Annotated in this window: 53 protein-coding genes and 1 tRNA gene (2 of these 54 only partly in view); 21 read left to right on the plus strand and 33 right to left on the minus strand. The window is 63.5% G+C overall.

The window, feature by feature from the left end; translation table 11 throughout:
- The 3 genes in view from ACQZAB_RS04315 to ACQZAB_RS04325 are tightly spaced (at most 43 nt apart) and all read right to left on the minus strand, a layout consistent with a single transcriptional unit that may run on beyond the window.
- Positions 1-335, minus strand: partial view of a hypothetical protein gene (locus tag ACQZAB_RS04315; protein ID WP_428387395.1) — the beginning only. It extends 649 nt beyond the left edge of the window; only the first 335 of its 984 coding nucleotides appear in the window; it begins with the start codon at positions 333-335; its stop codon lies beyond the left edge, outside the window.
- Positions 335-1,645 (minus strand): DUF4349 domain-containing protein, encoded by a 1,311-nt coding sequence (locus tag ACQZAB_RS04320; protein WP_428387397.1) that lies wholly within the window; start codon positions 1,643-1,645, stop codon positions 335-337. Before ACQZAB_RS04320 ends, ACQZAB_RS04315 begins: the two co-directional genes overlap by 1 nt.
- Positions 1,646-1,688: 43 nt before the next feature.
- On the minus strand, positions 1,689-2,771 hold the full coding sequence (locus tag ACQZAB_RS04325) for a glycosyltransferase family 9 protein (RefSeq protein WP_428387399.1): 1,083 nt from the start codon (positions 2,769-2,771) through the stop codon (positions 1,689-1,691).
- Between the two features lie 195 nt (positions 2,772-2,966).
- Here ACQZAB_RS04325 and ACQZAB_RS04330 point away from each other — a divergent pair, with 195 nt between their 5' ends.
- Complete coding sequence (locus ACQZAB_RS04330) at positions 2,967-3,722, plus strand: metallophosphoesterase family protein (protein ID WP_428387401.1); 756 nt, start codon at positions 2,967-2,969, stop codon at positions 3,720-3,722.
- Between the two features lie 77 nt (positions 3,723-3,799).
- Here ACQZAB_RS04330 and ACQZAB_RS04335 read toward each other — a convergent pair whose 3' ends face one another.
- Positions 3,800-4,540 (minus strand): SDR family oxidoreductase, encoded by a 741-nt coding sequence (locus ACQZAB_RS04335; protein WP_428387403.1) that lies wholly within the window; start codon positions 4,538-4,540, stop codon positions 3,800-3,802.
- A 121-nt stretch (positions 4,541-4,661) separates the two neighbouring features.
- On the minus strand, positions 4,662-5,885 hold the full coding sequence (locus tag ACQZAB_RS04340; protein ID WP_428387405.1) for a glycine cleavage T C-terminal barrel domain-containing protein: 1,224 nt from the start codon (positions 5,883-5,885) through the stop codon (positions 4,662-4,664).
- A 116-nt stretch (positions 5,886-6,001) separates the two neighbouring features.
- Between ACQZAB_RS04340 and ACQZAB_RS04345 the strand changes: the two genes are divergently transcribed.
- From ACQZAB_RS04345 to ACQZAB_RS04365, 5 genes are all read left to right on the plus strand, one after another.
- Positions 6,002-7,192, plus strand: a complete 1,191-nt coding sequence (locus ACQZAB_RS04345) for a phosphoglycerate kinase (RefSeq protein ID WP_428387406.1) — start codon at positions 6,002-6,004, stop codon at positions 7,190-7,192.
- A gap of 100 nt (positions 7,193-7,292) precedes the next feature.
- Positions 7,293-8,276 carry a hypothetical protein gene (locus tag ACQZAB_RS04350; RefSeq protein WP_428387408.1) on the plus strand — a complete coding sequence of 328 codons (984 nt, stop codon included), beginning with the start codon at positions 7,293-7,295 and terminating at the stop codon, positions 8,274-8,276.
- Positions 8,277-8,287: 11 nt separating this feature from the next.
- Entirely contained in the window at positions 8,288-9,001 is a 714-nt protein-coding gene (gene rpe / locus ACQZAB_RS04355; protein ID WP_428387410.1) for a ribulose-phosphate 3-epimerase, read from the plus strand.
- Positions 9,001-9,672, plus strand: coding sequence for an HAD family hydrolase (locus tag ACQZAB_RS04360; RefSeq protein ID WP_428387412.1), 672 nt, complete (start codon positions 9,001-9,003; stop codon positions 9,670-9,672). Before rpe ends, ACQZAB_RS04360 begins: the two co-directional genes overlap by 1 nt.
- Before the next feature lie 95 nt (positions 9,673-9,767).
- Positions 9,768-9,839 (plus strand) — tRNA-Gln (locus tag ACQZAB_RS04365).
- A gap of 70 nt (positions 9,840-9,909) precedes the next feature.
- Here the strand turns inward: ACQZAB_RS04365 and ACQZAB_RS04370 are convergent.
- The 13 genes from ACQZAB_RS04370 to ACQZAB_RS04430 form a co-directional block, all read right to left on the minus strand.
- Entirely contained in the window at positions 9,910-10,596 is a 687-nt protein-coding gene (locus ACQZAB_RS04370) for a cytochrome c oxidase subunit 3 (RefSeq protein ID WP_428387414.1), read from the minus strand.
- A 74-nt stretch (positions 10,597-10,670) separates the two neighbouring features.
- Positions 10,671-11,036: a cytochrome C oxidase subunit IV family protein gene (locus ACQZAB_RS04375; protein WP_428387416.1), complete on the minus strand. Its 366-nt coding sequence runs from the start codon at positions 11,034-11,036 to the stop codon at positions 10,671-10,673.
- An 80-nt stretch (positions 11,037-11,116) separates the two neighbouring features.
- A complete protein-coding gene (locus tag ACQZAB_RS04380) occupies positions 11,117-12,241 on the minus strand; it encodes a cytochrome c oxidase subunit 3 (RefSeq protein ID WP_428387417.1) in 1,125 nt (374 codons plus the stop codon).
- A 108-nt stretch (positions 12,242-12,349) separates the two neighbouring features.
- Positions 12,350-14,140, minus strand: coding sequence for a cytochrome c oxidase subunit I (locus tag ACQZAB_RS04385; protein ID WP_428387419.1), 1,791 nt, complete (start codon positions 14,138-14,140; stop codon positions 12,350-12,352).
- A gap of 73 nt (positions 14,141-14,213) precedes the next feature.
- Positions 14,214-15,275 carry a c-type cytochrome gene (locus ACQZAB_RS04390; protein ID WP_428387420.1) on the minus strand — a complete coding sequence of 354 codons (1,062 nt, stop codon included), beginning with the start codon at positions 15,273-15,275 and terminating at the stop codon, positions 14,214-14,216.
- Between the two features lie 112 nt (positions 15,276-15,387).
- Positions 15,388-16,323: an SCO family protein gene (locus ACQZAB_RS04395; protein ID WP_428387422.1), complete on the minus strand. Its 936-nt coding sequence runs from the start codon at positions 16,321-16,323 to the stop codon at positions 15,388-15,390.
- Positions 16,324-16,403: 80 nt separating this feature from the next.
- Positions 16,404-16,790 (minus strand): hypothetical protein, encoded by a 387-nt coding sequence (locus ACQZAB_RS04400; RefSeq protein WP_428387424.1) that lies wholly within the window; start codon positions 16,788-16,790, stop codon positions 16,404-16,406.
- A 55-nt stretch (positions 16,791-16,845) separates the two neighbouring features.
- Entirely contained in the window at positions 16,846-18,294 is a 1,449-nt protein-coding gene (locus ACQZAB_RS04405) for a hypothetical protein (RefSeq protein WP_428387426.1), read from the minus strand.
- A 63-nt stretch (positions 18,295-18,357) separates the two neighbouring features.
- Positions 18,358-19,107 (minus strand): c-type cytochrome, encoded by a 750-nt coding sequence (locus ACQZAB_RS04410; protein WP_428387428.1) that lies wholly within the window; start codon positions 19,105-19,107, stop codon positions 18,358-18,360.
- A 7-nt stretch (positions 19,108-19,114) separates the two neighbouring features.
- A complete protein-coding gene (locus ACQZAB_RS04415) occupies positions 19,115-19,726 on the minus strand; it encodes a DUF3341 domain-containing protein (protein WP_428387430.1) in 612 nt (203 codons plus the stop codon).
- Positions 19,723-21,189 carry an NrfD/PsrC family molybdoenzyme membrane anchor subunit gene (gene nrfD, locus ACQZAB_RS04420; RefSeq protein WP_428387432.1) on the minus strand — a complete coding sequence of 489 codons (1,467 nt, stop codon included), beginning with the start codon at positions 21,187-21,189 and terminating at the stop codon, positions 19,723-19,725. The genes ACQZAB_RS04415 and nrfD overlap by 4 nt, the downstream gene beginning before the upstream one ends.
- A 63-nt stretch (positions 21,190-21,252) precedes the next feature.
- The gene (locus tag ACQZAB_RS04425; protein WP_428387434.1) at positions 21,253-24,495 is read right to left on the minus strand and encodes a TAT-variant-translocated molybdopterin oxidoreductase; all 3,243 of its coding nucleotides are present in this window, start codon (positions 24,493-24,495) and stop codon (positions 21,253-21,255) included.
- Positions 24,483-25,226, minus strand: coding sequence for a cytochrome c3 family protein (locus ACQZAB_RS04430; protein WP_428387435.1), 744 nt, complete (start codon positions 25,224-25,226; stop codon positions 24,483-24,485). Before ACQZAB_RS04430 ends, ACQZAB_RS04425 begins: the two co-directional genes overlap by 13 nt.
- 430 nt (positions 25,227-25,656) lie before the next feature.
- Here ACQZAB_RS04430 and ACQZAB_RS04435 point away from each other — a divergent pair, with 430 nt between their 5' ends.
- Positions 25,657-26,925, plus strand: a complete 1,269-nt coding sequence (locus ACQZAB_RS04435; RefSeq protein ID WP_428387437.1) for a peptidyl-prolyl cis-trans isomerase — start codon at positions 25,657-25,659, stop codon at positions 26,923-26,925.
- Positions 26,922-27,359: a YraN family protein gene (locus tag ACQZAB_RS04440; protein ID WP_428387439.1), complete on the plus strand. Its 438-nt coding sequence runs from the start codon at positions 26,922-26,924 to the stop codon at positions 27,357-27,359. Before ACQZAB_RS04435 ends, ACQZAB_RS04440 begins: the two co-directional genes overlap by 4 nt.
- A gap of 9 nt (positions 27,360-27,368) precedes the next feature.
- Here ACQZAB_RS04440 and ACQZAB_RS04445 read toward each other — a convergent pair whose 3' ends face one another.
- Positions 27,369-29,093, minus strand: coding sequence for a type I 3-dehydroquinate dehydratase (locus ACQZAB_RS04445; protein WP_428387441.1), 1,725 nt, complete (start codon positions 29,091-29,093; stop codon positions 27,369-27,371).
- Between the two features lie 17 nt (positions 29,094-29,110).
- Between ACQZAB_RS04445 and ACQZAB_RS04450 the strand changes: the two genes are divergently transcribed.
- The 3 genes from ACQZAB_RS04450 (at position 29,111) to ACQZAB_RS04460 (ending at position 31,460) form a co-directional block, all read left to right on the plus strand.
- A complete protein-coding gene (locus tag ACQZAB_RS04450) occupies positions 29,111-29,749 on the plus strand; it encodes an RNA polymerase sigma factor (protein ID WP_428387443.1) in 639 nt (212 codons plus the stop codon).
- An 8-nt stretch (positions 29,750-29,757) separates the two neighbouring features.
- The gene (locus ACQZAB_RS04455; protein ID WP_428387445.1) at positions 29,758-30,765 is read left to right on the plus strand and encodes a hypothetical protein; all 1,008 of its coding nucleotides are present in this window, start codon (positions 29,758-29,760) and stop codon (positions 30,763-30,765) included.
- Between the two features lie 287 nt (positions 30,766-31,052).
- Positions 31,053-31,460 (plus strand): hypothetical protein, encoded by a 408-nt coding sequence (locus ACQZAB_RS04460; RefSeq protein ID WP_428387446.1) that lies wholly within the window; start codon positions 31,053-31,055, stop codon positions 31,458-31,460.
- Between the two features lie 17 nt (positions 31,461-31,477).
- Here ACQZAB_RS04460 and ACQZAB_RS04465 read toward each other — a convergent pair whose 3' ends face one another.
- Together ACQZAB_RS04465 and ACQZAB_RS04470 are read right to left on the minus strand one after the other, a co-directional pair.
- Entirely contained in the window at positions 31,478-32,122 is a 645-nt protein-coding gene (locus ACQZAB_RS04465) for a D-sedoheptulose-7-phosphate isomerase (RefSeq protein ID WP_428387448.1), read from the minus strand.
- Positions 32,123-32,154: 32 nt separating this feature from the next.
- On the minus strand, positions 32,155-32,967 hold the full coding sequence (locus ACQZAB_RS04470) for an SDR family NAD(P)-dependent oxidoreductase (RefSeq protein WP_428387450.1): 813 nt from the start codon (positions 32,965-32,967) through the stop codon (positions 32,155-32,157).
- 39 nt (positions 32,968-33,006) lie between these two features.
- On the opposite strand from ACQZAB_RS04470, the gene pyrE reads away from it, so the two are divergent.
- Positions 33,007-33,546, plus strand: a complete 540-nt coding sequence (gene pyrE, locus ACQZAB_RS04475) for an orotate phosphoribosyltransferase (protein ID WP_428387452.1) — start codon at positions 33,007-33,009, stop codon at positions 33,544-33,546.
- Between the two features lie 22 nt (positions 33,547-33,568).
- Here pyrE and ACQZAB_RS04480 read toward each other — a convergent pair whose 3' ends face one another.
- Positions 33,569-35,818, minus strand: coding sequence for a glutaminase domain-containing protein (locus tag ACQZAB_RS04480; RefSeq protein WP_428387454.1), 2,250 nt, complete (start codon positions 35,816-35,818; stop codon positions 33,569-33,571).
- Between the two features lie 92 nt (positions 35,819-35,910).
- Positions 35,911-37,134 (minus strand): cysteine desulfurase family protein, encoded by a 1,224-nt coding sequence (locus ACQZAB_RS04485; protein WP_428387456.1) that lies wholly within the window; start codon positions 37,132-37,134, stop codon positions 35,911-35,913.
- Positions 37,135-37,257: 123 nt separating this feature from the next.
- Here ACQZAB_RS04485 and lysA point away from each other — a divergent pair, with 123 nt between their 5' ends.
- From lysA to ruvB, 3 genes are all read left to right on the plus strand, one after another.
- On the plus strand, positions 37,258-38,583 hold the full coding sequence (gene lysA / locus ACQZAB_RS04490) for a diaminopimelate decarboxylase (protein WP_428387458.1): 1,326 nt from the start codon (positions 37,258-37,260) through the stop codon (positions 38,581-38,583).
- 72 nt (positions 38,584-38,655) lie between these two features.
- Positions 38,656-40,407, plus strand: coding sequence for an ATPase, T2SS/T4P/T4SS family (locus ACQZAB_RS04495; RefSeq protein WP_428387460.1), 1,752 nt, complete (start codon positions 38,656-38,658; stop codon positions 40,405-40,407).
- Positions 40,408-40,447: 40 nt separating this feature from the next.
- On the plus strand, positions 40,448-41,497 hold the full coding sequence (gene ruvB / locus ACQZAB_RS04500; RefSeq protein WP_428387461.1) for a Holliday junction branch migration DNA helicase RuvB: 1,050 nt from the start codon (positions 40,448-40,450) through the stop codon (positions 41,495-41,497).
- Positions 41,498-41,512: 15 nt separating this feature from the next.
- On the opposite strand, the gene ACQZAB_RS04505 is transcribed toward ruvB, so the two are convergent.
- Genes ACQZAB_RS04505 through ACQZAB_RS04515 form a run of 3 tightly spaced genes read right to left on the minus strand, consistent with a single transcriptional unit; the run spans position 41,513 to position 44,157 of the window.
- Entirely contained in the window at positions 41,513-42,589 is a 1,077-nt protein-coding gene (locus tag ACQZAB_RS04505) for a sodium:calcium antiporter (RefSeq protein WP_428387463.1), read from the minus strand.
- Positions 42,590-42,628: 39 nt separating this feature from the next.
- Positions 42,629-43,276 carry an SCO family protein gene (locus ACQZAB_RS04510; protein WP_428387464.1) on the minus strand — a complete coding sequence of 216 codons (648 nt, stop codon included), beginning with the start codon at positions 43,274-43,276 and terminating at the stop codon, positions 42,629-42,631.
- An 8-nt stretch (positions 43,277-43,284) separates the two neighbouring features.
- Complete coding sequence (locus ACQZAB_RS04515) at positions 43,285-44,157, minus strand: ABC transporter permease (protein ID WP_428387466.1); 873 nt, start codon at positions 44,155-44,157, stop codon at positions 43,285-43,287.
- Between the two features lie 114 nt (positions 44,158-44,271).
- On the opposite strand from ACQZAB_RS04515, the gene ACQZAB_RS04520 reads away from it, so the two are divergent.
- The gene (locus ACQZAB_RS04520; RefSeq protein WP_428387468.1) at positions 44,272-44,898 is read left to right on the plus strand and encodes an ATP-dependent Clp protease proteolytic subunit; all 627 of its coding nucleotides are present in this window, start codon (positions 44,272-44,274) and stop codon (positions 44,896-44,898) included.
- A gap of 31 nt (positions 44,899-44,929) precedes the next feature.
- Entirely contained in the window at positions 44,930-45,517 is a 588-nt protein-coding gene (locus tag ACQZAB_RS04525; RefSeq protein ID WP_428387469.1) for a hypothetical protein, read from the plus strand.
- Here ACQZAB_RS04525 and murJ read toward each other — a convergent pair.
- From murJ to ACQZAB_RS04540, 3 genes are read right to left on the minus strand one after another with little or no spacing between them, the layout of a single operon-like run.
- Positions 45,510-47,081 (minus strand): murein biosynthesis integral membrane protein MurJ, encoded by a 1,572-nt coding sequence (murJ, locus tag ACQZAB_RS04530; protein WP_428387470.1) that lies wholly within the window; start codon positions 47,079-47,081, stop codon positions 45,510-45,512. The two genes, ACQZAB_RS04525 and murJ, sit on opposite strands and share 8 nt — an antisense overlap.
- Positions 47,071-47,928 (minus strand): VanZ family protein, encoded by an 858-nt coding sequence (locus ACQZAB_RS04535; protein ID WP_428390137.1) that lies wholly within the window; start codon positions 47,926-47,928, stop codon positions 47,071-47,073. The genes murJ and ACQZAB_RS04535 overlap by 11 nt, the downstream gene beginning before the upstream one ends.
- Positions 47,928-49,157 carry a glycosyltransferase family 4 protein gene (locus ACQZAB_RS04540; protein ID WP_428387472.1) on the minus strand — a complete coding sequence of 410 codons (1,230 nt, stop codon included), beginning with the start codon at positions 49,155-49,157 and terminating at the stop codon, positions 47,928-47,930. The genes ACQZAB_RS04535 and ACQZAB_RS04540 overlap by 1 nt, the downstream gene beginning before the upstream one ends.
- A gap of 308 nt (positions 49,158-49,465) precedes the next feature.
- Here ACQZAB_RS04540 and ACQZAB_RS04545 point away from each other — a divergent pair, with 308 nt between their 5' ends.
- Positions 49,466-50,785, plus strand: coding sequence for an O-antigen ligase family protein (locus ACQZAB_RS04545; RefSeq protein ID WP_428387474.1), 1,320 nt, complete (start codon positions 49,466-49,468; stop codon positions 50,783-50,785).
- A complete protein-coding gene (locus tag ACQZAB_RS04550; RefSeq protein ID WP_428387475.1) occupies positions 50,782-51,720 on the plus strand; it encodes a hypothetical protein in 939 nt (312 codons plus the stop codon). The genes ACQZAB_RS04545 and ACQZAB_RS04550 overlap by 4 nt, the downstream gene beginning before the upstream one ends.
- Here the strand turns inward: ACQZAB_RS04550 and ACQZAB_RS04555 are convergent.
- Complete coding sequence (locus ACQZAB_RS04555) at positions 51,717-52,844, minus strand: glycosyltransferase family 4 protein (protein WP_428387477.1); 1,128 nt, start codon at positions 52,842-52,844, stop codon at positions 51,717-51,719. The two genes, ACQZAB_RS04550 and ACQZAB_RS04555, sit on opposite strands and share 4 nt — an antisense overlap.
- Before the next feature lie 19 nt (positions 52,845-52,863).
- On the opposite strand from ACQZAB_RS04555, the gene ACQZAB_RS04560 reads away from it, so the two are divergent.
- Positions 52,864-54,090: a glycosyltransferase gene (locus tag ACQZAB_RS04560; protein WP_428387479.1), complete on the plus strand. Its 1,227-nt coding sequence runs from the start codon at positions 52,864-52,866 to the stop codon at positions 54,088-54,090.
- Between the two features lie 9 nt (positions 54,091-54,099).
- Here ACQZAB_RS04560 and ACQZAB_RS04565 read toward each other — a convergent pair whose 3' ends face one another.
- Positions 54,100-55,650 (minus strand): WcaF family extracellular polysaccharide biosynthesis acetyltransferase, encoded by a 1,551-nt coding sequence (locus ACQZAB_RS04565; RefSeq protein WP_428387481.1) that lies wholly within the window; start codon positions 55,648-55,650, stop codon positions 54,100-54,102.
- Positions 55,651-55,802: 152 nt separating this feature from the next.
- On the opposite strand from ACQZAB_RS04565, the gene ACQZAB_RS04570 reads away from it, so the two are divergent.
- Positions 55,803-56,402: a putative colanic acid biosynthesis acetyltransferase gene (locus ACQZAB_RS04570; protein ID WP_428387482.1), complete on the plus strand. Its 600-nt coding sequence runs from the start codon at positions 55,803-55,805 to the stop codon at positions 56,400-56,402.
- Between the two features lie 77 nt (positions 56,403-56,479).
- On the opposite strand, the gene ACQZAB_RS04575 is transcribed toward ACQZAB_RS04570, so the two are convergent.
- Together ACQZAB_RS04575 and ACQZAB_RS04580 are read right to left on the minus strand one after the other, a co-directional pair.
- Positions 56,480-56,818 (minus strand): P-II family nitrogen regulator, encoded by a 339-nt coding sequence (locus ACQZAB_RS04575; protein ID WP_428387484.1) that lies wholly within the window; start codon positions 56,816-56,818, stop codon positions 56,480-56,482.
- Between the two features lie 161 nt (positions 56,819-56,979).
- On the minus strand, positions 56,980-57,671 hold the end of the coding sequence (locus ACQZAB_RS04580; protein ID WP_428387486.1) for an ammonium transporter. It continues 844 nt past the right edge of the window; only the last 692 of its 1,536 coding nucleotides appear in the window; the start codon falls outside the window, past its right edge; its stop codon occupies positions 56,980-56,982.

A 57,671-nucleotide genomic window follows, 5' to 3' on the forward strand; every position in this document is an offset into this window, starting at 1 on the left:
TGATCGAGTTGCTGGTGAGTGGTTTCGCTTAGGGCGTCGAAGAAGAGGTCGGCCCGGGTGGTGTCGCAGCCGGCGGCGTGGGCGAAGGCGAGGCAGCTGGCTTCGAGATTGGTGAGTCCTGCGGTGCGGATACCGAATTTTTTTGAGTCGGCGACGACGAGTCGGCCTTTGCGGCCGGTGAGGGTCTTGTGGACAGCCCGGGTCACTAGGGACCAGACATCGATCGGCTGCTCGGGGTCGTCGGCGTCGGGCACTTCGATGACGGCGCGTGCGATGGTGAGAGGTCCGAGCAGCGGGCCGTAGCCGGCTTCGTCGATGCCGCAGAGCAGTCTCATCAGCGGACCCTCAGGGTCATCATGGCGTCGACGAGGCTGCTGCGGTGGTTGGCGAGGGCTTCGGCGGGGCCCCAGGCCTCGATGGTGTAGACGTAGCGGTCGGTGGCAACGAGGCCGAGGAGGTAGCTCTGCTCGACGGCGGCGACAGTCTTGGTGCCTTCGAGCATGGCGATGGGGGTCGAGGACTTGCCCCACCAGCGGCCGTTGAGCCGGTCCATGACCGGGACATCGACGGGGATGCCGAGCTGATCGATGAGGGTGTTGCGGGCGAGGCCGAGCCAGAAGTCGAGGCTGGCTTCGTCGTAGTTCTGGTGGCGGATGATCTTGAGGCCGACGCCATCGGCGGCGAGGGCCATCGTGACGTAGTCCTGCTGGTAGTGGCGGACAAAGGCTTCGGGCAGGTCGATGCGGACGCCATCGTCGTAGGATTCGGAGGTGGGGGGTGTGCGCGAGGGGTTGAGTAGTTCGAAGGCGAGCTTGTCGACCCAGACGAAGGGCATCGCGGGGTCGGTCGGCTCCTGCGGGACCTTGGCGTTGAGCATGACGGTGATGGTGGACATGGCGACCTGGTCGGCGAAGTAGCGGCGGCGGCCCTCGATCTGATCGATCTGGGTGTTGAGCCGGCGGAGCTCGCGTTCGATCTGGACGATGTCCTCGACGCGTTCGGCCTTTTCGAGCAGGGCGAGGAGGCGCTCTCGAGAGGTGGTGGCGGTTTGGAGTTCGATCTCGATATCGCGGACCTGAGAGGTGACATCCTGGGCGTTGATCTGCTGGTCGCGGACTTCGCCGATGCCGTTGATCTGCTCGATGGCGGTGTCGAACTGCTCGGGGGGCAGACGGAAGCGGATCATGCTGGAGCCCTGCTGCTCCATGTGTCCGCCCAGCGATTCGGCGTAGGCTTTGAGGTAGGTGAGGGTCGAGCTAACGTTCTCGACGGCGAGACGGAGGGTGGCGGTGTAGATGATTTCGCGGTCGGTGGTGGGGGTTTCGGAATCAAGGACAGTTGCGGGCACCGAGTCCGCTTCAGAACTCGCGAGTGCCAACCCACCCATTGCGCCGCTCTGACCAGCGAGATTTCGTACTGAGGAGCTTGTTGCATCGAGTCTTCTTTGTGACAACTCTGGCCAATGGCTGGGATAGACCAGCTTTTCTTCCTGATTTTCTGCAGGCATGACCTCTGCTAGTTGGATCCCCACGTAGGCCTCATATCCACTCTGCTCGGGCTGATTCGCGGCCGGCACCATGATCGCGATGACCAGGGCGAGGATGATGATGAGGGTGGCGAGGGCGATGAGTCGTTTGGCCCACATGGGGGTACTCCTGGGTCGGGTGGGGCTTGGATGAGAGCCGAGGTTACCCGAGTACAGACGCCTGGAGGTCGGCGGAGGTTCCCGCGACTCTTTCGAGGGTGGACCAGACGGCTTCGACGGCGACCTGGGCGATGAGTGAGGGGTCGTCGCGGTGTTGGCGGTAGTCGAACCTGAACCCGGGCCTGCGGGCCTCGGAAGGCTGGACGACGGCCATCTGGTGGCCGTAGGGGCCGACTCTGGCGGGATCGGTGGGGCCGAAGATGCCGACGACCGGCCGGAGGAGGCCCACGGCGAGGTGCAGGGCGGCGGAATCGTTGGAGACGACCATGCTGGAGGCACCGAGCAGGCCCATGAGGCGGCCGACGGTGGCGGTTTCGGGGAAGAACACGCGTTTGGAGACTTCGATATCGGTGTCGAGGGCGGCGCGGAGCGGGTTGAGTGATTCAGCCTCATGCGGGGCCGAGAGCACGAGGACCTTGCCGTTGGCATGGCGTTCATTGACGACACGGGTGATGAGCTTGGCCCAGCCGTCGAGCGGCCACTGCTTGCAGCCCCACTGGGCGGTGGGGGCGATGCAGAGATAGCCCTCGGCGGGATCGATGTCGCGGTCCTGGAGGTAGCTATGGGCCCAGCTGGCTTCTTCGGGCGGGGTGTAGAGGCGAAGATCCGGCTCTTTGGCGACCTGGACGCCATCGGCTCGGAGCAGGCCGAGCATGCGATCGACGGTGTGGACCTCATTCACCCGATGGCGTCGGTTGTAGGCGAAGCGGGCACCCTCGCGGGCGTCCGAAAAGCCGACGCGGTAGCGGCAACCCGAGAAGTAGGTGTAGAGCCCCGAGCGGGCGAGGCCCTGTAGGTCGTAGACGCGGTCGTAGCGGTGTTGGCGGAGATTTCGGGCGAGGCCGAAGCCGGCTTTCGTGGCCGACCAGCGCCAGCCAAAGCCCGAGAGGCCTTCGCGATCGAAGGGGATGGTGGCGTCGAGATCCGGGTGGCAGCGGATGGCGTCGGCGTAGGCGGGGTGGACCAGCCAGTCGATGGTGGTCTGCGGGAAGGTCTGTTTGAGGGCGACCAGGGCGGGGACGGTTCGGGCAACGTCGCCGAGGGCCGAGGGGCGCACGATCAGCATCCGGGTGCCGTCCCGGCTGCCCCTGCGACCTGGAACCTCAACGCCTCTGGCCATGACTGCCGATGATACTTGACCGTACTTCGAGGTGACAGCTTGCTTTATGCAGCGAAATCCTCAGACTTTGGGTCGAATCGTCACGGAACAGCGACCGGCGATGGCTCGCGAGCCATCGCTGGTGACGGGTAAGGCCTTTCTATGGCAACGGCACTGATCTCTGACATCCACGGCAACCTCGATGCGCTGCAAGCGGTGCTCGCGGACATCGACAGCAAGGGCATCGAGCAGATCATCTGCCTGGGCGACATCATTGGCTATGGCCCGAACCCACGGGAGTGCCTGGACCTGGTCAAGCAGCGATGCCTCTGGGCGTTGATGGGGAACCACGACTTCGCGGCGTTGTACGAGCCGACGGGCTTCAACGCGACAGCAGAGGCGGCGGCGTTCTGGACCCGGGCGGAGCTTGAATCGGAACCGGACCCGGCCCTGCGTCGGGAGCGGTGGGAGTTTCTGGGCAACCTTGGGATCCGTCAGGTGTTCGAGGGCGCGTTGTGCGTGCACGCGTCGCCTCGGCGGCCGATCAACGAGTACATCTTTCCGGACGACGTGATCACGAGCCCGCAGAAGGTTCAGCAGATCTTCGATCGCTTCAAGAGTGTCTGCTTTGTCGGGCACACGCATGTGCCGGGCGTGTTCACGGATGAGCCGGACTTCTACCCCCCTTCCGATCTTGGCGGGGCGTATCCGTTTTCGGAGGAAGAGAAGTGCATCGTGAATCCGGGATCGGTCGGTCAGCCGCGCGACCGTGATCCGCGTGCCTCTTACGCGGTCGTCGAGAACCAGCAGGTGAGCTTCTACCGAGTCGATTACGACATCGATGCGGTGGTCGCGAAGTTCGAGCAGATCCCTGAACTCAATGATTTTCTGGGTCAGCGGCTGGTCGAAGGCCGGTAGGCCGTGCAAAGAAGCGAGCCCGCCACCGGTGGGGTCGCGGGCTCGCCGAGGAGAAGTTGATGTTGGAGGGGGTGGGATCAGGCTTCGGCGAGGTCGGCCTCGACGATGTTGTTGGCGTAGGACTCGTATGCGCCCCAGATCTGGCGGGCCATGGTGTCCGGAAAGAGGTGGAAGTCGCCCTGAGCCAGCGCGGTGACGATGCCCTCGGCAACGACGCTGGGCGGGTCGCCGCCTTCCATGCCGGCCTGGTCGGCCATGTCCGTGGCGATGGGCCCGGGGTGCACGGAGAGGACGTGGGTGTTTTGTGCGCCGAGGGTGTCTCTCAGGCCCTGGGTGATCGCGTAGGCGGCGGCCTTGGAGGCGGAATAGGTGCTGAAGGGCGTGAAGTTCTTGATGGAGGCGACGGAATTGAGGTTGGCGAAGGCTCCGCCGCCGTTGGCCTTGAGGACCGGTGCGAAGGCCTGCGCGACGCGGATCAGGCCGGACACATTGACGTCGATCTCGAACTGGAGGTTGTCGATGGCGTCATCGGCGAGCGGGTCTGAGTTGCGGAGGACGCCGGCGTTGTTGATGACGAGGTTGACATCGGAAGCGGTCTGTGCGGCGGCGGTGATGGTCTCGGGCCTCGTCACATCGAGTTCGAGGGCAACGACCTTGCCGTCATGGGTGGCGACGAGGTCGGCGGCGGAGTCCGGGTTGCGGACGGCGGCGTAAACCTTGGCGGCTCCCTGGGCAATGAGGGTTTCAACGATGCTCTTGCCGATGCCGCGGTTGGCTCCGGTGACGAGGGCGACGCTGTTGCTGATTTCAAATCCCATGGTTCGGTCTCCTGAAGTGGGTGATCATGCTGACCAAGAGATAATCTGTTGCAACGAATAATGATTCCACGGATTCCAGGTTTTCTTCAAAATCAGGCCTCAGGGCGATGCGAGATCGGTTCTATTTGGCTCTGAGGCTCTCGACGCCCGGCTGACCGACGGTGGCGGGCACGGCCTCACCCAGCTCGGTGGTGAACAGCGTTGTGCCCGGGCGGTGCTGGCCCCACTTGACCATCGCGAGGGCCAGGGCACTGCCGCCCCGGAGCGGGGAGATCGTGGAGGAGGTGACCGCACCGATCACGTCGAGTGTGGGGGTGGGGGGCTGGTCGGGGTCTTCGGCTTTCTGGGCTTTGAGGACCTGCGAGCCGGCCACGGGCAGCCGGTCGCCTTGGATGTCGAGTCCGACGAGCAGCCGTTTGGGGTGGCCGAGGTTGTGCATCCGGGCGACGACTTCCTGGCCGAGGTAGCAGCCTTTGGTGAAGGAGACCGTCTCATCCATGATCGCCTGGCCGGCCTCGGCGGGCCGGCAGTCGGTGCCGAAGTCGATGCCGAAGAGAGCCTCGCCAGCCTCGATGCGTGCGGTGTTGTAGGCGGCCCAGCCCACCGGCCGGCCGCGGAGCGACTCCCGACGCCGCTCGGCGAAGTCGGCATCGGCCTCGGCGTTGGGCTCGTAGCCGGCGGCATCGAGGAGGGTCTGATGGATGTGAACGGCGGCTTCGATCGGGACGGCGAGGCGGATGGCTAGCTCGCCGGCCATGTCCCAGCGGCTGGCGGAGACGCGGACGCCCGCGATCTCGACGACGTGCGTGGTCTTGGGCATCCTCCCGAGGGCGGCGATGTCGAGGTCGTCGACGGTGTGCGTCGCGACGGCTTCGAGCAGGCGGAGGCTGGCCGGTCCGATGAGGGCCAGAAAGAGACGCTGATCGGTCTGCGGGGTGAGGGCGACATCCTCGGTGAACAGGCGGCTTTCGAGGAGTTCGTGGACGGCCGGCAACCGGAAGCGATCCATCTCCAGCCAGGTGTTGAGGTCGCCGTGATGGACGAGCATATCGGCGAGGATGCAGCCTTTGCCGTCGAGTTGGAAGGAACGGGTGGTCTGCCCGCCGGTGAGGGCGTTGATCTCCTGCGTCACGAGGCGGTGGAGGAAGTCCTGCCGGTCCTCGCCTGTGACGTTGAGCACGGCCTGCTGGGGCATGGCCATGATGCCGACGCGGCGGCGGATGGCGGCATATTCGGCCTCGAAGGCGCCGACGTGCTCGGGGATCTGGACGGCGGATTCGGCATCGGGTCCGTAGGGGAGAAACTCGGCGCCGAGGGACTCAAGATGGGCGAGAAAGTCGTTCATGATCGGAGTTATCTATCGAATGTTATGCTCTAGGCCAGGCAGGGCGCTCGTCGTTGCATCTGTCATTGTTTTAGGGACTTCAAGCGGTCTTCGCTTGCTTTTGGAGGATGGCCGACGTGGCTAAGCAAACCATCGCCGACTTGGACGTGGCGGGCAAGAAGGTCTTGATGCGGGTTGATTTCAACGTCCCGCTCAAGGACGGAGCCATCACCGACGATCGTCGGATCCGGATGGCGCTGGACTCGATCAGTTCGGTCCTGGATCGGGGCGGCTCGCTGGTGCTGATGAGCCATCTCGGGCGGCCAGCCGGTGACGGGCCTGAGCCGGCATACTCACTGGCTCCCGCGGGGGTGCGGCTCGGGGAGTTGCTGGGTCGTGAGGTGGCGTTTGCCAGCGACACGGTTGGGGAGGATGCCCAGGCGAAGGTCGCCGGGCTCGAAGCCGGCGGGGTGGTGCTGCTGGAGAACCTGCGGTTCGCCAAGGCTGAAAAGAAGGGCGATGGGGCTTTCGCCGCGACGCTCGCGGGGTTTGGGGATGTCTACTGCAACGATGCGTTTGGTACCTGCCACCGTGACCACGCTTCGATGGTCGCGGTGCCACGAGCGATGAAGGCCGACGGCAAGCCTGCGGTGTGCGGCTTCCTGGTGGAGAAGGAGATCCAGTACCTGTCCGAAGCGATCGGCAGCCCGGCCCGGACTTTCGTAGCGATCCTTGGCGGGGCGAAGGTCTCTGACAAGATCAACGTCATCGACAACCTGCTGGGCATCTGTGACAAGGTGCTCATCGGCGGGGCGATGGCCTACACCTTCTCGCTCGCCCAGGGCGGCGCGGTGGGCGGGAGCCTGGTCGAGCCCGACAAGGTGGACCTGGCCAAGCAGCTGATCGAGAAGGCTGGCGACAAGCTGGTGCTGCCCGTGGATACGCACGCTGGCGACGACTTCTCGGGTGACTGCCAGAAGCAGGTGGTCAAGTCGGGCGAGATCCCGGATGGGTATGAGGGCCTGGACATCGGTCCTGAATCGGCGAAGCTCTTTGCCGAGATCGCCAGGGGAGCCAAGACGCTGGTCTGGAACGGACCGATGGGCGTGTTCGAGATGCCGCCTTTTGATGAAGGCACCAAAGCGGTCGCTCAGGCCGTGGCCGACTCGGAGGCCGTCAGCATCATCGGTGGTGGTGACAGCGCCGCGGCGATCCAGCAGATGGGGTTTGCCGATCGCGTCTCGCACGTCAGCACGGGTGGCGGCGCCAGCCTGGAGATGCTCGAAGGCAAGAAGTTCAACAGCGTAGAGCTGCTCGACGAGAAGTGACGACTTGTGATGACGGGCCGCTGTTCTGCCTGCCAGATTCCCGGACTCTAGACTCCCTCACCGTTGCATGCTCAACGCGAAATTACCAAAGGTGCCTGCCATGAAACGAACCATGCTAGCGATCCTACTTGGCGGTCTGTCTTGCAGTCCTGCGCTCGCCGAGTCTTCCCTGACCGGGGTGCTCATGCCGTTTGCGCCTGACAAGCAGGTAGAGATCGAGGCTCAGGCACTCGCGGTGTTTGGTAGCGAGATCGAGCAGAACGGTATCGATGTGAGCGTGCGGATCACCGACTTCGAGATCAGGGGCCTGCTGCAGGAGACTGAAGACCTTCGTTCATCGCTGCGGTTTCGTTTCCATGGGTTAGGCGTTGATTCGTCGGACCCCGCTCTGCCCGATGGTTTTGTCGATGTCTTCTTTGGGGGCGGCAACACCTACGTGCTGGAGGATGACTGGTCGCTGTCCTGGGGCCTCGGCGTCGGTTATGCGGGCCAGTCATATGACGAGGATGGTGACCTGTCCTTCGATCGCGACGATGGCTTCTACGGAGCCGCGGGAATCGCCGGCACCAAGCAGCTTGACGAGTTCACATCGGTCACGGTTCTGTTGGACTGGGATGGCAACCGAAGTGTGTTCCCGGATGTCCCGCTGCCGGGCATCCTGTACACCCGTCGGCTGCAGACCGAGCAGCCCCTGGTGGTGACGGTTGGTTTTCCCTTCACGAGTGTGGTGTGGAACCCCGTCGAACGCCTGCGTGTCGAAGCGACCTTCTTCTTCCCGGAATCGGTCGAGGCCGAGGTGACTTATCTGCTCACGGATGAGTGGGATGTCTTCGTCTCGCTGGGCCGGCAGGCCGAGTCGTACGCGACCAACGCGCTGCCCGAGGATCGACGGCTCTTCTTCGAGCAGAGCCGATTGGAAGTCGGCACCAACTGGCGGCCGGAGGAAGAGGTTGAAGTGAGCTTCGGTGTCGGCCTGGCCTACAACCAGGAATTCACGACCGGGTTCGACCGGAGGGATGACAACACCTTCCGTGATCTGGACGATGCTCCGTTCATCCGTGCGGGGCTGCGGCTGGCTTTTTGAGACCCAAGACGATGCTGAGGCTAAGAGACAAACCCGAGCGGCCGCAGGTTTCTGCGTCGATCCTCTCGGCGGACTTCGGGCGGATGGCCGAGGACGCCAGGGACGTGCTCGACCGTGGGGCCGACCTGCTGCACGTCGACGTCATGGACGGGCACTTCGCGAAGAACCTGACCATGGGTGTGGACATGATCAGGGGGTTGCGCCGGCATCTGCCGGACACCTATCTGGATGTGCACCTGATGGTCGAGCGGCCCGATGATTACATCGAGGCCTATGCCGAGGCCGGCGCGAACATGCTGACCTTCCACGTGGAGGTCTGCCGTCCGCTCAAGAAAGACGGGTATGAGGCGAGTGCACTGATTTCACAGATCCACACTGCCGGCGCTGAGGCGGGGCTGGTCGTGAACCCCCCTACCGATTTCGCATCGGCGATACGGGTGATCGAACCGGTGCTGCCGGAGATCGAGATGGTGCTGGTGATGAGCGTGAACCCTGGGCTGTCCGGGCAGGCGTTCATGCCGGAGGTGTTACCCAAGGCGAAAGCCCTGCGGGAGCTGGCCGGCGACGCCCTGAGAATCGAGATGGATGGCGGGCTGAATCCCATGACCTGCCGAGAGGCGGCCGCACACGGCGTCGATGTGATGGTGACGGCATCTGCCTTGTTCGGAGCCGAGGACCGGTCGGCGGTCATCGAGGCGTTTCATCGCTCGGCGGAGCCGGCCTGATGCTCGAGGGCATCGTCTTCGATTTCGACGGGCTGATGCTCGATACCGAGTACCCGCAGTATCTGGCGTGGCGATCGCTCTACGAGATGCACGGGCACGACCTGCCGATCGAGCGTTGGATCGATGTGCTCGGGCGGCCGGCCTGGATGTTCGACTTCTTCGCACACCTCGAAGAACAGGTCGGGCAGAAACTCGACCGCGAGCGCTTTGATCGGGAACGGCGTGCCAAAGTCCTCCGCCTGATCGATGAATCGGAGTTGCTGCCCGGCGTTCGGAAGCTCGTCGAACGGGCACAGGCGAGGGGGCTCAGGCTGTCAATCGCTTCCGGCTCCGACCGCCCCTGGGTCTCGGGCTATCTCCAGAAACACGGTCTGGCAGAGGCATTCCCGATCTTGGTGACCCGAGAGGAGACCGAGACGCACAAGCCCGAACCCGGGCCGTTTGCCGAGGCCTGCCGACGGATGGAGACTCTGCCAGCGGCGACGCTGGCTCTGGAGGATTCGCCCAACGGCATACTCTCGGCGTCTCGGGCGGGGTTGTTCGCCGTGGCGGTGCCTAACCGGGTCACGACCGGCCAGGCCTTTGAAGGGGCCGATCGGGTGATTCAGTCCCTGGAGGAACTGGATCTGGACGTGATCGCGGGGCTGATGGCGTCGAAACAGGCCGTCTGAAGGCCGAGTTTCGCTATGCTGGGCTCGGACGCGGGGATATTTTTGACGCTAAGGGCGTGCGGTTCTACGATGAAGAACTCGGCAGCGATGCCTGATGGCCCTTGGTGTAATTGGCAGCACGACTGGTTCTGGTCCAGTTAGTCGGGGTTCGAGTCCCTGAGGGCCAGTTTTTCGGAGATGACCACTCTGGAAAGCTGAAGAACAGAGAGCGGGGAAACAGGCTGCGGGATGGCTGTGTCATGCCGTGATCAGCAGGACGCCGAACATCGCGATCCAGACGCCATCGAGAAAGTGCCAGTACATGACGAGGTGCTTGACCGGCGCGTGGTGCTCGTGGTCGTACCGGTGCCGATAGGCCTGCCGGGTGGTGACGGCGAGAGGGATAATCCCGCCTAGCACGTGCAGGGCGTGGACCAGAATGAGGAAGAAGACGGCTCCGTAGAGGGCGTTGTTGGGCACGGCTCCGGCCGGTGCGCCCGGGGCCGCGAGCAGTTCACGCTGCTCCATGGCGTTCCAGTGGTCGGTCAGCAGGGTGCCGAGGCTCGGGCCCTGGACGATCAGGAAGGCAAAGGCCAGCCCGAGGGTCACCGCCATCATCCTTCGAAAAGCGGCCTGGCGTTCCAACCGGATGTGGGTGAGCGCCCGGTGGATGGTGAAGCTGGAAACCAGAATGACGACGGTCGAAATCCAGAGGCTGGGCGGGATGTTCAGCGAGCCCCAGGCCGGTCCGCTGGCGGGGATGGGCTCGCCCGTGATGGCGTTGGTCTTCTCCATCATCCCGTTGATGCGGACGATCACGTAGGCCAGCATCGAGGCGATAAAGAGCATCGCGAGAGAGGCAAGGAAGAGCCACATCCCGAAATCCCCGACTTTTTTGGGCACCACGTGATCAGCTGGAGAAGGCTGTGTGACGGCTTGTGACATCGCTCTCGCTCCGTTTCTCAGGGACTATCTGCTAAACGGATTCTAGGCGCGCCAAGCCGATTGGCCTGATCGGGTCAGGGCGTCTGAACGATCGACGGACGCTCGAGGAAGCCCTGATAGGCGTTGGTGTCCATCAGCGCGAAGGTGATGAACAGCGTCACAAAGAGCAGCGAGCCGATCAGGATGATGCCGTTGAGGGGGGCATCCGCCTTGAGGTGCATGAAGATCCAGGCCACGAGGCTGGCTTTCATGAAGGCGATCGCCATGGCGACGACAAGGTTGATGGTGTAGCCAAAGTCGTAGACGGTCACGGCGTAGGTCAGCCAGGTCAGGAAGAGCAGCCCGGCGAAGGTCAGGAGCATCTCGCCGACGGGCAACGGGTGGTTGAAGCTGCGGTCGTAGCCGTAATCGTCGATCTGGGGTTCGTTGGAGTGGGACATCGTGTCGTCTCTTCAGGGTGTCTTAGCTTGGGTTTGAAGGCAGTCGGGGGTCTGCTGCTGTTTCCGGCTGGGTGGGGGGGTCAGTGGATCAGGTAGAGCAGCGGGAACAGGAAGATCCAGATGAGGTCGACCAAGTGCCAGTAGATGCCGAAGCCCTCGATGGTGGTGAAGTTGTCGGGGCCGAAGGCGCCGCCAAGGGTGCGGATGATGAGCCAGACCATCAGGCCCATGCCGATCAGGACGTGGATGCCGTGCAGGCCGGTCATCATGTAGTAGATCTGGTAGAAAATATGAACACGGTTCTGCTCTTCGACGGGCAGGTCCATGAAGGTGATGACCCGCGCGTGCCCGTGTGAGTGGTGGTCGTCGGAACGGGGCTGGGCGAAGGCGGCCGTCGTCGCGCTCGAGGCCTCAACGGGCGGGGCAATCAGCGAGACCTCCGACGGCCCCGACTCCTGGTGATGGACTTCCTCGCCTTCGATCGGCACGTAACCCGCCAACTCGGTCGCGGGGCTGTGGTCGTGACCGGCGTGATCGGTAGGGCCACCGTCGTGAGGAACGATCGCGTAGGTCTGGCCTTCCTCACCTGCGTCAGCGTGTTTCTCGCCATCATGATGCTTGTGGGGGTCGTAGAAGTGGGGGTCTTCCTTGTACTTGTAGTCTTCGCCCCAGATGTACTTGCCCAGATATTTGCGGTCGAGGTAGTTGTTGATCTTGTTGAGTCGGGCGGCCTGCGCTTCTTCCGAAGCGGCGGCATCGAGAGGGTAATAAGCGTTGTTCCAGCCGGGGTAGAGGCCGGAATCGAACTTGCTGGTGTATTCGATGGTCTTGATGGCCATGAAGCCGCAGCCGCCTGCGAACGTCAGGCAGAGCATGGCGAGCAGCAACGCCTGCTGGCCCTTCATCGCGGCCCGGACGGCCCAGGCCATCGTCAGCGACGAGGTCAGCAGCACGATGGTGTTGATGAGCCCGAGATTGGTATCGAGGAACTTGTGAGAGTAGAGGTAGACCTCTTTGTGATTCCCGCGGTAGATGGCGTAGGCGCAGAACAGCCCGCCGAACATCAGCACTTCCGTGGCCATGAAGAGCCAGAGCCCCAGCTTGGCAGACTCGAACTGCTGTCTGGGGGTGTGGAAGTGGTGGGCGAGGTGTGGGTGATGCGGCTCGCCCTCGTGTGCGTGCCCGTGGTCGCTGGCCTCGGTCATAGATGCTGAACCTCGTATCGTTCCCGTGGGGGGAAGGTGCTCGTCTCGGAAAGTGCCGAGCCCGGCGTCAACCGGGCTCGGATGGAAGTCATGGGGGTTATCGACCCTTTAGTGGTGCCCGCCTTGAGCGGCGAACTCCTTGGCGTACTCCTCGGGGTCCTTGCGGACCACATAGCCCTTCTGCTGCTCATCATACTTCCAGTTGGCGTGGTCGTAAGGATCGAGCACGGTCGGGGCTTCGCCGATGAAGTTGTGCTGCGGCGGCGGGGAGCTGGTGTACCACTCCAGCGAGTTGGCACCCCAGGGGTTCGCCGAGGCCTTCTCGCCGGCAAAGAGCGAGTGCAGCCAGTTCCAGAGCACCATGAACAGGCCGACGGCCAGCACGTAGGAGCCGATGGTCGAGATAAAGTGGTACCAGGCGTACTCATCCAGGAAGTGGGCGTACCGGCGGGGCATGCCCTTGGTGCCGGCCAGGAACTGGATGAAGAAGGTCAGGTTGAAGCCGATGAACACGACGATCGCGGCCCACTTGCCCGTCGATTCGACATAGGACCGGCCGAACATCTTGGGCCACCAATAGTACATGCCGCCGATGAAGGCAAAGAGGGTGGAGCCGACCATGACGTAGTGGAAGTGAGCCACCACGAAGTAGGTGTCGTGGAAGAAGATGTCGGTGGACAGGGTCGCGAGGAAGAGCCCAGTCAGCCCGCCGATGGCGAACAGCCAGATGAAGCCCAGGGCGTAGAGCATCGGGGTGTCGAGCCGGATCTGGCCCTTCCACATCGTCGCGAGCCAGTTGAAGACCTTGATCGCCGAGGGGATCGCTACACTCATGGTCAGCAGCGAGAAGACGGCGTTGAGCAGAGCCGACTGACCCGATGTGAACATATGGTGGCCCCAGACGATGAAGCCGAAGATCGCGATCGCCACGGAGGAGAAGGCGATGAACTTGTAGCCGAAGATGCTCTTGCGCGAGAAGGTTGAGATCAGCTCGGAGATAATGCCCAGAGCCGGGAGGATCATGATGTACACCGCGGGGTGCGAGTAGAACCAGAAGAAGTGCTGATAGAGCACCGGGTCGCCGCCCAGGGCCGGATCGAAGATGCCGATGCCCAGGGTGCGCTCAGCGATCAGCAGCAGCAGGGTGATGGCCAGCACCGGGGTCGCGAGGACCTGGATGATCGCCGTGGCGTAGAGAGCCCAGACAAACAGCGGGATCTGGAACCAGCTCATCCACTTGGGACGGAGCATGTGAACCGTCGCGATAAAGTTCAGGCCGGTGAGGATCGAGGAGAAACCGAGGATGAACACACCCATCGTCGCCGCGACGACCTGGGTACTCGTCTGGGTCGAATAGGGCGTGTAGAAGGTCCAGCCGGTATCCAGACCGACGGGCAGCCAGCTCGGCGGGGTCACGCCATTGGCATACATAAGCACGCCGATCGCTCCGCTGAGCAGAATCCAGACGAAGAAGACCATCCCGGCCATGTAGAGGTACCAGGAGACGAGGTTGAGCTTGGGGAAGGCCACGTCCTTGGTGCCGAGCATCATCGGCAGGGCGAAGTTGCCGAGGATCGCCGGGATCGCGGGGATGATGAACAGGAACGTCATCACCGCGCCGTGGAGGGTGAAGGAGTGGTTGTAGAAGTCGTTGGCCGCGGCCTCGTCGCTCAGCAGCATCCACTCGTTCGAAAGCAGCTCGGTGCGGGCGATAAGGGCGAAGACCCCGCCGAGGAAGAACGAGAAGAGCACCGGGCCCATGTACATGAGGCCGATACGCTTGTGGTCAACACTGGTCAGCCAGGACCAGAGGCCCTTCTCAGCGGTGATGTAGTCGGCGTGGTGGTCGCCGTGTGTGTCCTGACCTGTCACGGTTCCGGGCGTTGTGATGACGGACATGGCTTCGTCCCTTTGCTCTTTCCAGGTGCCGGATCATGCCGGCGGCTATCTCTCGTCTGTCTCTATCTTTGGCTTACTCGGCGGGCGTTTCTTCGATCGCCGCCCAGTCGGTCGCAGCCGTCTCCTGGTGGAGATCACTGATCGACTTGAGGTACTCAATGATCGCGAACAACTCGACGTCCTTGAGCCGGCCCTTGTACGAAGGCATCACGTTCTGGTAGCCGGCGACGATGTGGGCACCGGGGTACAGAATCGACTCGCGGATGCAGTTGGCGTCGGCGACGTAGCTCTCACCCGTCGTGTACTGGCCTTCCTTGTTGTAAAGGTTCAGGAAGCTCGGGCCGATCATCGAGGTGCCATCAACCGAGTGGCACTGGAGACAGCCAGACTTAACGGTCAACGCTTCGCCGGCCTCGATGGGCGGGACCTTGGTGATGTCGGCGGCCGACTCCAGCCAGGCGGCGAAGTTCTCGGGCGTGTGGACATAGACCTGGGCAAGCATCTGCGAGTGCTTGTTGCCGCAGTATTCGGTGCAGAACAGCACGTGCTCGTTGACATTGAAGGTGTTGTCGCCAGCAGCGAGTTCCACGGCGTCTTCCGGGTCAAAATCCGTCTCGAACCAGAGCTTGTTGTAGCGCCCGGGCACGCAGTCCTTTTTCACCCGGAAATCGGGGATAAAGACCGAGTGGATCACATCCTGCGACTGCAGGATCAACTCGACCGGACGGCCCGCAGGTACGTGGAGGTTGGCGTCGGAATAGCCGTTGGGATACTGGAAAGACCAGCCCCACTTGTAGCCGGTCACGACGATCTGATAGGTGTTCGAAGGCGGGACGGAGATGTCCCGATAGCCGACAAAGCCCATCGCGAAGAAGGCGAGCACGGCGACGGTCGGCGGGAGCGTCCAGGCGACTTCCAGCGCCGTGCTGTGGGTCGGCCCTTCGCCGAGCGCGTCCGGATCTTTGGCCTTGTAGACGTAGGCGAACCAGAACATCAACACGCCGATGGCGAGGAACGCGACCACGCTCACCCAGTAGATCCAGTAGAAGACGTAGTCGATCGACTCCGACTTGGTCGAGGCCTGCTGGGGCATCCAATTGAGGATCCACTCATCAATAAACGACGCGATCAGCATCGGTATCTCTCTCAATCTGGCGGGTCGAAACCCTGTGAACCCCAATCACGGCACACCCATGAGTATCGGGGTTTTCCCTAATAGTATCCAGCGCTTCTCTGGGCGGCCTGCATCAGGCAGCCTCTTTCAGTCTATTTGATCGGCGGCGATAGCCTTCCAACGCGAACAACAGCCCCAAACTGGCCGCTACGACAATCAATGTAGCAGCCCCGCCGAGGGTCATGAGCGCTTTCGCCGTGGTGACATAGCGGCCCTCGGTCTCGTTCCATTGCAGACATGTTAAGAGAATTCGATCCAGTGTCGAGCCCACCTTCCCTTCGGACGCTTCGACTAGCGACAGCCGGACGGTCCGGGCCGGGTAATTGAGCATCACGAAGTACCGGGTGATCCGACCCTCGGGCGACAGAATGATGATGCCCGCGGCGTGGACGTACTCACCCTGGCTCTCGACGTAGCGGTAACCAAAGCCCACAGCATCAGTTAGGGACCGGATATCGGCCTCCCGACCGGTCAGGAAGGCCCAGCCGTCCGCGGCGGAGGTATCCAGGGTCTGGAACACCTCGCGCTTCTTGGCCAGAGCCTGCTCGGGACGTTCCCGCGGATCGATGCTGACCGTGACGATCTGGTAATCCTCGCCCGGCAGCCAGTCCATCTCCTTGACGACGTTGCTGATCGACTCCTGCACCAGCGAGCAGAGCATCGGGCAGGTGTAGTAGGCCATGTTCAGGATGACCGGCTTACCTTCCCGGAAGTAATCGGCCAGCTTGACCGCCCTGCCATTCTCATCCCGAAAGTCGAGGTCTAGCGGGGCGAAGTCGCCCAGATGCGATTCGTCGAAATCGGCCTCGGCCAGCTCAGGCGGCAGCCGTTCGATGCGGTCGGTCGGTGGATTAGCCGGCTCGTAAGCCTGACGCTGTCCCGGCAGCAGCGGCTCGACCTCCGCGGGTACCGGTGCCGGGTCTTCCTGCGCAACGGCAGCTGGGCACGCCAGAAGCAGCGACACAAGGAGCATCGGGACGAACAACGTGAAGCGGTGGGCGGCGGTCATCGCCGGACATCCTTCGGGCCCATGGCTGGGTTGGTGATCAAACGAGGTGAATCGACGCCGGGAGGGCCCGCACTCACGGGTCATTCGTTGTTGAGATCGCGGACGGTCAGGGTCATCGCCCGCTCGATGGGGATCGTGACGGTTCCTGCGTTCTCGTCTTTCCAACCGTAGGCGCCGTCCGCGGCAGCACCCAGCCCGATATTGGCAAATTGCTCGTTGCGCAAGTCAGATTCGGTTTTACCGACGGCGGACGCAGGATCCACGGCGAAGTGATCGCCCTGGATGTAGTTCTCGAAGTAGGCTTGGTTCCAGACATATTGATAGCCCGCATTCGTGAGCACCACGATCGCGAAGAGCAGCGGGATGAAAACCAGCAGCACCAGGGTGAGGTTGCGGACGCTGATGCCGATCTCGAACTGCTCGGGCTTCGGCGTCTTGGTTTGGCCGGTCTCGGCGTGGGTATCCATCAAACAGATCTCCGGGGAGTCGGGAGGCCGGGGAGGGCCGGGAACATAGGGAAGATCACAGCTGCTTCAGCGCGAGACACTCGGGCATCCGTGGGTCGTGGATCGCCATCGCGTGGCGACCCGCTGCGAGCCTGGCAACGCCTGCGGCATAGATCAGGCCGAGGCCGATCAGCAGCAGCACCTCCACCGTGAAGCCCGGCACCGTGGGGGTGCTGAACTCGGGCATGATCATCCAGTACATGTCGAACCAGTGCATGATCAGCAGCCAGACCGCCGCGACGGCCAGCCAGCTGAGATTCCGCTTGGTCTTACGGGTGACGAGATAGGCAAACGGGATCAGCAGGTGGCCAAAGAGCAGGACGGCAGAGATCCACCACCAGCCGGTCGGCTCGTTGATGAAACGCTCGGAGATCGACAGCCCCCGGTTCTCGAGCCAGTAGACCGTCTCGGGAATCGAGGCGTACCACAACAGCATGAACTGGCTGAAGCTGGTGTAGCCCCAGAAGAAGACGAAGGCGAACATCAGCTTGCCCAGGTCGTGATAGTGCTCGACGTTGACCGAGCCCAGGTAGCCCTTGCCCTGGAGGTACAGCGCGATCAGCACCGTCAGACACAAAGCCGACAGGAACCCACCCGTGAACACAATCACCGGGAGCATGGTCGAGTAAAAGGCCGGGTCGAGCGACATCACGATGTCCATCGCGCCGAACGCCACCGTCAACGCGTACACGAAAACCAGAGGCGGGGCATAGGTTTCTCGCGTCGCAGAGAGGCTGGCTTCACCCGATGCGTCCTGACGTTGCCCGAGCCCGAAGTACCACCACGCCATCGCGATCCAGATGACGAAGTAGAAGATCACCCGGATCGTGAAAAAGCCGCTACTCAGCCAGGGCTGCTTGCTGGAGACCATCCAGTAGGTCATCTGCCGACCGGCCCCATCCACCGCAGGGTTGATCTCGGCACCGTGTGCGTGACCGGCTTCGTCGCCGTGATGCTCGCCGTCGGCGTGTGGCTCATCGGCGATCATCTGGATCTCGAAACCTTCGACGTCCGCGAGGGCATAGCCGGACTCGGTTTCAGGGGATGGTGCCGCGGCGTGATAACCGGGCATCTGCTCAAACGGCTGGGCCCAGGGGTAAAGAGCGCCCGTGTTGCTCCAGATAATCACCAGCACCGGCACAAATAGAAGGGCGACGACGCCAAGGTTGGCAGCGAGCACCTCGGGGATCCGACGAACCGAGGCGCACCAGGCCGCGCGGAACAGGTGCGTGCCCAGCACGAAGAACAGACCGCCCAATGAGAGCGTCAGGTAGAAGCTCGCGTTGAGCAGATAAGCATGGACGAAGCGTTCCCAGCTGCGATCATCGGTGAACAGCGCTGCCACATAAGCAATCGCTACAACGATCAGGCCCGCAATCAGCAGGCCCGGGGTGTAACCGCGGAGGCCTTCGCTGATGCGACGCTTGTCCGATTCCTGGAGTTCGAGTGGTCCGTGATGAGACACCGTGTTGCCCTGTCTGAGTGGGGTTCTGACTTCCGTTGATCCCTCGTGGGAACCTCGCCGGACCTAACGGCCCAGCAGCTCAACCTTGTCTGCCGGCACGTCGGCCAGATTTGCGTTCTGGCTCCGCTGCAGCGCCCGGATGTAGAGGACGATCGCCCAGCGGTCTTCCGTCTTGATCTTGTGGCCATAGCCGGCCATGTTGCGGATGCCGTGGGTGATCACGTTGTACATCTTGCCGTCGGCGTACAGCTCGCTGCCGTACTGAGGCAGGTTGGTCGTCGGGTCGATCGCGTGCAGGTTGGAAGGCGGCACCCAGGCGTTGTTGGACGGGTCCCGCTGAGAGAGCCAGTTGGCCCGGATATGCACAGGGCCGTTGCCGTAGCCATCCTTGCCGTGGCAGGGATAGCAGAAGGTGTTGAACTTAACCATGCCACGCATCATGGTGCGGTCGGATACCTCAAAGCCTTCAGGAAAGCCGGTGTAGTAAACCGTCTCGCCGTCGACGACCTGATAGCCGCGATAAAAGTGATCGTCTTCACGGAGCTCGCCCCGGGCCACCGTGCCGGTCACACGCGGACGCATGGCCCGGCCATCGGCAAAGACCACCGAGGAGGACTGAGCCTTCGGGGCCAGGTTGTGGTCCATGCCCTGGAACAGGTGAATCCGGGGATTCTCCTTCTTCGTCTGCCGGGACAGCGCGGCCATCGAAGGCGGGATCAGCGCAAAGGCGGTGACCACAAGGATGGCGGCAACCAGTAGGAAGGGTGGCTTGGGCAGCCGTAGGTTGATGTCAGGATCGTTGGGCTTGGCCATCGTCGCGCTACTCTTCGATCACTTCCACCGACTCGGCACCGAGATCACGGAGGAAGTTGTAGGTGTTTTCAGGATCAAACTGCGGGTCACGGGCCTCGATGCAGATGAAGAAACGGTCCGCCGTCGCTCGCCGGAAGTTCGTGCTCTTGAACAACGGGTGATAGAGCATCGGCAGGCCGTTGAGACCCAGCATCGAGAAGACTGCCGTGAAGGCCGCGAACAGAATCGTCAGCTCGAAGATCGGCGGGATGTACGCCGCGAAGCTGTTGAACGGCTTGCCCGAGATCAGGTAGGGATAAGCCTCAAGGTTCACCCAGAGCCAGGTGTTGATGGGCCCGGCCATGGTGTAGACCGTCAGGATGATGCCGGTGCTCATCCCGAGCAGGCCGGCCCAGAGCACGAAGTAAGGCAGGATCGTGCGCTTGAGCCCCATCTCCTCATCAATCCCGTGAATCGGGAACGGTGCGTGCACGTCCCACTTCTGAAGGCCCTGATCACGGCACTTGCGTACCGCGGGCATCAGCGTGTCCATGTCCTTGAACTCTGCGATGATCCCGTAGAGCTCGGGATTTTCAGCAGAAACGGTCTCAGCTTGTGAAGGGGCATCGAGAACGGTCATCGTCCCTCCTCCTCGGTGTGGCTGTCGCGAGCAAAATCACCGCTGGCCGGATTGTCGTCGTGGCCATGGCCCTCATGCGCCTGCGGCATGACCGACTTCACCTCGGCGATCGCGACGATCGGGAGAATCTTCAGGAAGATCAGGAACAGACTCAGGAACAGCCCGAACGAGCAGGCAAACATGGCGAAGTCGTAGAACGTCGGCACGAAGTCATCCCAGCTCGAGGGCAGGAAGTCGCGGTGCAGCGAGGTCACGACGATCACGTAACGCTCGAACCACATGCCGGCGTTCACCGACATCGCCGCGATCATCACGGTCCAGACATTCATCCGACACGCACGAATCCACAGGATCTGCGGGATCACGCAGTTCAGGACGAACATCGTCCAGAAGCCCGCTGCGTACGGACCCAGCGGCCGGTTCAGGAACAGGAACTGCTCGAAGTGGTGGTTCGAGTAGTAGGCGACGAAGAACTCGATCGCGTAGGCGAACGTCACGATCAGCCCCGTACCCAGCATGACCTTGCACATCAGATCGATGTGGCGAGGCGTGATCAGGTCCTTGATCCCGAAGATCACCCGACAGGGAATCGCCAGTGTCAGCACCATCGCAAAACCGCCGTAGATCGCACCGGCGACGAAGTAAGGCGGGAAGATCGTCGTGTGCCAGCCCGGCAGCTGCGAGATCGCGAAGTCGAACGACACGACCGAGTGCACCGAGAGCACCAGCGGCGTCGCCAGCGCCGCCAGCAGCAGGTACATCCGCTCGAAACGCACCCAATGACGGCTCGAGCCGTTCCAGCCGAGCGAGAGCACGCCGTAGAAGATCTGGGTCAGCCGGTTCTTGGCCCGGTCGCGGATCGTCGCCAGGTCAGGAACCATCCCGATGTACCAGAAGGCAAACGACACGCTGAAGTAGGTCGAGACCGCGAACACGTCCCAGAGCAGCGGCGACCGGAACTGCGGCCACATCGCCATCTGGTTCGGATACGGGAACAGCCAGAAGGCCAGCCAGGGCCGGCCGACGTGGATCAGCGGGAAGATGCCGGCACAGACCACGGCGAAGATGGTCATCGCCTCCGCGAACCGGTTGATCGAGGTCCGCCAGTTCTGCCGGAAGAGGAAGAGGATGGCCGAGATCAGCGTGCCCGCGTGGCCGATACCGACCCAGAACACGAAGTTGATGATCGGAAAACCCCAGGAGACCGGCTGGTTGTTGCCCCAGATACCGACACCCGTCGTAACCAGCACGCCGATCTGAGCGAAAAATAGAAGCGCAATGAAGCTGCTGGTCAGGAAAGCCACCCACCACCAGCCAGTCGGCTTGCCGAGGGTGATATTGACCACCTTGTCGGTGACCGTCGTGAAGTCGTTGGCCCCGGTGATCAGAGGCGGACGCTCCGACGCGTGGTCGTAGGTGTTGTCCGCGGGGATGCCCGGGCTGTAGGGGTTGATCGTCGCCATAGTCTCTCATCCCGGTTGCCCGGGGCTGTCCGCCTGTTGCCAGACGGCGGGTCAGGGGTCGTCCTAGCTCTGCGCTCCAGCGGTTTCGCCGGTCTTGGCTTCGGGGTAAGCGGCCTCTTTATTCGCCTTGCGGGCCTTGGCCAGCGTCGGGTTCGGGTTGAAGATCCGCGCCAGGTGCAGCGTCCTTGGCCGCGTGTTCAGTTCTCGGAGCACGCCATAGGCACGGTTGTTGGCCTGCAGCTTCGAGACCTTCGCGTCCGCGTCGTTAAGGTTGCCGAAGACGATCGCCTCGGTCGGGCAGGCCATCTGACAGGCCGTGATGATCTCGCCTTCCTGAACCAGATTGCTCGGCCGCAGCTTCTTCTGATACTCGTTGTCGGCGTGGATCTTGGCCACGGCGATCCGCTGTGTGCAGTAGGTGCACTTCTCCATGATCCCACGCATACGCACGGTGACCGCCGGGTTGAACTTCATGCGCTTGATCTGATCGACCGTCTTGAGCTGCTGGTTGTCAGGGATATCCAGCCAGGGCATCGCCCCACCACGCGGGTCCTTCGAGTGGTAGTCGAAGTAGTTGAACCGCCGCACCTTGTACGGGCAGTTGTTCGAGCAGTAACGCGTGCCGATACACCGGTTGTAGACCATCGTGTTGAGGCCTTCGGTGTCGTGCACCGTTGCCGCCACCGGGCAGACCTGCTCGCACGGCGCGTTCTCGCAGTGCGTGCACATCATCGGCATCGGGATGACTTCCGGCGAGCCTTCGGGATCACCCTTGTAGTAGGTGTCCAAGCGCAGCCAGTGCATCTCACGGCTCATATCCACCTGCTCGGCACCGACCACCGGGATGTTGTTCTCCGACTGGCAGGCGATGATGCAGGCGTTGCAGCCGGTGCAGGCGTTCATGTCGATCGTCATGCCCCAGGCATGCGGGTCGTTGAACGCCGTCGGCCCGCCGGGACGCTTGGCCTTGGTGGCTTCTTTCGAATTGTGGTCGTCGATCGGCGGCGGACTCCAGAGCTGCAGGCTCAGATCGCCGTGCACGTTCTGATCCACAAACTTGGGCAGCCGCTGGTAACGATCGATCGTCGTGCTCTTGACGACATACGGCTCGTAGTTCGGATCCTTCGGATCGCCGACACGCTTCTTCAAGCCATACTTCGCCGTGTCATCGATACCGATCAAGTGATGCTGCGAGGTCATCGCAAGCATCTTCTTCCCACCAGCCAGACTCACAGAAGCCTCGGAAACATCCAACACCGCCGAACGAAGCGGATAAACATCCGTGCCGATCTCATTCCCGACACGGCCGGCAGCGGTCCGCCCGTAACCGAGATAGGCGGTGACGGATCCCCGCGCCTGCCCCTGCTTCCGGAAGGCCGGCAGCGTCACGCTCTGGCCGTTGACCGAAAGGGTCACCAGATCGCCATCGGCCGCGACGCCAAGCTCACGCGCATCCGCCGGGTGGATCAACAGCGGGTTGTCCCAGACCACCTTGGTCGAGCTGTCAGGCAGCTCCTGCAGCCAGCCGCTGTTGGCCATCCGGCCGTCACCCAGCGTCGGCGAGGGCTTGAAGACTACCTCCATCGCAGGCACGGGCTGTTCCAGACGCTGCACGTTGCCGCTGGCCGAAACGTTGACCGTCCCGGACCGCTCGGCGAGAAAACCGTCGTGGACGACCTTCCGCCAGGCCTTCTCGAAGTCGCCACCAGCCAGTCGCCCAGCCCAGGTCCGACGGACCAGGTCGTAGCCAGCCAGCGGGCGCTCACGCAGAAGGATGGCGAGCAGTTCGATCGCCGACTTGCCGGCAAACAACGGCTCGATCAATGGCTGCTGAACCATCAGCGTGCCGTCCCAGGCGACACCGTCACCCCAGCACTCCAGCGGGTGCGCCATCGGCAGGTGCCACTGACACAGCCGCGAGGTCTCGTTGGCGTAGAGACTCAGGTGCATCGCCAGCGGAACGCTCGCGATCTTCTCGGCCATACCCAGAGACGCCGTCGCGTCATACGCCGGGTTACCGCCAAGGATAACCAGCTTCTCAACCTGACCGGCTTCGATCTTCGCCGCCAGCTCAGCCAGACTCGTGGTGCACGGGTACTGATCGGCCGCCGGCTCGTTGAAGTACGTCACCGTCGTGCCGACATTGCCCAGACGCTCGTTGATCAGATGCGCCAGGTGATGCGCTTCGGCCGGCAGCGACGCCCCCGCCACCACCACCGATCGACCACGATGCGCCGCGAGGTCGGCCACCAGCGCCTCAACCCAGATCGACTCGCCATTGAGAGACGCCGGCTCCGCGACACCTTGAGCACCCACACGAGCAGCGATCGCCCGAAGCAGGTCGAGCTGCCGCGACGCCTTGATCGGCAGGCGTTCATCCGCCGACATGCCGGTCGGCGTGAAGGTCGACTCCGCGACGTACATCCGGTTCATGTCGCCTGGTGTGTCGGCGTCAGCGCGCTTACGGCCTTCGGCCCAGCCCCGGGCGTGCTTGGCGTAGCCGGGATGGTCAGCCAGCAAATCCGATTCAAAGCAGGCAATCACATCGGCCTGAGCCAGGTCGTACTGCGGACGCACCATCCGGCCGAAGGCCTGCTGCGAACCGAGCAACTCGTGATCGCGATGAGCCGGCTCCCAGGTGTGCCAGGTCGCGCCCGGATAAGCCGAGATCACCCGTGCTCGCATCTCCAGCAGGGTCGGGCTGCTTGTGGCTTCGGAAAGAAACGCGATGCCCGAGCCGTCACCGCCCTTGAGCGGGCCAAACTCGGTCCCCGCCATGCGATCAAATGCTTCCCAGCTGCTGAGCTGCGCCTGATCGCCCTTGCCAAAGAGCACCGAGCGCGACCGCTCAGGGTCGTACATCTCCAGGATCGCCGCCTGAGCCCGTACGTCTGACGAGCCCTTGCTCAACGGATGATCCGGGTTGCCGTCGATCTTGATCGGCCGGCCATCGAAACTCGTGATCAGCGTCGGCGCCGCGACGCCCTGCCGATCGAGCATCGAGGCGTACTTCTCGGGCACGCCGGGGATCATGCCCTCGGGACGCGAGGCGTAAGGCACGATGTACTCGCGCGGCCACCTCCGGCAGCCGGACATCGTCAGTCCCGCCAGCGCCATTGACGCACCGGCCAGACCGAGGAAGTGACGGCGGGACATCGTCTGAATCTCTTCCGGGTCGTAACCCGGAAACTCCTTCGCGATGTCCGCGCGGAAGGATTCGGAGTCGGCGTACTCGGCGATCGAACGCCAGTAGGCTTCACCGGAGGGCCGAACGGTCTGCGTCTCTTGGGGGTCTAGCGGTGGCACGTGGAGCAGCTCGTCATGTAGGCGATGGAATGGATGTTGTAGGTCTCCTTGAGCTGGAGACCGACACGCAACTGAGCATCGGCAAGCGACTCGCCGGCCTGCACCTGCAGGTCGTTGGGACCCTCACCGGTGTGGTAAGTCATCGAAGTGATCTGATCGAGCGGGCGCAGGTGTTTTTCGGGCTCGCGGTGACACTCGATACACCAGCCCATGCTCAGGTTCGCGACCTGATACACACCCTCTTCGCCCATCTTGTCGACCCGGCCGTGGCAGGAGTAACAACCCACGCCCTTGTTCACGTGGGCCGAGTGATCGAAGTAAGAGTAGTCGGCAAGGTCGTGAACCTTCACCCACTCCACCGGCTCGCCCGTGCGGTAGCTGTCATAGACCGGCTGCAGCTTGTCGCTGTTCTTCCGAAGCCCCGCGGCATTTGTCTCGGGGTTATGACAGGCAATACACGTCTGCGTAGCCGGCACCGCGGCAAAGGCCGCCTCATCCACCGTCGTATGGCAGTACGTACAGTCCATGCCCAGCTGCCCAACATGCAACTCATGGCTGTAGGGCACCGGCTGCTCGGGCATGTAACCCGGATTCAGCGTGCCCGCGCTCAGCGTGTAATAGGTCGTCGCAGGGATGTAGACCCCCGCCCCCATCACAAGGAGCAACGTCACCGGCAGTAAATAGTTTGCCCAGGTCGGGAAAACAAAAGGACGGTCCTGGCTTTCGGTCATCACATGCCTCTATGGGGAATACCCTGATTGAGATCGGATGCCATCGGGAGCGTCCGATGACGCCCCACGGATCTCTAATCGATCCCGCCAACCCTTGCGGGAGCCGGACCTTAGCCCCTGCCTAAAGACCGTTCAATCAGTCTCACTTTTAGTACTAATTCCAAGACCTTTATCAACCGTGGGTTCTGCGAACCATTCTCACTGCACACCCTCGATTCCATTCGTATCTCTGACACAGACTCTTGTTCAGCTACACACGACCTAACGATCGCGTAATTTTCGCGGATCGACCTCCGAGAAATGAACGCTGTCAACCACCTGATGCGGGCGACCGTCAGATTTTCTCGAAGCGAAAAAAAATCTCTGTGGGTCACCAGAAAAACGACGCCTGTCGCGCTTTTGACACCACAGTCATCGTTACGATGACGAAATGACACGCCTCGCGACAACCCTGATCTGCCTCAGCCTGCTGCACACAGGCTGCAGCTCCATGCCCGACGACGCCGGCACCGGACAGACGCTGACCAGCGACGACTTCGTGCTCGACCCACGCCCAGCGCCCCCCGAGCCTGCAGAAGATGCATCGCCAGCCGCAGCCTCAGCTGCCACGCCAACGGCTCCCACCGATCAGCACGAGGCCGATCCGATCCGCCGCTACAACGTCCAGCTCGGCTCGGCCGACGACGCCTACCTCCAGCGTTCCAACGAAACTCGGCCCCTGATCTCCGAGGAAGACACCAGCACCAGCTGGCCCATCGACGGCATGGTCGGGCAGGTCAACGGCCGCGCCATCTACGCCCGGACCGTCCTCGAACCGCTCGAGATCCAGCTCGCCACCCTCGCCAGGCAGCTCGATCGCCAGCGATTCCAGGCCCAGGCCCAGCAGGCCGTGGTGACGCGCCTCCAGGAGATCATCCAGAGCCGACTCATTCTCGCAGCCGCCGAACGCGATCTCGACGAACGCGGTCGTCTCATCCTCGACGCCAGCCTCCGCTTCCACCGCGAAGAGCTCGTCCGCCAGTTCGGCCGAGGCTCGCTCGCCATCGCCGAGCAGCAGATCATGCTCCGCGAAGGCATCACCCTCGACGACAAGGTCGAAGAGTTCCGCCAGAACTTCCTCATCCGCGGCTATCAGATGAAAAACCTCCGGCCGCTGATTGACGTCCGACGACGAGATATCGAACGCTACTACCGCGAACACGAAGACCAGTTCAATCCACCCGCCGAACGAACCATCCGGATGATCCGCGTCAACGACGACGACGAAGCCCAACGCGTTCAGGACGCACTCGCAGAGGGCTACACCTTCGAAGCCGTTGCCGCGACGCCCGTCAACCAGATGCTCGGCGGCGGACTCATCGACGGGCTCGTCGGCGAACAACCCCTCCGCCAGGACAACATCAACCAGGCCATCGTCTCACTGGAAGTCGGCGCCTGGACCGGGCCGATCCCCTTCGGCCAGGGCCTGGTCTTCATCGAACTCGTCGAGAACAACGTCCCACCAAGACAAACCCTGACCGACGCCCAACAGCAGATCCGCAACATCCTGGTCAATCAGCAGCTCCGTGAGCTCTCCCAGACCCGCCGCATCGAGCTCGTCGAAGAAGCCAGCCACACACCGATCAGGGAGATGGGCGAAGCCATCATGGACATCGTGATGACCCGCTACACCATCACCGCCGCCAACGCCGGCGGATGAGCACCCCCCGCCCCGATCGCTCGCAAACACTCCTCCGCTGGCTGACCGGCTGGATCAGACCCGTCCGCATCGGAATCGGCGGGCGCACCGGCGAACGCCACGCCAGCCGATACCTCAAACAAAAAGGCTACCGCATCCTACGCACCAACCTCCGGGTCGGTGCCGGCGAGATCGATCTGCTCGCCGAGGCACCCGACCGACAGACCATCGTCGTCGTCGAAGTGAAATCCTCAGCCTCCGACAAGGCCGATCGCTGGCGACCCGAAGACCGCGTCGGACCGACCAAACGCCAGCAGCTCACAAGACTCACCCACCAACTCCGCCAACGACATCCAAAACTCGCCCACCGTCCTTGGCGCATCGACATCGTCGCGGTCATCCTCAAACCATCAGAGACCCCGGAGATCCGCCACATCACCAATATCACCGGCTAAAGAAACAGATCAGTCCGCCAGCGACCGATCCAGCACCTGCCGAAAAACCCCAAGCGGTGCCGGCTGCCCCGTCCACAGCTCGAACTGCCCCGCCGCCTGCCGCACAAACATCTCGTCACCCGACACGATCCGACAACCCGCTGCCTCGGCCTCGCGAAGCAGCTTCGTCTTCCGCGGGTTGTAAATCGTGTCGAACACCAACCGCGGACAGGTCTCGTCCTCAAACAACGACACCGGCACCGGCGACGCATCCACCTCCGGATGCATCCCAACCGAGGTGCAGTTGACCACCGCTTCAAAACAGCTGCCGCAGAGCTTCTCCATCGGCCCCGCCACCACCTTCGCCCGACCGCCCTGCATGGTCTCGGTCCCATGAAACGCCTCGGCCAGCGCTTCGGCACGCTCCCGCGTCCGGTTGTAAATCGCCACGGTCGCACCGGCGTAAGCAAACCCCGCCACCAGCGCCCGCGCCACACCCCCTGCTCCTATCACCGCGATGCGCATCCCCGCCAATCCCTCAGCCGTCGTCTCCAGACCCTCGCACAGCACATCGAGCGCCGCCGCATAATCGGTGTTGCTGGCAAGAAGCGAGCCATCCTCACGCACCGTCAACGTGTTGGCCGCACCGATCCGCTGCGCCAGCGCTTCGATCTCCCCACCACGCTCTTCCACGAAGCGCAGCAGATTCTCCTTATGAGGAATCGTCACCGAGCCGCCCCGGAAATGCAGCGTCGGGTGATCGATCCACGCGCCAATGCTCGCCTTGAAAGGCTCATATCCCGGAGCCACGGGAAGCGGCAGGTACACCCCATCAAACCCGTAATCCACCGTGCCCGAGCCAGAGGCCGGTGTCGATAGATCCGGATCGATCGCATCAAATCCCGCGTTGTGAATCGCAGGGCTCAACGAGTGCCCGACCGGATAACCGATCACCCCGAACACCCGCGTCTCCGGCCCCACCCGATCCCACCGGTACAGCCCCTTGATCTCCTCGATCGTCGGCTGACCCGGCGCTGTCCCCGACCGCTTATCCAACGAAGCAAAGGTCAGGTGCGCCCCGAACTTCTTCGCCAACACCCGCGACGACAACCCGAACTCACCCATGCACAGCGCGATCAACGGCTTGGGCGTCTCCGCCAGCAGATCAAACGCCTCCAGATTGTCGCGGATCGACCGTGCCCGCCAGGCCACCTTCGCCACACGACAAGCCGGCGCTGCCACCATCGCACCGATTCGACGAATCAGATCAGCCGGCCGCCCCTCAAAATCATGCGAAGACAACACCAACCCCGTATCCACCGGTCGATGCTGCTTCTCATGCTCCACCACGAGATGCACCTTCTGACGCAGGTTGGCCGAGCGCTCGTAAGCCAGCAGTTCGATATCGATATATACAGGTGGCCGTGGCACCAGCCCCGCCGCTTCGATCAGACTGATCCGCGACTGATCGTCGCCGTCGTAATCGCCACCCTCCCAGACCGGACGGCACGTCAGAAGACAAGGCAGCGGCGACCGGTCGACCAGCGTGCACACCAGATCCGTGTCGTCCGCCACCCGATCGACCCGATACTCCACCACATCCGCGCCACGCTCACCCGCAAGCACCGCCGAACGCAGAGCGCCTTCCAGGTCTTCAACCATGATGGGAACCGCAATCAGCGTCATGCCGTAGAGCCTAGCCGGACTGACCCACCCACGCGCAAACCCTGCCGCATGAAGAAGATTCCATCCCATCCTCTAGAATCGACCACGTGAGCCCACCCGATCTGCCCGACAACCTGACCGATGCCACCGACGAGCAGCTGCTGGCCGGCTACCAGGCAGGCAGCGACGAGGCCCTCGAAACCCTCATCAGTCGCTACGACCGCGAGCTCGTCTTCTTCCTCACACGCTTCGTCAAAGACCGCGCCACCGCCGAAGACGTCTTCCAGGAAACCTTCATCCAGGTCCACCTCTCCGCCGACACCTTCGACCCCAGCCGCAAATTCAGGCCCTGGCTCTTCACGATCGCCGCCAACAAGGCCCGCGACCAGATCCGCAAGAACAACCGCCGCCAGGCCACGTCGATGTCGACCCTCCTCGATAAATCCGCCGAGGACGGCGCCTCGCTCATCGACCTGCTCGACGCCGACCTGCCCAAACCCGAAGACCTCGCCGAAGCCGAGGAAACCCGCGAACGCGTCCGCCAGGCCGTCTCGGAACTGCCCGAACACCTACGAGAAGTCCTCCTCCTCGCCTACTTCCACCAGTTTGCCTACAAGGAAATCGCCGAGATGCTCTCGGTCCCGCTGGGCACCGTCAAGAGCCGATTGCACGCCGCCGTCGGCACCTTCGCCGATCTCTGGAAGAGTCGCAGCAATGAGCGAACCGACGGACCCGACCCCGCGTAAGAGAAGACATGATCCCTGACGACGCCCAACCCAAGCCCAGCCGAAACGAGGTCAAACCCCGAACCCTCGGCCCCCTCGATGCCGCCGCTCTCGACGCCCTCATGGAAGCCCGAGCCCAAGGCGTCGCACCCGGCCCCATGCCCCCCTCCACCCGTGAACGCTCGGAAAGGATCAGCCAGCTCCTCGACACCCTCGCCACCGATCACCCCAACAACGACCCGCCCCTGCCTGACGAACTCCGCGCACGAACCCTCCAGGCCGTCCGCGACGCCCGCCAGCGAGCCCGCTTCACCCAGCAGGTCGACGAACTCTCCCGCCCAGCCGGGGCACCCAGCGGCTTCGGCGTCAGCTGGCGCCAGGTCATCGCCGCCGGCCTCGTCCTCCTCGTTGGCGGCTCACTCCTGATGCCCGTCCTCGAAGAAAACCGCGCCGCCGCCAACCGAGCCCTCTGCCAGGACAACCTCGCCGCCGCCGGCATCGCCTTCAACGCCTACGCCAGCGACCACAACGGCCTGCTCCCTCGTAACCCACTCGCCGCCACCGCCGGCAACTCCGCCAACCTCTTCACCATGATCACCAACGGCTACCTCCAGCCCGCTCAGCTCGCCTGCCCCGAGAACGAGCACTTCGACCGCGCCAGCCAGGCCAACGCCTCAGCGACCAACTGGGAAAGCCCCGAACTCGTCTCCTACAGCTACCAGCACCAGCGCTCACCCCAACCCACGCGCATCGATACCTACCCCACCCTCGCCGTGCTGGCCGACCGCAACCCCCTCTTCCGCCCCACGCCCACCGGCTTCCGCTTCGACGCCTCCATCCCGCCCAAAACCTCTTCCACCATCCACCACCAGCCCGGACAGAACGTCCTGCAGGCCGACGGCACCGTCAGCTGGTGGAACACCCCCATCTACACCGCCGGCGACACCCCCGACAACATCTGGACCGTCCAAGGCGTCACCAACCACACCGGCCAGGAAACCCCCAGCCACGAACACGACAGTTTCCTCCTGCCGTAATCCCTCAACCGCACATCCCATGCAAGGCTAGCTCAAAGCGCCAATATCTCGAATAGGGGACAATCCTGACTTGTATCGGGCGGTCTGTCCGATAAGTTAGGTAACGCGGACAGCTATTCTCTCGAATCTAAGCATTCACAGCCTTGCAGCCCTCTCGGGCCAGCAGGCTGCCCAAACAGCGGGTGCGGCAAACCGTTTCCGCTGGTTCTCAGGAGAAGGGGAAAGCCGGGATGACACTGGCGATCAACAGCAAACGCGCCTGTCAACACATGCAAGGAGGCCTCGCCATGGAAAACCCACAAGTCTCTCCACAGATGCTCGAGTCCAAAGCCGCCGTCTGGTTCGACGAAACCTGGGCCGTCACCAGCCGACGCCTCTCCCGCACCGTTCGGATCGATGCCGACCACCTCCTCGCACACGGCCAGACCGTCCGCCAACTGATGCCGCGCCTCCTCGACATCGTCGCCAAAGACCTCCACCACGACGTCCAGGCCCTCAGGCCCGCCCTACAAACCGTCGTCAGCGAACAAGGCCTCTGCCGCACCGCACAGGGCATCATCCCACCGCAGGAACGCGCCCAGATCATCAACTGCTGCCTCGACACCCTGCTCATCGTCCTCACACGCGTCCGACGCCAGGCCATCGAACACGGCACCTGGTCCAAAGACCCCAGCACCGTCCCAATGTGCGGATAAACCCGTCCCTCGCGACCTCAGGTGAGCTTCGGCCCGAGTGAAGCCGGCTTGATGCTGTCATCCACCTGACCCATCCGACGCCGACCCGCCGCCACCAGGTCCGCATCGATCGCCTCGCAGAGGGTGTGGTACAGCAGCAGATGCGCCTCCTGAATCCGAGCCGTCGTGCCCGAGGGCACGACCAGCTCGCAATCCGCCAGCCCCAGACAGGCACCGCCCCCCTTGCCGAGAAAAGCGATCGACGCCAACCCCGTCGACTTCGCCGACTGCAACGCCCCCACGATGTTCGGGCTGTTCCCGCTGGTCGAAAACACCACCAGCACGTCCCCCTCACGCCCAAACGCCCGGACCTGCCTCGCAAACACATCCTCAGCCGGATAATCGTTCACCAGCGCCGTCAGCACGTTGTGATCCGCCGTCAGATCGATCGCCGCAAACCCCTCCCGATCCGCGTCATAACGGTTGGCGATCTCCGAACTCAGGTGTGCCGCATCCCCCGCCGAACCGCCATTGCCACAGCAAAGCAGCTTGTGCCCCGACAGCAACGCCGTCAATACCAGCTCCGAGGCACGTGCCAGCGGCCCCGCCAACTCGGTCAGCCGCGCCTGCATCTCTGCCGATGCCGCCAGGTTCTGCCTCAGCGTCTGATTCACATCCTGCATGCACCCATCCTAACCCCGCCAGCCAGTCCCGGTCACTCCCGAGGCGGGGTGTGCCGCCGCGCTCCCCAAACCCCCAGCGACGGAAACATCGTCGCGATCCCCAACCCAAACCGCACCCCGGGCATCGGCCACACCTCCGCCCGAGGCCGCTCCATCGCCGCCACGATCCGCTTCGCCACGTGCTCAGGCGTCTGCTGCGGACCATCAGGCAGTAACCGCCGCTTCGGCCGATACCCCGATTGCTCCGCCGCCGTCGTGAAAAAATCACTCGTCGTCCCCACCGGATGCACCGTCGTCACCGCCACGCCCTCCGGCTCCAGCTCCAACCGCAGCGCCCCCGCCAGACCGTCCTGTGCAGCCTTGGTCGCGCAGTAAGCCCCCATCTCCGGCAGCCCCAACTCGCTCACGCACGACGAGCAGATGACCACCTGCTTCAATCCGTCCACCGTCTCACGCAGCGCCGGCATCGCCGCCCGCACCGTGTGAATCGTCCCGAAGTAGTTCGTCTCAAAAATCGCCCGGTGCTCCTCATCCGTCGTATCCAGCACCGTCTTCACCAACCCGTAGCCCGCGTTGGCATATGCCACGTCGATCCGCCCGAACGCATCCACCGCCTCCGCCATCAGCGCGCCCATCGAAGCCGGATCCGTCACATCCCCCACCACGCATCGCGCCCGCCCACCTTCCTTCTCGATCCGGCCCGCCACCTCTTCCAACTTCTCCAGCCGCCTCGCGCTCAGCACCACCCGCATCCCCCGCCGAGCCGCCTCCATCGCCGTCGCCGCGCCGATCCCCGCACTCGCCCCCGTCACCACCAGCACCTTGTCCTTGAGTTCTCGCTTCATGCCCAGAGTGTAGACGCATCCCCCGCTACACTCGCCCGCATGAACACCACCACCCACGCAGCCCTCATCCAGCAGATCAAGGACGCCGCCCTGCTCGAAGGCGACTTCACCCTACGCTCCGGCAAAAAGAGCCGTTACTACCTCGACAAGTACCTCTTCGAGACCGACCCATCCATCCTCAAGCAGGTCGGCCACCTCCTCGCCGAACGCGTCGCCCGCTTCGACAACGTCACCCGTGTCGCCGGGGCCGAGCTAGGCGGGATCCCCCTCGTCGTCGCCGTCTCCCTCCAACTCGGCCTGCCATCGCTCCTCATCCGCAACCAGAAAAAAGACTACGGCACCGCCAAGCAGTTCGAAGGCAGGCTCAACCCCGGCGACCGCATCGTCCTCCTCGAAGACGTCGCCACCACAGGCGGACAGGCCCTCGAAGCCGCCAAACTCCTCCGCGACGACTGCCAGGCCGAAGTCCTGGGCGTCGTCGCCATCCTCGACCGCGAAGAAGGCGCCCGCGAAAACATGACCGAAGCCGGCTTCCACTTCGAAGCCCTCTTCCAACGCGCGGATATGGGGATGGACTAAGAGAAATAGGCGAGCAAGTGATCTACCCAATCGCCCCCAGCCCGCCCGCACCCGCCACCGCCGGCTCGCCGTCCGCCTCACCCAGCACGATCACCGGGTCTGTCTCACCCTCGATCAGCACCCGACCCGATTCATCCACGACACACACCGGGATCTTCCCCGCCTTCCAGTCGGCCAGCGCCAGAAGCGGCCACCGCTGAGGCATGTGACGATCCGGATCGATCGCGATGTACGGCCCCGACGCCGCCAGCCGATCGATCACCAGACGCGGACCCGCGAGGAACACCCCAAACGAGCTCACGCCACGCGGGTTGTAAGCCAGGTTGTTGTGCACATACGCATCCGCAAAACCCAGCGACTGCGCATGCGTGTTGCTCATCACCTGAAGGTCCCAGTAGAGCTGCGCCAGAGGCGCAGCCCCCACCTTCATGTACCGCGCCAAAGCATCACGCCAGAGATTCTGAGACACCCAGATGCTCTCCGGCTCCGCCGACGTGTGCCCACACCCATACCGCCCGCGACACTCACGCGTCGCCGCCGCCAGATCCCGCTGCAGACGCTTCTTATCCAAAGGCAACGGATGGCCCGTCATCAAAGGCAGCAGCACACCATTGCCCGTATAGATCGAATACCCGTCCCAGCCGTCCAGCCGCTCCTGCGCCAACGGCACCTGCGAGCCCGGCGGATAAACACCCAGACCCGACTTATCCACGCACACGGCGTAGTGGTCCCCCAGCCAGGCCGCCGCTTCGATCTTTTCCGCGTCCGCCTCCGCCACCGAACTGCAACGCACCCCCAGGTCCGTCGGCTCGTCGATCGATAGCAACGCCCCGACCGCCCGCAGCGCCGTGATCCGTTTCACCGCCAGATACGTCTGACCCCGCGCGAACTGCACCGCAGGTAGCCCGTCATCCAGCGTGTTTACGATGCCCTCGGTCGGGAAACCCGTCTCCTCCCGATCCGACCACAGCAGATACTTCGCCAGCCCCTCCACCAGATCACGCAGCGAGGTCGCGACCGATCGATCCCCCGTCCAACGCGTGTAAGCATCCAGCAGCAGCAGAAAATCCGCCGCGTGCTCCACGTGCATCGCATACGGATACGCCGGCCCCGCCACCTTGTCCCCACGCCCCAGATCCCGACGCAGCCAGCACCCACCCGATGCCTCGTGCGCCTCCGGCCGCCCGGCCCAGGCACGAAGCTGTAGCGACAACAGATCCGGCCACATCGACAAATAGAAAAGCGACCCGTTGTATTCCGCATCGATCGGACTGTGATACAGACGCGTGCCCTCAAGCACACTGAACCACGGCCAAGCCCCCGAGCCATCCTCCGGCTCCACCTGCATCCAGTACGAGTTGCTCAGCATCGACTGGAAACTCTGGTTCAGCAGATGCCGGTGAGCAGGATCCAGCGGCGCCTGCTCCAGCAGCTTCTCCAGCCGACGCGAACGCGCCAGCCGCTCGTCACGACGCTCCACCGCCTCGGTCATCACGTCATCAAGCGTCGGCCACGTCGCCGCATAACGGAACCGCGCCGGCCCCGAACCATTCGGATGATCCACCTGCAACGCAGGCTCCGACACGTGCGCCGCCCACACCATCCGCCACTTGATCCCGCTGCTGTCGTCCGTCACCGGCAGCGTCAGCGCCAACCCATCCCCCTGCTCCAACAGTTCGCAACCCGGATTCAGACTCAGCAGCCGCTCATGAACAGCAACCTGCTCACTCCGATTCGGGTCCTGACCCGTGACCGGCTCGGGCGTCGGGCTCGCCTGATAAACCATGTCGATCCGCGCCGGCTTCTTGCCGGATCCCGGATCGGCACAGATCTCTGTGTCGTGCCGACGCAACCGAATAAACAGCTTCACCTTCTCAGGCGTCGGACCGCTCGGCCGCTCCCAACGGAAACTCGGCACCGGATGAATCCGCATCTCCAGATAGAACACCGGCATCAGACACAGCCGCTCATCCTGTGGATAGAACACACTGTGCACGTTGAACTCGAAACGAAGCCGATACCGCTCGCTGAAACCCCGGAACGTGATCGAATTCAACCGCTCAAACTGCTCCGGGTTCGCCAGCAACTGACCATCCGCCGACAACGGCAACACCCGACGCGTCCCATCCGGTTCTTCCATCCCCACCATCAGATCAAGAGGCTGATCGCAGAACCTGCCCAACGCCGAGTGCAACACACGACGACGATGAGGCTCAAAGTGCAACCCGAAACGGCTGCCCAGCCGCGCCAGCGTCCAACTCATCAGCTGCATCGATACTCCTCTTACACAGCGTCCTATCGGCATTCTGAGCCAAGCCGCTGGACGCCACAACCCCCAAGGCTAGCACGAACAGGCCCAAAACCTCAGCCTGTCGCCATCGGCATCGTCTGACGAAGCCGCTCCACCACCTTCACCAACGCCTCCACCGCCCGATCTAACTCCGCCTGCGTCGTCCACCGACCCATCGACAACCGAACACTCCCGTGCGCCCGCGCACGCTCCATCCCCATCGCCAGCAACACCGGCGACGGCTCCAGCGACCCACTCGAACACGCCGCCCCCGCCGAAGCACAAACCCCCTGCTCGCTCAGCCCGAGCAGGATCGCCTCCGCTTCAATCCCGGGGAAAGCAAGGCTCGTCGTGTTCCACAAACGCTCCGCCGCCGCCGCATTCACCACCGTACCCGGGATCGCCGCCACCACCGCCCGCTCAAACCCGTCCCGCATCGCACGCAGAGCCTCCACCCGATCCGTATCCGCTAAAAACGCCTCCGCCAGCTCCGCCGCCACCCCGAACCCCAGAATCCCAGGCGTGTTCTCCGTCCCACCCCGCCGATCCGTCTCCTGAGGACCCCCCCGCTGCTGCGGGCTCATCCGAACACCCCGCCGCACATAAAGCACACCCACCCCCTTCGGCCCATGCAGCTTGTGACCCGCAAACGTCATCAGATCAATCCCCGCCTCCGACACATCCACCAGCAGCTTCCCCACCGCCTGCGTCCCATCCACATGCCAGAGTAGTGACACCCGCTTCCCACCCTCCTTCAGCCGCACCCTCGCCTCCGAAACAACCCGGCCGATCTCAGCCATCGGCTGGATCACCCCGGTCTCGTTGTTCGCCCACTGCAGGGACACCACCACCGTCGCCGCCTCCTCGGCCACATGCCGGTCGATTGCCTCCGCAAGCACCTCCGCCTTCACAACACCATCCGAATCCACCTTCAGATGCTCCAGCACCACCCCCTCCTTCTCCAGCTGCTCCGCCGGCTCCCGCACCGCCGCATGCTCCACCCCCGTCGTCAGCAAGACCGCTCGCTTGCCCCGCCCCACCGTCGGCAGCAGCGTCCCCCGCAGCGCCAGATTGTTCGATTCCGTCCCACCCGAGGTAAACACCAGCTCCCGAGGCGTTGCCCCGATCAGCCGCGCCACCGAAGCCCTCGCCAGCTCCAGCCGCTGCCGCACCGACTGCCCGAACCTATGCACACTCGAAGGATTCGCCCAGAGCGCCCGGTTCGCCTCATCCAACACCGCCACCACCTCGGGCGCCGGTGCCGTTGTCGCGTTGTGATCCAGATAAACCCAGTCCATCACCCGATCCTATCGCCCCGAACCAACCTCGGGCGCATCATCCAGCCTGAGCTATCATCCATGCCGTCGGCAACGACCAGGAAAACCACGATTTAACCACGCCCCGAGCAGAGATACCCCGGCATGAACCACGCCTTCACCTACCGCAACGGCCGCCTTCACATCGAAGACCTCGCCGTCGACGACCTCGTTGCCCAGACCGGCTCACCCGTCTACCTCTACTCCGCCGCCGCCCTGCTCAACCGATACAACGAGCTCAAAACCGCCTTCGCCGAACTCGACCCCATCGTCTGCTACTCCATCAAGAGCTGCAGCAACATCCACCTCTGCCGCCTCCTCGCCGAAGCCGGCTCCGGCATGGACGTCGTCTCCGGCGGCGAACTCCACCGCGCTAAACTCGCCGGCGCCGACATGAGCAAGATCGTCTTCGCAGGCGTCGGCAAAACAGACGCCGAAATCACCGACGCCATCGAGTCCAACATCGGCTGGTTCAACATCGAGTCCGAAGCCGAGTTCGAAAACATCGCCCGCATCGCCCGGCAACTCGGCAAGACCGCCCGCGGAGCCCTCCGCATCAATCCCGATGTCGACCCCGAAACACCCCACGAAAAAACCACCACCGGCAAGAAGGAATCCAAGTTCGGCGTCGACATCGACCGCGCCAAACGCTTCTTCACCCGCTACGGCCGCGACGAACACCTCAAGCTCACCGCCGTCCACCTCCACATCGGCTCACCCGTCTACGTCACCCAGCCCTACGCCAAAGCCATCACCAAAGCCCTCGAACTCATCAACGACCTCCGCGCCGACGGCTTCACCATCGACACCATCGACATCGGCGGCGGCTACGGCACCGACTACACCACCGGCCAGACACCCCCCTTCGCAGACTACGCCAAGGTCATCGTCCCACTCCTTCGCGAATTCAAAGCTCAAGGCGGCACCATCATCGTAGAGCCCGGCCGATCCATCGCCGCCAACGCAGGACTCCTCGTCTCACAGGTCCAGTACCTCAAACAAGGCGGGTCCAAAACCTTCATCATCCTCGACACCGGCATGCACCACCTCATCCGACCCACCCTCTACGACGCCTTCCACTTCATCTGGCCAACCAAAGTCGCCGCCGAACACGAACCACCCGCCTGGGCCGAGCGACTCGACCTCCCAGGCCTCCAGCCCTGTGACGTCGTCGGACCCATCTGCGAAACCGGCGACTACCTGGCTCTCGGCCGCCAACTCCCACCCGTCGCCCGAGGCGACAACCTCGCCGTCTTCTCCGCCGGGGCCTACGGCATGTGCATGGCCAGCCACTACAACACCCTCCCCCGACCCGCCGAAGTCCTCGTCGAAGGCAACACCTGGCGAACCATCCGCCAACGCGAAACCTACGATGACCTCCTCAACCACGAAACCGCCGCTTCAACCACGCCGGCCCAAACATCTGGCTAGGACTAGAGGCCTCATGGTCCTATGATATAAATGGCTTGATAGAAACAGCTCACGTCCAGAGGGAATCCCGCGATGCCGATGCTCGAAGTCACCAACGAAGACGGTGCCGTCCATCGATTCGAGCTAGGCAAAGAACCCATCACCATCGGACGCCACAGCGACAACCAGGTCAAGGTCGATGACCACCGACTCAGCCGATTCCACTGCGAAGTCAAACCCGTCGAGAACGGCTACCAGGTCAAAGACCTCGGCTCCCGAAATGGCACACGCATCAACAACCAGATGATCAGCAAGGTCACGCTCAAACCTGGACAGACCTTCACCGCCGGCCGAACCCGATTCCGCGTCATCCCCTCTCCCCTCACCCAGGACAACCACCAGACCAAACCACAAAAACCCGCCAGGTTCCCCGGCGGCCTCGGTAACAAAGCCGCCGGACTCAGCCCGCAAGCCGTCGCGCTCGGCGAAGAACACCTCGAAAACGCCTCCGCACCCGCCATGGCCGCCGCACCGGTCGCAACCCGAAGAGCATCAGGCACCCTCGGCTCCATTCAGGCGCTGACCAAGATCGGCAAGCCCCTCACCTACCCGGAAAGCCGCATCTCCCTCGTCAACGCCCGCGGACAAACCGTCCACGCCGCCGACCTCAGCGAAAAGGATGAAAACGCCGGAACCGCCCTCCACCTGCTCCGCCTGCTCATCTACGGCTGCGCACGAACCGGTGCCTCAGACATCCACGTCGAACCCAAAGCCGGTTCGGCCCTCGTCCGGCTCCGTATCGACGGCACCATGATCAACATCACCCACCTCGACGATCAGGCCACCATGCAGATGATCAGCCTCGTCAAGGTGCTCTGCGACATCGATATCTCCAAACGCTCGGTCATGCAGGAAGGCCACCTCGCCGCCGAACTCCCCGACCGACGCATCGACTTCCGCATCAGCTTCACACCCTCACGCTTCGGCCAGAAACTTGTCGCCCGCGTCCTCGATCCCCACCGATGCCCATCCGGCCTCGATGACGTCTTCCTCCCCGATCAGGAACACAACGCCATCCGCAGGGCCATCGCCCGCGAATCCGGCATGCTCATCATCTGCGGACCCACCGGCTCCGGAAAAACCACCACCCTCTACGCAGCCCTCCGAGAACTCGACGCCAACGTCCGCAACATCGTCACCATTGAAGACCCCGTCGAATACGAGCTCCCCGGCCTCACCCAGATCCCCGTCAACGTCGAGAAAGACCACACCTTCTCCAAACTCCTACGCTCCACGCTCCGCCAGGACCCCGACGTCATGGTCGTCGGCGAGGTCCGCGACGCCGACACCGCCGTCACCGCCATGCAGGCCGGCAACACCGGACATCTCGTCCTCTCCACCATCCACTCGCAAGGGTCCATCAGCACCATCATCCGACTGCTCGACCTCGGCGTCGAACCCTATATGGTCGCCTCAACCCTCACGCTCGTCCTCGCCCAGCGACTCGTGCGCACCCTCTGCCCGCGCTGCCGCCGCGAGGTCGCCATGTCCGACCAGGACCGCCTACGACTCGGCCAACACGCCGCCAACGCCCACCGACGCTGGGAAGCCGTCGGCTGCAAAGCCTGCTACGGCACCGGCTACCAGGGACGCCGAGCGATCTTCGAACTCATGCCCCTCACCGACGTCGTCAAAGACGCCATCCTCGGCCGTGTCAGCATGACAGGCCTCAAGGAAGCCGCCCTCGCCGGCGGCCTCCGACCCATGACCGAAAACGGCGCCGAACTCGTCGTCGCCGGCATCACCTCCCTCGAAGAAGTCGACCGCGTCACCGGCGAAGGCTGATCCGCACCAACCAGCCCCAGCCACCCGCTACTATGACAACATGGTTACCGAGCGCATCGTTGCCGCCCAGTCCGAAGGCCCCGTCGAAGAAGCCGTCACCCTGTCGCTTCGACCCCAGAAACTCAGCGACTACGTCGGCCAGCCCAAACTCATCGAAAAGCTCACCATCGCACTCGACGCCGCCCGCCAACGCGGCCCCGAAGCCGGAGCCATGGACCACGTCCTCCTCCACGGCCCCCCAGGACTCGGCAAAACCACCCTCGCCAACATCATCGCCCTCGAAATGGGGGCCAACCTCGTCACCACCTCCGGCCCGGCCCTCACCCGACCCACCGACCTCGTCGGCACCCTCACCCGCCTGGGCGAAGGCGACGTCCTCTTCATCGATGAAATCCACCGCCTCCCACCCATCGTTGAGGAGTACATCTACCCCGCGATGGAAGACTACAAAATCGACTTCACCCTCGATCAGGGCATGCACGCCAAAGCCATCACACTCCCCATCAAACCCTTCACCCTCATCGGCGCCACCACCCGCGCCGGCCTGCTCTCAGGCCCTATGCGCTCACGCTTCGGCATCGTCCACAGCCTCGAGTTCTACAACAACAACGACCTCCACAAGATCCTCACCCGCAGCGCCGAACTCCTGGAGATGCGCACCGACACCGACGAGCGGGCCGACGCCGGCCTCCGCACCATCGCCGAACGCTCCCGCGGCACACCCCGCATCGCCAACCGACTGCTCCGCCGCGTCCGCGACTACGCCCAGGTCCGCGCCCAGGGACGACTCACACCCGACGCCGTCGACAAGGCCCTACGCCTCGAATCCGTCGATGAACTCGGCCTCGACGAGCTCGACCGCAAATACCTCAAGGTCATCGGCACCATCTACGAAGGCGGGCCCGTCGGCCTCGAAGCCATCGCCGCCACCCTCTCCGAAGACGCAGCCACCCTCGAAGAACTCGTCGAGCCCTACCTCCTCCAGATCGGCTTCCTCGCCCGCACCCGACGCGGCCGAACCCTCACCCAGCGAGCCGCCTCCCACATCGGCGTCGAACTCCCCCTCAAAGACGATGCGCTGTTCGATTAACGCCAGACGCCAGGCTCAGCCCGTCGCACCCACCCACTGAATCACCAGATAAGCCACATACATCAGCACCAGCGGCCAACCCATCCAACGGCTGAAGTGCCCCTTCTTCGCCGCCATCGCCACATAAACCCGAAACAGCACCAGCATCGCCAGCATCGTCGGCAGGTGCAGATGCAAAAACACCGCCGGCCAGTTCGAGTCCGTCTCGACCAAAGGCAGCGGGGCCGCCAACGCCGCAAAACCGATTACGAAAAACACGTTCAGAATATCCGCCCCAATCACATTCCCCACCAGCAACTCCGGATGCCCCTTCCGAATCGCCATCAGCCCCACCACCAGCTCAGGCGTCGATGTCCCCATCGCCACCAGTGTCCCCGCAATCACCACCTCCGGCACACCCCACTGCACCGCCAGCACGCTCGCCGACTGCACCAGCACCTCCCCACCAAAAATCACCATCAGCAACCCCACCAGCCCGAAACCCACCATCCAGAGCCCGCTATGCGCCTCAACCTCGTGCCCGTGATGCTCATCCGTAATCACCGCATCCCCCTGCTGACGCGCCCAGATCACCGACACCCACAGATACACCGCCAGCAGCAAGGCCATCAACGCCCCAAAGACCCGCCCGAACGTCGCCGCGTCGCCATCCAGAAACCACAGCGCATAACAGATTGTCGCCAGCAACACCCCCGAACCAAACTGCACCCAGCCCTGCCGCGTCAACAAAAACTTATCCGCAGGCAGCGTCCCCGCCGCCAGACAACCCACCCCGAAAATAAACCCCGTATCCGCGATGATCGAGCCCACCCCGTTGCCCAGCGCCAGCCCCGCATTCCCCGACCACGCAGCCAACACCGACACCGCCATCTCCGGACTCGTCGTGCCCAGCGACACAATCGTCGCACCCACCACAATCCGCGGCAGACCCAGCTTGTAAGCCGCCGCCGCCGCCGCTTCCACCATCCAGTCCGCACCCCGAACCAGCACCGCCAGCGCGACGAACACCAGCACCAGCAGCAGCCACTGCGGCTGGTCAACAAACCAGGCATTCGGCAGCAAGGCACCCAGGATCAGAGGAAAGCAGGTCATAGAACATCGAGTCTAGCAGAGCCTGACCGCCAACAACGCTCAACGCGCAACCAAGGCTCCCACATAAGGCACCAGCGAATCCATCGACGCCTCACTCAAACCATCAAACGTCGCACGCACCACATTCTCCCGGTCCACGACCAGGAATCGTGACGAATGCGTGATCGGCATCAGATCGTTCCCCGGATCCTCATCCAGCGCCAATCGGAAACCCTCCTGCACCAGCCGCCAGATCTTCTCCCGATCCCCACTCAAAAACGTCCACCGCTCCGGATCAGCCCCGTACTGCTCCGCGAAAGCCTTCAACACCGCAGGCGTGTCGTGCTCCGGGTCCACCGTGATGCTCACCAGCCGCACCTCATCCAGACCCACCTCCTCCAGCCGCTGCTGCAGCAGGCTCATCCGCTGCGTCATCACCGGACACACCAGTTGACAACGCGTGAAGATGAAATCCACCACCCACACCCGACCATCCAGATCGCTGCTCGCAAACGCCCGACCCTCGGTGTCCATCAGCGTGAAAGCCGGCGCCCGAAAATCCAGTGCCTGACCATGAGCCGGATCTGGCACCGGCAGATCACTCTCCGCTGCCGCGCCCCCACGCGCCGGCATCAAACCGATCACCACCATCCCCCCAGCGAGCGTAATCATCAGAAAACCCATCGCTAGAAAAACACGCCGACGCATCACCGGACTCATCGCGGGGCCCTCACCGCCCGTGTCGCCATCACCACCGCCGCCAGCACGCCCACGAGCAGCAGCACACCAGCGACACCCACCGGAACCACGGCCGACGGAGGAGCACCCTCAAACATCGCCCAACTCAACACCGCATGCCCATACGTCAGCGGGTTCAGATAACCAACCACACGCAGCCACATCGGCGCCAACTCAAGCGGGAACACCGCCCCACTCAAAAACCACATCGGCATCATCAACAGATTCATCAGGGCATGAAAACCCGCCGTTGAATCCATCGGCCAGGCCAGCATCAACCCCAAACCCGCCAGCCCCACCGATACCACCACCACCGCCACCAACGCCATCAGCCACCAACCGAGCCCGATCGCCCCGCCCACAAAAGGCCAGGCCAATAAAAACAGCCCGCCCTGCAGCGAAGCAATCACCGCCGCCCCCAGCATCTTGCCCAACGCCACCGCCGAACTCGGAGCCGGCGACACCAACACCCCCTGCAAAAAACCCTCCCGCCGATCCTCGATCACCGTGATCGTCGAGAACACCGCCGTAAACAACACGATCATCAACACCGTGCCCGGAAAAAAATAAGCCAGATAACCCACGCCAGCTTCCGCTGCAGCGCCATCCGACAGCGCCGACTCAGCCCCGACCCCAAGCGTCACCGCCTGGTTCAAACCCGACCCCAGCAGCAACCAAAACAACACCGGCGTCGCCAACGCCCCAATGATCCGTGTTCGCTGACGCGAAAAACGCACCAGCTCGCGAACAGCGATCGCCAGGCAGGCCCGCACCCACAGCCGCACCCCACCGCCAGCCCGCTCGCCAGCAGCATCCGTCAACATCGGTTTCATCGCCTGAGTCGTGCTCACGTCCGTATCCTAGCGATCCAAACAACGGTTGAGCGCCGCCTCACCCAATCGCCGATCGCTACAATCGCCCTACTGACACCAACCACCACGCTCCCAACCGAAGGAAGCCGTCCCATGAGTCTCATCCCGATGGTCATCGAAAAGACCGGCCGAGGCGAACGCGCCTATGACATCTACTCCCGACTCCTCAAGGACCGCATCGTCTTCCTTCCCGGACCCGTCACCGACGAATCCGCCAACCTGATCATCGCTCAGCTGCTCTTCCTCTCCAACGAAGACGCCAAGTCCGACATCCACTTCTACATCAACTCACCCGGTGGCTCCGTCTCCGCAGGCCTCGGCGTCTACGACACCATGCAGTTTATCCGGCCCAACGTCGCCACCTACTGCATCGGCGTCGCCGCCTCCATGGGCGCCGTCCTTATGATGGCCGGCACCGCCGGCAAACGGCACATGCTCCCCAATGGCCGCGTCCTCCTCCACCAGCCCCTCATGGGCGGCGTCATGCAGGGACAAGCCACCGACCTCTCCATCCAGGCCAAGGAGATGCTAAAAACCCGTAAACGCCTCTACGACATCATGGCCCACCACACCGGCAAACCAAATGAGGAAATCGCCCGCGACTGCGAACGCGATTACTGGCTCGACGCCGAAGAGTCCGTCAAGTACGGCGTCGCCGATGCCATCCTCAAGCACCTCCCCGAAAACGTCGCCGGCAACGGACAGAACAACGACGAGTAACACCGCCGCTGCCAACACCCGGAGGCCAACCTTGCTGCCAGCCCGAACCACCGCACTCCTCCTCACGGCCGTGCTACTAGGCACCGGCTGCGCTGGCAGCCAGGAGAACAATAACCTCCGCCGAGAACGCGCCGAAAACCAGGACACCATCGCCCGACTCACCGAACAACTCCGCCAGACCGAGGCCGAAGCCGCCGCCCTCCGCCAGCAACTCGGCCGCACCTCCGCCGTCGACAACGCCACCACCCCCGTCCTCACCGAGATCACCCTCGGCAGACTCTCCGGCCCCATCGATACCAACGCCGACGGCAACCCAGACACCCTCCGCCTCTACGCCTCACCCCGCGACGACCGCGGACGCTTCCGCGCCATCTCCGGCAAAGCCTCCCTCACCGTCACCGCCGCCACGCCAGGCGACAACCCACGCTTCCTCGCCAGCCGCGACTACAACCCCAACGAATTCGACGCCGCCTACCGCTCCGGCTTCACCGGACACCACTACACCTTCGAACTCCCCCTCGATCCGGCTCAGGCCACCCACGCCACCGCCACCCTCACCGTGACCGACGCCGAATCCGGCATCGAACTCACCACCCAGAAAAACTTCGAGCTCAAGTAACCCGCCGCAACAAGCCCAACAACCCCAGCGGCCAGGCCACCAACCCATAAACCCCCATCCCCACCACCACCGCCACCACCACGCGGACAGCGTCTCCCTGCGCGACCAGCTGCCGATCAACCAGCCAGACACATAACCCCATCACCACCGTAGCCAGCACCGTCAAGCCAGCCTCCCGCAGCAACCCCGCATCCAAGCGCTCCCGCAGAACCCACATCAAACCCCAAACCTGCACCATCGCCGCTATCGCCGTCGACCAAGCCAACCCCTCCGCCCCCAGCGGCCACACCAGCGTCAGATTCAACACCAGATTCAAAGGCACCGTCCACGCCATCACCCGAAGCGGCGCACTCGGCCGATCCAGCGCGTAACACCCACGCGTCAGCACATGCGTCATCGAATACGCCCACACCGCACTCCCATAAGCCAGCAACAACGCCGCCACCCGCTCCGTCGCCTGCTCACCAAACGCCCCACGCTCGTAGATCAACCCCACCAACGGCTCACAAACCAGCATCAAGCCCACACTCGCCGGCAACGTCAGCGTCAACGACAACCCCAACCCCTGCCGAAGCGCCGCTGCAAACCGAAGCCGATCACCAGCCACCTTCGCCAGCAACGGAAACGCCGCCGTCGCCACCGCGATCCCAAACACACCCAGCGGGAACTGATACAGCCGCTGCGACCACTGCAACGCAGCCACCGACCCCGATTCAATCGGATACCCCGGCTCGCCCGGCAGCCACGAGATCACCGCCGCCTCCGCCGAGCCAGGCGACAACACAAACGCAATCAGATGATCCATCAGCGCATTCACCTGAAACACACCCAATCCCACCGCCATCGGCAGCATCCGCACCGCCATCGCCTTCACCTCACCCAGATCCTCAGCCCCACCCCGCTCCAGCAGCCCGCGCCTTGATACAGACAAACCCACCCAAGCCAGCTGCAACACCCCAGCCCCCAACACACCCAGCGACAACGCAAACGCCACCTCCGACGGCTCACCCGAACCACCCGCCAACACCGCCGCCGTAATCAACCCCGCGTTCAGCACCATCGGCACCGCCGCCGCCGGCGCAAACACCCCATGCACCTGCAGCAACCCCCCCAGCAGCGCTACCAGACAAACCAGCGGCATGTAAGGCAGCATCCAACCCGCCAGCCAAAGCGTCGCCTGCGCCCGCTCACTCCCCACAAACACCACCGACAACCCCCACAACACCAACCACCCCACCAACACCAACACCGCCGTCACCCCCGCCGTCCACATCAGCACCGCCCCCGCAAACCGCTTCGCCTCGCCCGCCCGCTCACGAACCCGAGAGTAAGCCGGGATAAATGCCGAACTCAACGCCCCCTCACCAAACAGCCGCCGAAACAGATTCGGTACCAGAAACGCCAGAAAGAAAATATCCGCCCAAACCGACAACCCCAGCGTCGCCGCCAGCACCGCATCACGAACCAAGCCCGTCAACCGAGACATCAGCGTCAACCCGCTCACCACCAGCGTCGCCCGTCCCACCCCCCCAGACCCTGCTGCCGTCGTCGACTCACCGCTCATGCACACGCTCCCCGATCCCCACACGCCTCAACACCGGACGCGCCCCCGACAACAACACCCACAGCACCAACGCCGTCAACACACCCAGCTGATGCCAGTACACATCCGCCACCTCCACCCCGCGACCCGTCCCGCGCTGCGACCACTCAATCAGCGGCGCCGACCCCGACATCACCACCACCGTCACCAGCACACCCCAACGCGGCCGCCTCAAACCCGCAGGCATCGCCATCGCCAGCATCGCCGTCCACAACAGAGCCACATACAGATGCCCCGGCTTGTCAGCCCCATGACGCCCCAGCCCCACCCACGACGCCAGCCGAATCAGATACTCGTTCGCCTCAGGCCGCAGAAACAAAACCACCAACCCGGGCGTCAGCACCACCAGCACCCAACGCATCACCACCGCCAAAGCATCACGACACGCAATCGTATGCCGCGGCCTACTCACCAGATAAGCCCCCAGCACCCCGATCGCGTTGGCCACCGCGTCCTCAACCCCCGTATACCGATTCACAAACTGCTGCGTGTACTCATCCACAACCGCATACACCAGCACCACCGCCGTCGTCGCCAGCGCCCCGCCATGCTCGCCCAGCCAACGCGTCAACAAATGACTCCTCAGCGCCAGCCACGCCAACACCCCAAACACCACCACGTGCACCAGCTTGTCTGTCTGCAGAACCGGCGACCCCTCAGGCAGCGTCAGACCAGGCCAATGCGTCGCCACAAACAACGACGGCCAGTAAACCGCCAGCAGCCAGCGCGCCCACCGATCCAGCGACCGCTCAAAAGGCGACCGCCCCACACGCAGCCCATGCGATGACCCCAGCGCACCCGGCCCCATCACCGCTTCCGATCCAGACCACGACCCGTCTGAACCACCTCCAGAAGCACCCGCTCCCACGCCGCACAGCGATGCGCCGCCTCATGCTTCGCCCTGCTCGCCGCAAAAGCCTTCTCACCCAAAGCACGACACCGATCCCGATCCGCCGCCAACCCCTCAATCACCCGCACCAGCCCATCCACATCGCCCACCGCCAGCGTCTCGCCACACCCCGATGCCTTCAGCTCCATCGCCACCTCCGCCTCCTCCGGGCCCACGAACACCGACGCCCGACCCGCCGCCATGATCCCGTACAGCTTCGACGGCACCACCACCCCCGTAAACGCCGGCAGCTGACTGATCAGATGCACATCCGCCGCCGCCAGCAGCTCACCCAAACGCTCACGCGGCTGATACCCATAAACCGCCCCGTTCGGCAACGCCGCCACCCGATCCGAAACCTCCGCCATCCGCTTCCCGCTACCCACAAAAACAAAACGCAGATCGTCCCGATCCGCCAGCCGCTCCGCCGCCGCCACCAGCGTCTCCGCATCGTGCGCCAGCCCCAGATTCCCCGAGTACATCACCACAAACTTCCCCGATAGCCCCCATTCCGCCCGATACCCGCTCGCCTCCGGCTCTGTCGCCTCCGCCGGATTCGCCGCCCACACCCCGATCCAGTTCACACGCTCACCCGGCACCCCCTTCGACTCGATCAGCCCCTTCATGCAACGCCCCAACGCCACCACCCGATCACAACGCCGCAAACACCACCGATTCAGCGCCTCAAACCCAAGCGTCAGCCAGCCATCCGGCTTCATCACCCCCAAAGCCACCGGCACATCCGGGTACAGGTCCATCCCCCAGTAAACCCACCGACTCCCACGCAGCAGCCGCAGCATCGCTCCCAAGAGTCCGATAAAAGGCGGCGTCGTCAGCGTCACCACCACATCCGCCCGCTCAAGCGTCAAAACCCTGAAGCCCGCCAGCACGTAAAACAGCAGAAAATCCGCCAGACGCGCCGCAATCCCACGCTTCCCGAACAACGACACCCCCACCCGATGAACACGGATCCCATCCACCACCTCAAACCGAGCCAGCGACGCCCCCGTCTGACCGTAGATCGACCGCGACGCCACCACCTCCACCTCGTGGCCCTGCGCCACCAGGTAACGCCCCAGATCGTGCGCGTGCTGCGCCGTCGCCGCCACATCCGGGTGAAAAGGCTGATTGAGAATCAGAACACGCATCAAACACTCAACTTACAACTGAGAAAACCACCATCGATCAGGCCCGCCCAACACAGATGGCAGACAACCTCGGCACAGAACATACCCCGGGCACCCACCCATCATCGGCTCCCCGAACCGCACGAGCACAAGCAAGACACACCTTTATCGGGACCCTCCGCCAGACCTATAGGGCGCAAGCCCCACCCACTCTGAGATAGCATGGACCCCCAACAGCCAGCGAGCCGACATCAAGAAACAGGCCCACCCAACGGGCCAGAACCACGAGCAGGAGACCGGCTATCTCAGCGCTGACCATCCTCATCTTCATGCTGATCTCCATGACGCTCAGCATCGCCGTCTGGGCTCGACCTGGCTTCGCCGTCGGCCTCGTCCTCTGCAGCTTCGTCTTCGAACAGTGGGCTCAGGCCGGCAGCGGCCTCTTCGTCTCCTACTTCCAGCTCACCAACTACATGACCGGCCTCATCGTCGTCATGGCCTACGCCGCCACACTCATCAAACGACAGATGCGCTTCCCCAGCCTCGGAGCCGCAGGCTGGACCATGGTCGCCCTCTACGTCTACTGCATCATCTCCGCCGTCTGGTCCATCGACCGAGGCGAAACCATCGCACAACTCCGAAGCGCCGCCGTCTACCTCTCCGCCTTCGGACTCCTCGCCCCCCTCGTCGCCAGCGACACCAAAGCCATCCGCGACGCACTCCTCATGACCGTCCTCCTTGGCGGATTCCTCCTCGTCACCCTCCTGCTCAACCCCAACTGGAGCAGAAGAGGCGTACGCCTCGCCGTCGAAGGCGCCGCCAACCTCATGGTCCGCGACACTGGCAACCCGCTCGAAGTCGCCTCCGTCGGCGGCTACGTCGCCATCATCTGCGCCCTCCTACGCGTCGACAGCCTCCCCAACTGGCTCCGCTCCAGCCAATGGCTACTCGTCATCTTTGGCTTCGCACTCATCATCGCCTCCGAATCACGAGGACAGTTCTTCGCAGCCCTCGGCGTCATCATCCTCTTCATCCCCTTCGCCTACCCCATCCGCTCACTCGGCACCTTCATCGGCGCCGTCTTCGCCACCGCCATCGTCGCCGGAACCGCCGTGGTCCTCCTCCAGACCTTCGCCACCGAACGCTTCGACTTCCAGAACATGATCGAGAACTACTCCGATTCACGCATCGGCACCACAGGCATCCTCCTCGGAGCCTGGGCCAGCGCAGGACCCCTCTACTGGTTCCTCGGACTCGGAAGCTCCGCCTCCTACACCGACGACCTCCTCGGCACCTACCCCCACTTCGTGCCAGGCGAGGTCCTCGGCGAACTCGGCCTCTTCGGCTTCGCCATCTACTTCACCGCCTACACCCTCACCGCCATCGCCTTCTTCCGCATCTTCAGAGCCGTCAAGCCCTACCCCGAAGCCCGAAGCCTCATCGCCACCCTCGGAGCCCTCTGCGTCTTCGTCTCCCTCCTCACCCTCAAACAAGGCTCCCTGCTCGGCTCCTTCGCCGTGCCCCTCTTCTTCATCCTGGTCGGAACCATGGACCGCGAAGTCCGCGCCCTGCTCCACCATCCCCAGCACGCCCCTCAACCCATCCCCGACCAGCCAGCCCCCAACACGCCAAGAGCCCAACCCGCATGATCCAACGCAGACTCTTGTTGAGCCTCCCACTCCTTAGCTGGGCCACGCTCATCACCGCCATCCTCACCCTCTCGCTCGTCGGCATGGCACCCGCACAACCAGCCCGCGACGCACAGAGCCCCGCACCCACCACTGGCACGTTCGGACGAACCCTCGTCTCCGGACCCGCCTTCCCCGTCTTCGACGCCACCCTCTACCTCAAAAAACCCGACCTCGAACAACTCTACGGCATGCCCAGACTCCGCACCCACAAACGCCTCTGGATGCCCGAAGACAACCACGACGAACCCATCCGAGCAAGACTCGTCGCCGCCCTCGCACACATCCCCCGCGGCGAACTTATCTTCATGGACATCGAACACTGGCCCGTCAAAGGCCAGCCCGAAGTCGTCAACGACACCCTCCGGAAATACAACCTCGTCACCCACTGGGTCCGCGAAATCCGACCCGACCTCACCTTCGGCTACTACGGCGTCCCACCCATCCGCGACTACTGGCGAGCCGTCCGACCCGAACGCGCCGACCAATACCAGCAGTGGCTCGACGAAAACGACGCCCTCGCACCCATGGTCGAAAACCTCGACGTCATCTACCCCTCCCTCTACACCTTCTACAACACCCCCGACCAGTGGGTCGAGTTCGCCAAAGCCAACCTCAGCGAAGCCCGCCAGTACGGCCTCCCCGTCTACGCCTTCCTCTGGCCCCAGTACCACGAGGGCAACAAAGAACTCGCCTGGCAGTTCATCGATCCCGACTTCTGGCGACGCCAACTCGAAACCTGCCTCGAACACGCCGACGGCATCGTCATCTGGGGCGGATGGATGGACGCCGACAAAAAACGACTCAACTGGGACCCCACCGCACCCTGGTGGCGCGAAACCATCGCCGTCATGGCCGAAAACGGCGACCGACTCCTCAACCCCAAAGCCGATTAACGCCTCGAAGCCCTGCGAATCGCCGCCTCAAAACCATCCACCATCCGCGCTAGCGTGAACCGCTCCGTCACCGTCCGCTCCGCCTCCATGCGCATCGACGCCAGCTTCTCCCGATCAGCAAACAGCCCCGCCAGCACCCCGGCCAGCGAACCCGCATCCCCATCACGAAACACCGCCCCATTCTCACCCGGCCGCAGCGCATCGATCTCCGGATTGTGAGACGCCAGATCGTCCCCCACCACCACCGGCAACCCGTACCCCATCGCATGGATCAGACTCAGACCGACATTCGCCGGATACACAAACACATCGCTACATAAAAACCACGGCGCGAGATTGGCTTCCCCGTAGATCGCCCCGGGCATGATCACCCGATCCGCCACCCCCAGCCGCTCCGCCAACGCCCGCAACTCGCCCGCTGTCTCACCCTTCCCGATCAGCACCACCCGAAACCCTGGCAGCCGATCCTTCAACACCGCCGCCGCCTCAATCAACAAATCCTCCCGGTTCGCCGGCGCAAACCGGGATACAAACAACGCCACCGACCCATCCCCCAAACCGCGCTCCGCCCGAAAACGCTTCAACTCCTCCTCCCGACCCGCCCACGCAGCCCGCGCCGCCTGCATGGGCGACTGATCCAACGCATTCGCCGCCGTAAACAACCGGCCCGCATCAAACCCCACCGCCGCATAACGCTCCGCCACCGAAGCGCTATAGAAAAGCAGCGCATCCGCCCGGCGCCCCAGCCACCGCCGCACGCCCGCTCGCCAACCCGCCTCCGCCTTCGAATACCCATGCCCCCACAACACCGTCCCCACCCCCGACAGCCGCGCTCGCAACAGCGCCATAGGCAGCGACGCGTAGTGCGCATTCCAGGTCAACACCAGCACATCCGCCCGCCGCTTCGTCGCATACCGAAGCTGAGACCCATCCCACAACACCTCTCGCGACCCCACCCCAAACGACCGCGTCTCGCTCGGCTCCGCCGCAAACCCATCCGCCTCCACGTTCGGCAGCGCCGGATCATGCCCATACCGAACCAGCACCTCCAACCCCTCACGACGAGCCAGCTCCCGAAACACCGGGATCCGATAAGCAGGCAACGCCGGCTGCTGAATCACCACACGTAGGGAACCTGACGACTTGACGACCCGTCTCCTTACTTCAACCAACACATCCGCACGCTACCTTATCCATCGGTCAGCCGATACCTCCTCCATACCCATGCCAGATAACCCCACCATCCTGATCAACGGACTCTCCATCGGCGGCGGCGGCGGCCTCACCGTTGGCGTCGAACTCACCCGCGCCCTGGCACAAGCCCGCCCACGCTGGACCATCCGCCTCCTCCTCACCCAGAACCACCCCCTCCACGAAGAAGCCCGCGACCTCGTCTGGCCCCTCAACGCCTCCCTCATCTGGGCCGACGCCAACACCCGCAACCGACGCGCCCGCGACGCCTACGAAACCCTCAAACTCCCCAAACGCTGCAACGACATCCACGCCACCGCCCTCCTCCAACTCAACGGCATGCTCCCCCCCATCCACCTCGACCTCCCCGTCATCTGCCACCACCAGGACCCCTGGCCCTACCGACCCCAGGCATGGTTCAGCCTCAAACACCGCCTCATCGCCTTCCTCAAACGACGACGCCACCGCAAAGCCCTCTATAAAGCCGACCGCCTCACCTTCACCAGTCAGTACCTCCTCGACACCCTCACCCGACACCACCGACTCCCCGCCGACCAGATCGCCACCCGCTGCTCCGTGCTCTCCAATGGCCTGCCCGACAGCTTCTACCAACTGGCTGACAACCAAACCAACACCGAGCGCGCCGACGAGATCCTCACAGTCAGCAACGTCTCACCCTACAAACAACAGTGGCGCGTCATCGACGCCCTCGCCGAACTCACCCGTCGCGGCAACCAGACGACCAGCTACCGCATCATCGGCGCCGGCAGCCCCGCCGACCTCCAGGCCCTCAACGACCGCGCCGCCTCCCACGGCCTCACCGATCGCGTCCTCGTCGAAGGTCGCGCCGCCGCCGAACGCGTGACCTGGGCCTACCAACGCGCCAAAGCCTTCGCCCTCCACAGCCAGTGCGAGAGCTTCGGCATCCCCGCCATCGAAGCCATGGCCCACGCCGTACCCGTCGTCGTCGCCGACTGCTGCGCCCTGCCCGAAGTCACCGCCGACGCCGCCCTCCACGCAGACCCCGACTCCACCACCGCCCTCGCCGACGCCCTCGAAGAGATCCTCACCGTGCCCGAAACCGCCAAGCGACTCATCGCCAACGGCAAACAGCGCATCCACGCCTACCGCTGGTCCGACTCAGGCGAAAAACTCGCCCAGCTCATCGAAACCCTCTAAGCCCCGCCCCTACTGCAGGTCACGCTCCTTGATCGGCCGCGCCGGGTTCCCCACGCACACGCTCTGCTCGGGCATGTCCTTGTAAACACTCGAGCGCGCCCCCACCACACTCAAACGCCCGATCGTTACCCCCGGGCCGATGTACGCATCCGCTCCAACCCACACATCATCACGTATGTAAATAGGCGTCCGCAGCAAACGGAATGTCCGGTCCGTGTAGTCGTGCGTCCCCGCGCACAGGTGCGCATACTGACTCACGATCGATCGCTTGCCGATCCGGATCCGACCCAGGCTGTAAAGAATCGCGTAGTCCCCCACCGTCGCGTCATCCTCGATCTCCAGCATCCACGGCACCTCGATGTTCACCGAAGGCCGGATCGCCACATCCTTGCCGATCTTCGCCCCAAAGATCCGCAGGATCATCGACCGCAACCCGTACCAGTTGTGGAACGTCATCCGGAAGATCGGCTTGCCGATCACCATCCACACCGCACGCGCCAGCTTCTCACGGAACGACCACGGACTTGACTCCGGCTGCGTCTGTATCGCCGGACCGCGATGCGAGCCATCCTGACTCGGGTCAGGCGGCAGCTGACGAATCGTCCCCTCCACCGGGTCCGGGTCCTCGCCCGGTAACAGCATCGTCGGCGGCGCCGTCAGCGTGTCCCCCTCCGGCACCGCCAGCGTACTCCCCACCTCCTCCGCCACCACATGCGACGGATCGAAACCCGCCTGCTTCGCCTGCGTCATGATGTAACGGAACTTCAGCGCCACCATCCCGTCATACGTCGCGATCAGCTTGCAGAAATCAAACCCCGCCCGACCATCCAGAAACCCCAGCCGGAAAAAATACATGTAGATGAAACGCCACAGCCACGGAAAAGGCATCCGGTGCATGATGTTCCGCTTCAGCCAGCGACGACGACGCGTCTCCTTCGTCAGGTTCGCCTCATCCTTCGCCTGATGCGTCACATACTCATGAAACAGCTGCTGCGCCTCAAGCGTCGAATACCGGTTGTGCTTCGCAATGAAGTGCTCAAGCCCGCGCCGATCGTTGTGCAGCATCGGCTCGTCGATGTACCCCACCGGGTCCGCCACCACCATGTGCTCGTGAACCGCTCGATCCTCATAAAACGCCCGACCACGCTTCAGCAGACGCATGTTCCAACTCGGGTAGTACCCGCAGTGCCAGATCGGACGATCCAGAAAATACGTCACCCGGTTGATGAAAAAACCGTTCTCCGGAACACGATCAACAGGCGGACGCGTCACCTCCAGCATCCGATCCCGAAGCTTCTCCGTGATCACCTCGTCCGCATCCAGAATCAGCACCCACTCGCTCTCGAACGGCAGATTGTTCAGACCCCAGTTCTTCTGCTTCGCATACCCCTCCCAGTCGTGATGAACCACCTCCGCCCCCAGATCCCGCGCAATGTCCACCGTCCCGTCCGTCGACCCCGAATCCACCACGAACACCCGCTTCGCCCACCCACGCACCGAACCAATGCAATGCGGCAGATTCAACGCCTCATTGAACGTAATGATCATCACATCGATCATGAACCCATGCCTCGTCGTACGACTCGTAGCGGCCTCTGCAACACAACACCCCGGCCGCCGCGACAATCGCACAAGATCATACGCCAGCCCGACAACCACCACGCCCGCCCGTAACTAACTTCGGCCGCCTCAGTCACCCGATGAAGCCAACAATGACCGCTTCCGACCTCAAAAACGAACCGCCCCCCTTCCAGCGACTCGATCAGGCCGCCGGATACCCCTACACAACGTCCGAATATCTCGCCCGCACCCTCTGGAACCTCGTCCAGACCCTCCTGATCCGACCCAGCCCCGCCAGATGCTACGCCTGGCGACGCTTCTGGCTCCGCCGCTTCGGCGCCACCATCCCCGACACCTCCGGCACCCGGCCCTCCACCCGCGTCTTCCACCCCTGGCTCCTCACCCTCGGACAGCACACCCTCCTCGGCGACCGCGTCCGCGTCTACAACCTCGGGCCCATCACCCTCGGCGACCACACCGTCGTCTCCCAGGACACCCACCTCTGCGCCGGCACCCACGACCACACCCAGCCCAACCTCCCCCTCCTCCGGCCCCCCATCACCATCGGGTCAGGCGTCTGGATCGCCGCCGACGCCTTCATCGGACCCAACGTTACCATCCACAACAACGCCGTCATCGCCGCACGTGCCGTCGTCACCAAAGACGTCCCCGCCAACACCATCGCCGCAGGCAACCCCGCCCAGCCCATCAAGACCCGACCCATGAACCCAACCCCCGAACAGATCGCCTGATCCCCCAGACCTTGCGCACAAAAAAAGCGAGCCCTTGCGGGCCCGCTCCCATCACCCTTCTCCCGGAGTGACGTGTCCTACAAAGCGTCGTGATCCGTCTCACCCGTACGGATACGAACCACCTTGTCCAGATCGTAAACAAACACCTTGCCGTCACCGACGTTGCCGCTGCGCGCCGACGACGTGATCGCCTCCACAGCCTTCTCAAGGTCCTCGGCCTTCACCGCGACCTTCAACATCACCTTCGGCACAAAACCAACATCCATCCGGCCACCACGGTAACGCTCGGTGTGGCCCTTCTGCTTGCCAAAGCCCTTGCACTCCAACGCGGTCGCGCCGTAAATGCCCAACTCGGCAAGTTTCTTCGTGATCGCCCCCAACGCCGAGGGCTTGATCACTGATTCAATCATCTTCATCGTTGCATCTCCTGTCACGAAGCGGGCAAGCCTTCTTATGCTCAGGCATCAAGCCCACTAAAGGAATTCGGGTTCCAAACAAGCCTCCCTGACCTCCCGCTCGGGCACCAGCTCACCAAAGCGAACCAGCAACCCAATGCGGGGGGGCGGGGGATGGGGGGTTAGATTTCGCGGGCGTGATAGCTCTTGATGTAGGTGAACTGGAAGTCCGGGTAAGCCGACATGTCGTGCTCACCAAGGTCCAGACCCTCGATCTCTTCCGCCTCGCTCACACGCATACCGAAGATCGCGTTGAGGATGCCGAAGAAGATCAGAGCAACCACGAAGGCAAAGCCAACACCAGCGAAGGCACCGAGCGCCTGCACACCGAGGTTGCCGAAGTTGCCTTCAAACGCACCCGAGAACGCCACGGCACACGTGCCGTAGATACCGCACACGCCGTGCACGGAAATCGCACCCACGGGATCGTCGATCTTGAGCTTGTCGAAGAAGACGACGGAGAAGTAAACCAGCACACCGGGGATCATCCCGCAGATCACCAGGGCACCGATCCACGAGGGCACGTCCGGCCCAGCGGTGACACCCACCAGACCCGCGAGGATGCCGTTAAGCGTCATCGACAGATCCGGCTTGCCATTGATGATCCAGGTGATCGCCGCCGCAGCGATACCACCGCCACAGGCAGCGAAGGTCGTGGTCACGAGCACGTACGACACACCCGCCGGATCAGCCGTCAGCTCCGAGCCGCCGTTGAAGCCGAACCAGCCGAACCACAGCAGGAAGACACCGATGGTCGCCAGCGGCATGCTGTGACCCGGAATCGGCTGAACCGTGCCGTCCTTGGCGTACTTGC

It is taken from the genome of Mucisphaera sp., assembly GCF_965279675.1.
GTDB lineage: Bacteria > Planctomycetota > Phycisphaerae > Phycisphaerales > Phycisphaeraceae > Mucisphaera.

Coding starts and splice junctions, on each gene's coding strand:
- ACQZAB_RS04485 (WP_428387456.1), bottom strand. CDS start 37,134: ATGGACTGGGTTTATCTGGATCACAACGCGACAACGGCACCGGCGCCC.
- ACQZAB_RS04330 (WP_428387401.1), top strand. CDS start 2,967: ATGGCAACGGCACTGATCTCTGACATCCACGGCAACCTCGATGCGCTG.
- ACQZAB_RS04535 (WP_428390137.1), bottom strand. CDS start 47,928: ATGGGGCCGGGTGCGCTGGGGTCATCGCATGGGCTGCGTGTGGGGCGG.
- ACQZAB_RS04440 (WP_428387439.1), top strand. CDS start 26,922: ATGAGCACCCCCCGCCCCGATCGCTCGCAAACACTCCTCCGCTGGCTG.
- ACQZAB_RS04430 (WP_428387435.1), bottom strand. CDS start 25,226: ATGACCGAAAGCCAGGACCGTCCTTTTGTTTTCCCGACCTGGGCAAAC.
- ACQZAB_RS04350 (WP_428387408.1), top strand. CDS start 7,293: ATGAAACGAACCATGCTAGCGATCCTACTTGGCGGTCTGTCTTGCAGT.
- ACQZAB_RS04495 (WP_428387460.1), top strand. CDS start 38,656: ATGCCGATGCTCGAAGTCACCAACGAAGACGGTGCCGTCCATCGATTC.
- ACQZAB_RS04540 (WP_428387472.1), bottom strand. CDS start 49,157: ATGCGTGTTCTGATTCTCAATCAGCCTTTTCACCCGGATGTGGCGGCG.
- ACQZAB_RS04520 (WP_428387468.1), top strand. CDS start 44,272: ATGAGTCTCATCCCGATGGTCATCGAAAAGACCGGCCGAGGCGAACGC.
- ACQZAB_RS04445 (WP_428387441.1), bottom strand. CDS start 29,093: ATGGGATGGAATCTTCTTCATGCGGCAGGGTTTGCGCGTGGGTGGGTC.
- ACQZAB_RS04550 (WP_428387475.1), top strand. CDS start 50,782: ATGATCCAACGCAGACTCTTGTTGAGCCTCCCACTCCTTAGCTGGGCC.
- ACQZAB_RS04470 (WP_428387450.1), bottom strand. CDS start 32,967: ATGAAGCGAGAACTCAAGGACAAGGTGCTGGTGGTGACGGGGGCGAGT.
- murJ (WP_428387470.1), bottom strand. CDS start 47,081: ATGAGCGGTGAGTCGACGACGGCAGCAGGGTCTGGGGGGGTGGGACGG.
- ACQZAB_RS04545 (WP_428387474.1), top strand. CDS start 49,466: ATGCTGATCTCCATGACGCTCAGCATCGCCGTCTGGGCTCGACCTGGC.
- ACQZAB_RS04370 (WP_428387414.1), bottom strand. CDS start 10,596: ATGTCACAAGCCGTCACACAGCCTTCTCCAGCTGATCACGTGGTGCCC.
- ACQZAB_RS04320 (WP_428387397.1), bottom strand. CDS start 1,645: ATGTGGGCCAAACGACTCATCGCCCTCGCCACCCTCATCATCATCCTC.
- rpe (WP_428387410.1), top strand. CDS start 8,288: ATGCTGAGGCTAAGAGACAAACCCGAGCGGCCGCAGGTTTCTGCGTCG.
- ACQZAB_RS04435 (WP_428387437.1), top strand. CDS start 25,657: ATGACACGCCTCGCGACAACCCTGATCTGCCTCAGCCTGCTGCACACA.
- ACQZAB_RS04575 (WP_428387484.1), bottom strand. CDS start 56,818: ATGAAGATGATTGAATCAGTGATCAAGCCCTCGGCGTTGGGGGCGATC.
- ACQZAB_RS04325 (WP_428387399.1), bottom strand. CDS start 2,771: ATGCTGATCGTGCGCCCCTCGGCCCTCGGCGACGTTGCCCGAACCGTC.
- nrfD (WP_428387432.1), bottom strand. CDS start 21,189: ATGGCGACGATCAACCCCTACAGCCCGGGCATCCCCGCGGACAACACC.
- ACQZAB_RS04410 (WP_428387428.1), bottom strand. CDS start 19,107: ATGGCCAAGCCCAACGATCCTGACATCAACCTACGGCTGCCCAAGCCA.
- ACQZAB_RS04400 (WP_428387424.1), bottom strand. CDS start 16,790: ATGGATACCCACGCCGAGACCGGCCAAACCAAGACGCCGAAGCCCGAG.
- ACQZAB_RS04455 (WP_428387445.1), top strand. CDS start 29,758: ATGATCCCTGACGACGCCCAACCCAAGCCCAGCCGAAACGAGGTCAAA.
- ACQZAB_RS04510 (WP_428387464.1), bottom strand. CDS start 43,276: ATGCGTCGGCGTGTTTTTCTAGCGATGGGTTTTCTGATGATTACGCTC.
- ACQZAB_RS04570 (WP_428387482.1), top strand. CDS start 55,803: ATGACCGCTTCCGACCTCAAAAACGAACCGCCCCCCTTCCAGCGACTC.
- pyrE (WP_428387452.1), top strand. CDS start 33,007: ATGAACACCACCACCCACGCAGCCCTCATCCAGCAGATCAAGGACGCC.
- ruvB (WP_428387461.1), top strand. CDS start 40,448: ATGGTTACCGAGCGCATCGTTGCCGCCCAGTCCGAAGGCCCCGTCGAA.
- ACQZAB_RS04360 (WP_428387412.1), top strand. CDS start 9,001: ATGCTCGAGGGCATCGTCTTCGATTTCGACGGGCTGATGCTCGATACC.
- ACQZAB_RS04465 (WP_428387448.1), bottom strand. CDS start 32,122: ATGCAGGATGTGAATCAGACGCTGAGGCAGAACCTGGCGGCATCGGCA.
- lysA (WP_428387458.1), top strand. CDS start 37,258: ATGAACCACGCCTTCACCTACCGCAACGGCCGCCTTCACATCGAAGAC.
- ACQZAB_RS04335 (WP_428387403.1), bottom strand. CDS start 4,540: ATGGGATTTGAAATCAGCAACAGCGTCGCCCTCGTCACCGGAGCCAAC.
- ACQZAB_RS04380 (WP_428387417.1), bottom strand. CDS start 12,241: ATGACCGAGGCCAGCGACCACGGGCACGCACACGAGGGCGAGCCGCAT.
- ACQZAB_RS04480 (WP_428387454.1), bottom strand. CDS start 35,818: ATGCAGCTGATGAGTTGGACGCTGGCGCGGCTGGGCAGCCGTTTCGGG.
- ACQZAB_RS04395 (WP_428387422.1), bottom strand. CDS start 16,323: ATGACCGCCGCCCACCGCTTCACGTTGTTCGTCCCGATGCTCCTTGTG.
- ACQZAB_RS04460 (WP_428387446.1), top strand. CDS start 31,053: ATGGAAAACCCACAAGTCTCTCCACAGATGCTCGAGTCCAAAGCCGCC.
- ACQZAB_RS04385 (WP_428387419.1), bottom strand. CDS start 14,140: ATGTCCGTCATCACAACGCCCGGAACCGTGACAGGTCAGGACACACAC.
- ACQZAB_RS04375 (WP_428387416.1), bottom strand. CDS start 11,036: ATGTCCCACTCCAACGAACCCCAGATCGACGATTACGGCTACGACCGC.
- ACQZAB_RS04565 (WP_428387481.1), bottom strand. CDS start 55,650: ATGATCGATGTGATGATCATTACGTTCAATGAGGCGTTGAATCTGCCG.
- ACQZAB_RS04415 (WP_428387430.1), bottom strand. CDS start 19,726: ATGACCGTTCTCGATGCCCCTTCACAAGCTGAGACCGTTTCTGCTGAA.
- ACQZAB_RS04505 (WP_428387463.1), bottom strand. CDS start 42,589: ATGACCTGCTTTCCTCTGATCCTGGGTGCCTTGCTGCCGAATGCCTGG.
- ACQZAB_RS04340 (WP_428387405.1), bottom strand. CDS start 5,885: ATGAACGACTTTCTCGCCCATCTTGAGTCCCTCGGCGCCGAGTTTCTC.
- ACQZAB_RS04390 (WP_428387420.1), bottom strand. CDS start 15,275: ATGCTGATCGCGTCGTTTATTGATGAGTGGATCCTCAATTGGATGCCC.